Source organism: Pantoea phosphatilytica (assembly GCF_051025615.1).
Classification (GTDB): domain Bacteria; phylum Pseudomonadota; class Gammaproteobacteria; order Enterobacterales; family Enterobacteriaceae; genus Pantoea.
This window is the reverse complement of sequence record NZ_JBPFDF010000001.1, coordinates 1,133,787-1,190,353: the sequence shown is the minus strand read 5'-3', so window position 1 is coordinate 1,190,353 and position 56,567 is coordinate 1,133,787. Positions and strand designations below refer to the sequence as shown.

Genomic DNA, 56,567 nt, shown 5'->3' with positions numbered 1-56,567 from the left:
CTTCCTGCACGGATTTGCCGTTTGGCAGATTCACCGTGTAGCGCTTACCGGTAGAGCTTTGCGTTTCGAAGAAACGACCCACTTTACTGCTTGGCGTTTCAGACGAGGCTACGCCAGGGATCTCGACGTTAGCCGCCGCTGCGCCACCGGCTGCCAGCGCGGCTTTACCCGCTTCGGAATCGGCCGGGATGGCGTTCGGGTTCTGCACCACGCGCGCTTTTGCATCGGCTTTATAGACATAAGCCGTCACGTACTGGTTGCCGCCGCTGTTAGCGTCGATCTGGCGAACGATAAAGAAGGAGGCGGCGCCTTTCTGTTTCGCGGCTTTGGAGATCGCGTCGTTAACGTCCGGCTGGCTGGCAAAGAAGCCGCTGACCGAAACGGTATCAAAAGGCTCCAGCCGGTAGGCCTCCGCTTTTGGCAGTTCGTTGACGCCGTTAAAGCGACGGTAGGTTTTAGTGTCTGAGGCTGCCGGGGCATCGGCTTTATAGAGGTCGGCGGTGACGCGCCAGTTGCCGCTGTTGCCGTTGCTGTCGTTAATCCCCTGAATGTAGAAAGAGGCGGCGCCCAGCTGATCTGCACGCTTCGACACCGCATCGGCAGCGTCGCCAATTGCGTTGAAACGGCCGGTGATATTAATACGTTCGAATGGCTTCAACGCGGCCGCTTTTTCTGGCGTTAACTCCTGCGCAGCGAATGCATTGGCTGCCAGCAGGGACAACAGAGTGGACGCCAGAATAGTGTTCTTCAGCTTCATAAAAATAATCCTTCGCCTTACGCAAAAATGAGTACGAAAACGTGCTGGACTCTTGATGTATAACAGATTAGCCGCTGATTATTGCATGTTATAAACAGACTGTCGCAGCGATTTTTTGTCTCACATCGCGTTATTCACTTACCGTTTTTTCATTTGATTGTCATCTGAGTGCGCTAAGGCCATTTCTGCCGGAATTAACCGGTAAAAGCGGTAACGATTAGCAGTTTTTTAGTTAATGCATTGTTAAATAAAGGTTTTTAATAACGCCTTGTCCGCCCGCAGGCCATCATCTCTGGCAGAAAATCTGCCTGCGATACGATTTTGTAGTGGGATAACGCCGGTTTTTGAGCGCAATACTGAATAATCAGGCGAATGTTACGACGCGGCCTGGCGACGGTAGATCGCCTGTCACATTTTCAGTAGGTTATAAACACTTTGAAACAGAGGCGTTGCGTTCGTCAGCCGGGTCAGCGATCCCGCTGCGCGGGCGCGGTGCCGATTCGGGCCATCATCCTTTAACCGATGAAAGGAAACACTATGTTAATTGGAATACCCAAGGAAAGGTTGCCAAACGAGTCGCGCGTGGCCGCCACGCCAAAGACCGTCGAACAACTGATCAGGCTGGGTTTCAGCGTCACGCTTGAGCATGACGCCGGTAAACGCGCCAGCTTCGATGATGAAAGCTATCTCGCCGCCGGTGCCACACTCAGCGACAGAGAGCAGGTCTGGCAGTCCGATATCGTGCTGAAGGTCAATGCGCCGGATGATGAAGAGATCGCACTGACCCGCGCGGGCAGCACGCTGGTCAGCTTTATCTGGCCCGCGCAGAATCCGGCCCTGCTGGAGAAGCTGGCTGCGCGTCAGGTCACGGTGATAGCGATGGATTCAGTGCCGCGTATCTCGCGGGCGCAGTCGCTGGATGCCCTGAGTTCCATGGCGAATATCGCCGGTTATCGCGCCATCGTCGAGGCGGCCCATGAGTTTGGCCGCTTCTTTACCGGCCAGATCACGGCGGCCGGTAAAGTGCCGCCGGCAAAAGTGATGGTCATCGGGGCCGGTGTGGCCGGTCTGGCTGCGATTGGCGCGGCGGGCAGCCTGGGGGCGATTGTCCGCGCATTCGACACCCGTCCGGAGGTCAAAGAGCAGGTGCAGAGTATGGGCGCCGAATTCCTCGAACTCGATTTTGAAGAGGAGGCGGGCAGCGGTGACGGTTATGCCAGAGTCATGTCGGAGGCCTTTATCCGGGCTGAGATGGCGCTGTTTGCCAGCCAGGCGAAAGAGGTGGATATTATCGTCACCACGGCGCTTATCCCCGGTAAACCAGCCCCGGAACTGATCACCGCAGAGATGGTCGCCAGCATGAAGCCGGGCAGTGTCATTGTGGATCTGGCCGCGCAGACCGGCGGCAACTGCGCGCTGACCGTCGCCGATCAGGTGACCGTGACCCCGAACGGCGTCAAGATCATCGGTTACACCGATCTGCCCAGCCGTCTGCCGACCCAGTCTTCCCAGCTCTACGGCACCAACCTGGTCAACCTGCTTAAGCTGCTGTGTAAAGAGAAGCCGGGCGAGGTTCATATCGATTTCGATGATGTGGTCGTGCGCGGTGTCACGGTGGTTCGTGAAGGCGAAATCACCTGGCCGGCTCCGCCCATTCAGGTCTCGGCCGCCCCTCAGACCAAAGCGGCAGCCGTGAAGCCCTCAGCGCCGGTTGAAACCCGGCCCGCGTCGCCGTGGCGCAACTCTCTGCTGATGGCGCTGGCCATTGTACTGTTTGGCTGGATGGCGAGCGTCGCGCCTGCGGAATTCCTCTCGCACTTCACCGTGTTCGCACTCGCCTGTGTGGTGGGCTACTACGTGGTCTGGAACGTCAGTCATGCACTCCATACGCCGCTGATGTCGGTGACCAATGCCATCTCCGGCATCATCGTTATCGGGGCGGTTTTACAGATGGGCCACGGTGGCTGGGTCACCTTTATCGCCTTTATTGCCGTGCTGATTGCCAGCATCAATATCTTTGGTGGCTTTACCGTCACCCAGCGCATGCTGAAAATGTTTCGTAAGGGGTAAACCATGTCTGGCGGATTAGTCACTGCAGCCTATATTGTGGCTGCAATTCTGTTCATCTGTAGTCTCGCGGGCCTCTCGCGTCATGAGACCTCTAAGCGCGGCAATATTTTCGGTATCAGTGGTATGGCGATTGCGCTGGTCGCCACCATCTTTGGCCCGGACAGCAGCCATGTCGTCTGGATCCTGCTGGCGATGGTGATCGGTGGCGCGATTGGTATTCGTCTGGCAAAAAAAGTTGAAATGACCGAAATGCCGGAGCTGGTGGCGATTCTGCACAGCTTTGTGGGTCTGGCTGCGGTACTGGTGGGCATCAACAGCTACATTGAGCACGCGCCCGGCCTGCCTGCCGTGATGGAAAATATCCACCTCAGCGAGGTCTTTATCGGGATCTTTATCGGTGCCGTCACCTTCACCGGCTCTCTGGTGGCCTTCGGCAAACTGTGTGGCAGGGTCTCCTCACGGCCGCTGGCACTGCCTCATCGTCATAAGCTGAATCTGCTGGCGCTGGTCGTCTCATTCCTGCTGCTGCTGTGGTTTGTGAATACCGGCAGCAGCGCAGCGCAGGTCTTTGCGCTGCTGCTGATGACGGTGATTGCGCTGGCGTTTGGCTGGCATCTGGTCGCCTCGATCGGTGGCGCGGATATGCCGGTCGTGGTCTCAATGCTCAACTCCTACTCGGGCTGGGCGGCCGCGGCGGCCGGTTTCATGCTCAGCAACGATCTGCTGATTGTGACAGGTGCGCTGGTCGGCTCATCCGGTGCCATCCTCTCCTATATCATGTGTAAAGCGATGAACCGCTCGTTTATCAGCGTGATCGCCGGTGGCTTTGGCACCGACGTGAGCAGCGGCGATGATACGCAGGAAGCGGGGGAGTATCGCGAGATTACCGCTGAAGAGACCGCCGGGATGCTCAAGGCGTCTGGTTCGGTGATTATCACGCCGGGATACGGCATGGCGGTGGCGCAGGCGCAGTATCCGGTGGCGGAAATCACCGCCCGGCTGCGGGCGCTGGGCATCAACGTGCGTTTTGGGATCCATCCGGTGGCAGGGCGTCTGCCGGGGCACATGAACGTACTGCTGGCCGAAGCGAAGGTGCCGTATGACGTGGTGCTGGAGATGGATGAGATCAACGATGACTTCAGCAACACCGACACCGTGCTGGTGATCGGCGCGAACGACACCGTCAACCCGGCCGCGCAGGACGACCCGCGCAGCCCGATTGCCGGTATGCCGGTGCTGGAAGTGTGGAAAGCGCAGAATGTGGTGGTGTTTAAACGCTCAATGAATACCGGCTATGCCGGGGTGCAGAACCCGCTCTTCTTCAAAGAGAACAGTCAGATGCTGTTTGGCGATGCCAAAGCCAGCGTGGAAGCGATTCTCAAAGCACTGTAATAAAAAAGGGCGGCTCACCGGCCGCCCGTTTTCTTATAAGGAGGCGTTAATCCTCCTCATCCTCTTCATCATCCAGATCAACAGGTGATTTGAAATCGTCGGGCTTCAGCGCCAGCAGATCGCAGCGCAGATGGTCGATGACCTGCTCCGCCGTATTACCCAGAAACGCCGCTGAAAGACCGGTGCGTCCGATGGTGCCGAGCACGACCACGCCCGCCCCCAGATGCGCCGCCAGGTCGGGGATCACCTCTTCCGGCAGGCCCTTCGCAACGTGGGTAAACTCTTCCCCGATAGAAAACTTCTGCCGCAGCGCCTTCATGGCCACCAGATGCTGGCCACGGATAGCGTCGTTGTAGACGCTGGGATCGAAATCGGGCAATTCAATCGCGATATTGATAGGGGTAATCGGATAGGCGCCGACCAGATGTACTTCGGTCTGATTCACCTTTCCCGCCAGCTTCACCGTTTCCCGAATCAGCTTCTGATTCAGGCTGTCATGATGGGGCTCTTCGCTGGCCAGGTTAACCGCGACAATCGCCTTGCCGCCTTCCGGCCACGGCTGGTCTTTCACCATCCAGACCGGGCAGGGGCATTTACGCAGCAGATGCCAGTCGGTCGGGGTAAAAATCACTGACTCCAGGCGGTCGTGCTGATGCGCCATTTTCAGTACCAGATCATGCTTATGGGCGAGCACTTCCTGGATAATGGCTTCATAAGGACGGTTGTGCCAGATCACTTTGATGTCGATATCGACGCCGGCATCCAGGTAGGCGTGAGCCTGTTCGCGTATCCATTCGGTACGCTGGCTGATTACGCCCTGGCGCATCGAGGCGCGTTCATCCGGTGAAAGCAGGGTGGTCATCTCATACGAGAAGTCATAAATAGGCAGGAATGCTTTAATTCTTCCGCCAATCCGCTGATTGAGATAAACCGCACGCCGCAGCGCAGGCTGATCGTCTTGCTGGGGATCGATGGCGACCAGAATATTTTGGTATTGAGACATGAGGCATTCTCCTTAAACCCGGGCGTTGGAATAAAGATAGCCTATGTTTCACAGCGGAAGAAGTGAAAAAGTTACTGCCGGATCAACAAAATAAGAATTATTGATCCGGCGGCGGATCAGGCGGCCTGATGGCTCTGACCGGCTAACTCTTCCAGCAGGGCGTGGTTTTCGATGGTGATATATTTGCCTTTCACTGCCAGCATGCCGGACTTCTGGAAACGCCCCAGCAGACGGCTGATGGTTTCGACCGTCAGGCCCAGATAATTACCGATGTCGCCACGGGTCATGGTGAGGCGGAACTCGCGCTGTGAGAAGCCACGCTGGCCAAAACGGCGCGAAAGATTCCAGATAAACGCCGCCAGACGCTCTTCGGCATTTTTCTTCGACAGCAGCAGGATCATATCCTGATCGCCTTTGATTTCGCCGCTCATCAGCCGCATCATCTGCTGACGCAGAGCCGGCATCTTGCCCGACAGGTCATCCAGCGTTTCAAACGGTATTTCACAGACCATGGCTGTTTCCAGCGCCTGCGCAAAGCTGGGGTGGCTGGAACCCATGATGGCGTCAAAGCCCACCAGGTCGCCCGCCAGGTGAAAACCGGTGATCTGCTCATCACCCTGTTCGGTAATGGTGTAGCTTTTAATGGTGCCTGAGCGAATCGCATAGAGAGACTTCAGTTCATCCCCGGCTTTAAAGAGCGTTTGCCCTTTCTGAATCGGTTTCTTACGCTCAATGATATTGTCGAGCTGATCCAGCTCATGTTCATTTAAGGTGAAGGGGATGCAGAGCTGACTGATGCTGCAATCCTGGCAGTGAATGGCACAACCGCCTGACTGAATACGACGAATGCTGCGTTTTTCAGGGATCATAATAGTTTGCTCGACGATTATTGACTGGGGTCAATTTTACCATTTTTTGCGCTCAAGGGAACTCATCCGAGCAGCTTTACACCCACAAAGATCAGGGGCGTATTGGCTGGCGCCGAAGCCCGCTGCAGCGGGCTTTCCTGGCACGCGCTCGGCGTCGCTGTCACGAAAACTTTCCGCTTTTGTGATCTGCTCCACGGTTCTGCCGCGCGAAATTTGGGCAAAACAGCGGGGTGGCCCGGTGATTGCAGATTTTGCTACGCTAACGTCATAAGCCTGATTTACCCGCTCCATCAATTTTAACCAGGTGTGAGAAAACCATGAACCTTGATGATAACGATCTCTTTCGGGATGCCATGGGTGATGTCACGCCGTTAAAGGACACCACGTCCACCTTATGGCTCAAATCGCCCTCCACGAAAGCGCCGCGTCATCCGCCCGGTGAGTCGGAACAGGAAAACTTCCTGACCCGGGGCTATCTGGAGATCGTGCCGCTCAATACGCCGCTGGAGTACAAGGCCGATGGCATTCAGCAGGGCATTCTGGATAAGCTGCGCAGAGGGGAATATGCGCTGGATGCGAGCCTGAACCTGCTGCGTCAGCCGGTGGAGGCCTGCCGCCAGGCGCTGTTTAATTTCATGATGCAGGCGCACAAGCAGGGATTGAGGAATCTGCTGATCATTCATGGCAAAGGCCGTGATGATGAGTCGCACGCTAATATCGTGCGCAGCTATCTGGCGCGCTGGTTACCGCAGTTTGATGACGTACAGACGTTCTGCGTGGCACAGACCCAGCACGGTGGTGGTGGCGCGCTCTACGTGGGCTTACGAAAAACCGATAAAGCGCGGCTGGAAAACCGCGAGCGGCATGCGAAACGCAGCCGCTAGCTGTGAAATTTGCGGATAGTCGACATTAAAACCTCGGCGCTCAGGCTCAGTTCTGCGCCGGTGCGGGTAATAATCCCGACCGGTTCACCCGGACCGGAAGAGTTGATCGGCAGGGCGCAGACGGCATTGTGGCTGAGGTCCTCTTTAATCGCGCCGGAAGGAACAAACCAGATATAGTCGTAGCGGAGCGCGAGCTGGCGCGCCAGCGAGGTCGATGAGGTTTCGATGCAGTGAGGCGGCAGGGAGCAGCCCTGTTCATCCAGCATCTGCTGCGCGATACGGCGCGGCGCGGTGCCTTCGGGTGAAATCACTACCGGCCACTGCATGGCGCGGGATAGAGTGACGTTGTCACTTAATAGCGGGTGTTCCGGCCTGACCACCAGTTTCAGGGACTCCAGAAACAGCAGTTCATAGGTGAGCCCGGTCATCATGTCGCTGTCGGCCATCCGGCCAATGCCGATATCAAACTCGCCCGCACGCAGGCCAGCCAGCAGGACGTTGTTATGCAGCGTCGCCACCTGGATGGTGGTGTTGGGCTGCAGCTGATGAAAACGGTCCAGGATACGCGGCAGCATACCCATCGCCGCCGTGGTCAGGGCGCCCAGCCGGATGATCACCGGGGCGTCACCGGGCTGTTCATTGAAACTCTGTCCGGCATGATTCAGGGCGTCGAGAACCCGGACGGCGTGAGTCAGAAACTGTTCGCCCATGGTCGTCAGCTGTGCGCCCAGCCGGCCACGCTCAAACAGACGCACGCCGGTCAGCTCTTCCAGCTCGTTCAGGGTTTTAGAGAGCGCAGGCTGGCTCAGGCTCAGCGTCTCTGCCGCCCGGCCCAGGGTACCCTGTTGCGCAACGGCAACAAAGGTATGCAGATGGCGCAAGCGAATGCGCTGATTGAAAAGGATATTTTTTTCCATAGGCTCAACTTAATGAGAATTGCTGTCTTCAGGCAACAGTTTAAAATGAATTCTGTTAACTTTGCTGCAAAATGATTTTAACAAACAGGGCGGCGACAGGCGGATTCGACGTTAACCTGCTGAAAGAAAACCGTTCATCTTAAAAATGCCTGAACGAAAGCACTCTCTGCCGGGCCGATATCAAGGACTTAGCGCGCTCAACCAGCATCATTCTCTCCTTTCTGCAAAAAAACTGACCGCTTAAGGTTAACGATCGGCTATCATTAGCGCCGTTTTTTTTACTTAAACTGATGTCGGATTCGTTACTCCCGGGGAGTGTTCATTGACCAGCGTCGAGGCGGTAGATGTCCGCCAGCTTATCAATCAGCAGGGGCTCAGCCGCTGGCAAAAGCGACTTATCGCACTCTGTTTTATCGTGGTGGCGCTCGATGGCATGGACATTGCGATTATGGGATTCATTGCGCCTGCGCTGAAAGCCGCGTGGGGCGTCTCCAACCATCAGCTCGGGCTGGTGATCAGCGCGGCGCTGATCGGGCTGGCGCTGGGAGCGATGGTGGCGGGGCCGCTGGCTGACCGCTATGGCCGTCGCCTGATGATCCTCTTCAGCGTCCTCTTTTTTGGACTCTGGACGCTGGCTACCGCGCTGTCGCAGAACATCGAGCAGATGATGCTGTTCCGTTTTCTGACCGGGCTGGGGCTGGGTGCCGCGATGCCCAACGTCGGCACGCTGGTGGCGGAGTATGCACCTGAGCGCCGCCGCGCCTTTATCATCACGGTGGTGTTCTGCGGCTTTACCTTCGGGGCCGCCAGCGGCGGTTTTGCTGCCTCCTGGCTGCTGCCGCGCTATGACTGGCACTCGGTGCTGCTGCTCGGCGGTATTCTGCCGCTGCTGGTGCTGCCGCTGCTGATCCGTGGCCTGCCGGAATCGGTGCGCTTTCTGATCAGCCGTGGCGCACCCGCAGCCCGCATTCACGCCATCCTCGACCGGATGATGCCGGGCAAAACCCCGCCTGACTGCGCGTTTCATGCCCCGGAAGCCACCTCGCCGGACAGCGGCGCGGTCGGCACCGTGCTCTCGCGCCGCTACCTGTTCGGCAGCACTATGCTGTGGGGCGGCTACTTTATGGGCCTGTTCCTGGTCTATCTGATTGGCAGCTGGTTGCCCTCGCTGGTCAACACACTGGGTATGTCGGTCACTGAAGCCGCCATTGTCACCGCGATGTATCAGGCTGGCGGAACCCTGGGCTCGCTGTTTGCAGGCTGGCTGATGGACCGGTTCAACGCTAACCTGGCGCTGGCTGCCATCTATGGCTGCGGCGGGCTGTTTATCGTGGCGCTTGGCTTCTCCCCGGCGGAAGCTGGCATAATGAGCGCCATCGCCTTTTGCAGCGGCTTCTGCTTCAACGGGGCCAATACCGGCATGAACGCCTTATCCGCCAGCTACTATCCGACGCATGCCCGCGCCACCGGCTCAAGCTGGATGCATGGCGTGGGGCGCGTCGGCGCGATCCTCAGCGCCTTTGTGGGAGCCGAAATGCTCTCTCTGGGCTGGTCGTTCAGCGTTATCTTCCTGCTGCTGGCGATACCGGCTGTGATCACCAGCCTGATGCTGCTGTTAAAAAATCGCTTCGGCTTTAAGCCGATCACAGATTCGTGATTTTTTCCGCTGTCGCCAGCGCGTTGCATTACAGTAGCAGCAACGCTCACGGTGTCAGGTGGATAAGATGGACAAGTTTCTCAGTGCGGATGCGATCCGCACCCGTTTTTCTCAGGCGATGTCTGCGATGTATCAGCAGGAGGTGCCGCAGTACGGCACGCTGATGCAGCTGGTCGCGACCGTTAACGATCGCGCGCTGGAAGCCGACAGCGCGCTCAGGGATCGTCTTGCGGCGGCGGATGAGATTGACCGGCTCAGCATTGAACGCCACGGTGCCATCCGCGTGGGCACGGCGGCTGAACTCGCCACGCTGCGGCAGCTGTTTGCGGTGATGGGCATGTATCCGGTCGGTTATTACGATCTCTCGCAGGCGGGCGTGCCGGTGCACTCGACCGCGTTCCGGCCGGTGGATGATGCGGCGCTGCGGCGCAATCCTTTCCGGGTTTTTACCTCGCTGCTGCGCCCGGAACTGATCGACGATGAGCCGCTGCGTGAAAAGGCCGCAGAGATCCTCGCGGCGCGCGACATCTTCACCCCCCGTTGCCGGGCGCTGCTGGAGCTCCATGCGCAGCAGGGCGGGCTGACCGAAGAGCAGGCCGGTGAGTTTGTCACCGAAGCGCTGGAAACCTTCCGCTGGCATGCGCACAGCAGCGTTGACAGCCAGACCTATCAGGCGCTGAACCAGCAGCATCGGCTGATCGCCGATGTCGTCTGTTTTCCCGGCTGCCACATCAACCATCTCACGCCACGCACGCTGGACATCGACCGCGTACAGCAGCTGATGCCGTCGCGCGGCATCGATCCCAAAACCCTCATTGAAGGCCCGCCGCGTCGTCAGGTGCCGATCCTGCTGCGGCAGACCAGCTTTAAAGCGCTGGAGGAGCCGATCATCTTCCGCGATGGTCATCAGGGCACCCACACGGCCCGCTTCGGGGAGATAGAGCAGCGCGGCGTGGCGCTGACGCCACAGGGACGCGCGCTCTACGATCGACTCCTCAGCGAGGCGGGCAGCGGCCAGGATAATCAGCAGCATCAGCAGCATCTGGCGGAGATTTTCCGTGACTTTCCTGACGACGAAACGACGCTGCGTCAGCAGGGGCTGGCCTGGTTCCGCTATCGCCTGAGTGAAAAGGGCATGGCGATGCCGCCCGCCCAGGGTGAGTCGCTGGAAACGCTGATCGCAGCCGGGCGCATAGTGGCCGAACCGCAGACCTACGAAGATTTTCTGCCCGTCAGCGCCGCGGGCATTTTCCAGTCCAATCTGGGCGATCGGGCGCAGATCCGTTCCGCGGGTCAGGCGAGCCGCCAGACGTTCGAGACGGCGCTGGGGTGTGCCGTGCTGGATGAGATGGCGTTGTATGAAGCGCGTCAGCAGCGGTCGCTGGCCCAGTGTGGATTACGCCCTGCCTGAGATGTTTACCGGGCAACAATTCCGTTGCCCGGCAGCTTCCCGCAGCCTCCGTTTCCCTGGCTGGCCCTGAAACCGGAAAAAAAGAGGACAAATCGCCTGCCCGCCGGGAACATTAAAACGTGTTAACCGATCGCGCAGATTCCTCTGCGTGACCATCCTGAATCGTTAAAAAGATAACGGCTTAGCGGCGGGGCATCACACTGCTCAGGCGGTTCGTGTAGCACCTCCGCCATCGACCCGGCCAGAAAATGATAACCCGTGCTTAACTCATCGCCTCAACAGATGCGCGTGATCGGTTGACGATTGTGTTCATGCCTGCCCCTTACGCTTCGGTATATTCTGCAAATCCCCTCCGCGCATGGACAATGCTGGCGGGCCTGCAAATAATGGAGGAACGTCTGAACAGGGAAACAGGAATGAAAAACGAAACAGGTCTGAGGATCATGACGGCTGAGGGTGAGTTACGTGGATGCAGGGACGATGACCTTTTCGTATTCAAAGGCATACCTTATGCAGCCCCCCCGGAGGGCGCACTGCGCTGGCGTCCGCCACAGCCGGTCACGCCCTGGCAGGGTGTGCGTGATGCCACCGCATTCAGCGCCTCCTGCTGGCAGAACCGGACTTACTGTGAGGCCGTCGGCGGAGGCGATCCCGGTGAATTCAGCGAAGATGCGCTCTACCTGAATGTCTGGACGCCCGATGTCGAGCCATCCAGACCGCTGCCGGTAATGGTGTGGCTGCACGGCGGCGGGTTTACTATCGGCGCGGGCGGACTGGCCCCCTACAGCGGCAAGCCGCTGGCGTCACGCGGTGCGGTGGTGGTGACGCTCAACTATCGGCTGGGCCACCTGGGGTTCTTCTCACATCCCGCGCTGGATGCGGAATATCCGGCGGGCGGCACGGTGAACAATTTTGGTCTGCTGGACCAGATAGCCGCGCTGCAGTGGGTGCAACGCAACATTCCGTCTTTTGGCGGCGACCGTCGCAACGTCACGCTTTTTGGCGAATCGTCCGGTGCCCGCAGTGTGCTGTCACTCTGCTGTTCTCCGCTGGCGGAAGGACTGTTCCATAAAGGTATTGTGCAGAGCGCCTACAGCCTGCCGGACACGCCGCTGAAAAAAGCGCGTCAGCAGGGTGTGGCGGTAGCCCGTCATCTCGGCCTGCCGCCGGATTCCAGCGCGGCTGATCTGCGTGCGCTGCCAGCCGATGCTTTCTGGCCGCTGGAGGGGGCGCTGTCGATCCCGCCCGTGCCTATCGCCGGGGATGCCGTGCTGCCCGAACCGATGCTGCGCACCTTTCTGACGGCAAAACAGCATCGTCTGCCGCTGATGGCGGGCAGCAACAGCGATGAAGCCAGCGTGCTGGACTATTTCGGCGTGGATGCCACCGCCGTGCTGCAGCAGTTACGCGATAAAAACCGTCTTCTCTACCGGACGCTGAAATGGATGTACGACATCCATGACGATCGGTTACTGGGTCGCGCCGTGGCACGCGACATGGCGTTCAGCCTTATGCCGTGGCTGGTCATGCGGGCGCAGCATCAGGTGGGAATGCCGGGCTGGCGCTACTGGTTTGATTACGTCTCAGAACATGCCCGCGACCTCTATCTGCACGGCACCTGGCACGGCAATGAAGTGCCCTATGCGTTGAATACGCTGAGCCAGATGACCCGAACCGGCGACGGGCGACCCTTCAGCGAGGGCGATCAAGCCTTTGCCGGACGGGTCAGTGAATACTGGCTTAACTTTGCCCGCGACGCGACAGAATACAAGCATCAGCTGGCAGGGGAGATCATCTGGCCGGCATGGCATCCCGGTGAAGACGTGACAATGTCACTGGGGGAGGGAGGCGAGAACAGCATCGCGCTGAAAAGGAACTTTATGCGCGCCCGTATGCGGTTGTTCCGGTTATTCATGAGTCGTATGGTGAAGCTTTGAGTACAGGCAGATGATTAGCCTGCTAACCATGAAATCGCATGAATGAAATTTTTCTACTTTAAAAAGCTTAATATGATGAATTGATGCGTTTTTTATCCGCGAGCCCGATACCGACGCTGAAAAATTTCAGGTAACAAAACAGTTACATTTTGACATTCCTGTGCCGATAAATCGTTATGCCCGACGATTACGGGTCAACATGCATAGGATTTTGGTATGGGAATGCTCAAAAATTTTACCATTCGCGCAGTGATGCTCTCCATTCTGGGACTGTTTTGTCTGCTCTGGAGCGGCGTCGGCCTTTATAGCATCCACTCGCTAGGCGCGCTCAGCGAAGGCAACGATGTTGACCGCCATCTGGTTGAACAAATGACGGTGCTGAGCAAAGGCAACGATCAATATTTTCGCGTGATAACTCGTCTTTCCCGCGTGATGGAAAGCAAAGCTGCAGGTAAGGCGCTGACGGATGAGGCGTATGCACCGGTGCAGCAGGCGCTGGACAGCATGACGCAGCAGCTGGCGCGCTTCAAACAGCTGGCCCCCGGCCCGATGAACCCGGACGTCGTGGATGGCGTGATTCAGAGCTGGCAGAAGCTGCTGGATGATGGCGTAACGCCGCAACTGCAGCTGGCGCGTCAGGGTACAGCGGAGGCTTATCGCGAGCAGGCGAATAACGGCACCCCGCCGCTGAGTCGCGCTTTTGGCGTCAGCGCCGAGAAATTTAATCAGGCCGCCGCCGAAAAGCTGGACGCTACCCGGGTGGAGGTCGACCGCCTCACTGCGATGACCAAAACCATCATCACCATCACGGTGGTTATCGGCCTGCTGATTCTGCTGTTTACCGACCGCTATCTGGTTGCCATGCTGGTGCGTCCGCTGGAGACCATCCGTAACCACTTCGCCGTCATCGCCACAGGCGATCTCAGCCAGCCGGTCAACGAGTTCGGCCGTAACTGCGTGGGTAAACTGGTTCCGCTGCTGAGTGCGATGCAGGACAGCCTGCGGGAAGCGGTCAGCGCCATCCGCAGCGGCACCGAGAATATCTCGCGCGGTGCGGCGGAGATCTCGGCCGGTAACAATGATCTCTCATCGCGTACCGAAGAGCAGGCCGCCGCACTGGAGCAGACGGCGGCCAGCATGGAGCAGTTAACCGCCACGGTGAAATTTAACGCGGATAACGCCCGTCAGGCCAGCCTGCTGGCGGAAACCGCCACCACCACCGCCCAGCGCGGCGGCCAGCTGGTCAGCGAAGTCGTCAGCACGATGGATGGCATCTCCGGCAGCTCGAAAAAGATCGCGGAGATCACCAACGTCATCAACGGTATCGCGTTCCAGACCAATATCCTGGCGCTGAACGCCGCCGTCGAAGCGGCCCGCGCCGGAGAGCAGGGGCGTGGGTTTGCGGTGGTCGCGTCGGAAGTGCGTAATCTGGCCCAGCGCAGCGCCAATGCGGCTAAAGAGATCGCGACCCTGATCGAAGAGTCCGTTCAGCGCGTGGACAAAGGTGCCGAGCTGGTCAGCACCACCGGTGGCACCATGAACAACATCCTGAAGTCGGTGCAGGATGTGGATGCGATCATGAAGCAGATCGCGTCCGCGTCAGAAGAGCAGAGCAAGGGGATCTCTCAGGTCGGTACGGCGGTGACCGAAATGGACAGCGTGACCCAGCAGAACGCCTCGCTGGTCGAAGAGGTTTCAGCGGCTGCCAGCGCGCTGGCCCTGCAGACGGAAGCGCTGCAGGCCTCGGTCGCGAAGTTCCGCCTCTCTGCCGACAGTCACCGTGCACCAGGGGCGAGCGGTAAACCGGCCGCACCGAAGGCGCCCGTGCTGAGTGCGGCTCAGGCTAAACCGGTTGATAACGGCGACTGGGTTACCTTCTGATCCCGGCATAGCCACGCCACCAGTTCCGTCAGGAACGGTGGCGCATCCCGTTCGGGCCGCTGCAGCAGGCTGTAGACGGCCCCCGTCTTTACCTCGCCAGCGAAGGGTGTAATCAGCCTGCCGCTGGCAATATCACTCTCCACCAGATTGCTGTCCGCAATGGCCACCCCAAATCCCTGAATCGCCGCGCTTATCGCCAGGTCCATCGTGGAAAAATGCTGGTTCCGCCTCATCACCGGCGTTACCGCCTGCGCCTGCAGCCAGCACAGCCAGTCGCGCGTGTCAGCGGTCGGATGCAGAAAGGTCATCGCCTCCAGGGCGGCGGGCGAGGCGGGCAAGGGGAGATTCGCCGCCATCACCGGCGTCAGTGACTCCCGGAACAGGGTAATGCCTTCAGGATGCGGCCTGCCATAGACGATCGCGGCATCAAAGTTCTCCAGCTGCGAGGCATGATCCAGGGTGGTGGTCAGCGCCACATGCAGCTCCGGGCGCTGATGCTCCAGCGCCATCAGCCGGGGCACCAGCCAGCGCATCGCGCAGGTCGGTGCTTTCAGGCGGATGCTGCTCTGGGTGCGGCGGATCTTTTCGCTGGCCTGCACCATCTGTTCAAACCCGGCGCGCAGATCAGGCAGCAGGGCGGCACCCTGCGGGGTCAGCCGCAGTCCGCGCGCGTGGCGGTCAAACAGCGTGACCCCGAGCCACTGCTCCAGCGAGGCAATTTTGCGGCTCACCGCGCCCTGGGTCAGGCAGAGTTCCCGTGCGGCATGCGTCAGATTAAGATGCCGGGCGGTCACCAGAAACGCGTGGATGGCATTCAGCGGCAGCGATGTACGGGACACAGTGAACCTCAGCTATGCATATTTGTCATGGCTATTATGACGACATTTCGCTTGCCGACTCAAGCCACACCTCGTTGAATAACGGTTCAGCCCATCTGATCGGTTCTTCCCTGACGGAGAGTGTATGTCCCTGAAAACGCCTGTTGCGATCCACCCCAAACTGCCGGATGTCGGCACCACTATTTTCAGCGTGATTGGTCAGCTGTCGGCCCGGCATCAGGCGATTAACCTGTCGCAGGGCGCACCCAATTTTCCCTGCGACCCGGCGCTGGTCGGGGCCGTCAGCCAGGCGATGCAGACGGGACACAATCAGTATGCGGCCATGATGGGGCTGCCGGCCTTACGCGAAGCGCTCGCCAGCAAAGTGCAGACGCTCTACGGGCAGACCTATGATGCGGGCAGTGAAGTGCTGATTACCGGCAGCGCCAGCCAGGGACTCTATATGGCCATTACCGCCCTGGTGCATCAGGGCGATGAGGTGATCTTCTTTGAACCCGCGTTTGACAGCTATGCGCCGGTGGTGCGCCTGCAGGGCGGCAGGCCGATTGGCCTGAAGCTGCAGGTGCCCTCCTTTGCCATTGACTGGGAGCAGCTGCGGGCGGCGATCACCCCGCGTACCCGGATGATCATCATCAACACGCCGCACAACCCCAGCGCGCAGGTACTGACCCCGGAAGACCTCAATCAGCTGGCCGCGCTGATCCGCAATACCGACATCGTAGTGCTCTCGGATGAGGTGTATGAGCATATTCTGTTCGATGGCCGTCCGCATTGCGGGATGGCGACACATCCGGAGCTGGCCGCGCGCAGCGTCATCGTTTCCTCATTCGGCAAAACCTTTCACGTCACCGGCTGGCGGGTCGGCTACTGTCTGGCCCCGGCGGAGCTGATGACCGAACTGGTCAAGGTGCATCAGTTTATGATGTACGCCGCCGATACGCCGATGCAGGTGGGATTTGCTCACTATCTGCAAAACCCGCAGAACTATCTGTCGCTCAACGCCTTCTATCAGCAGAAGCGCGATCGGCTGACGGCACTGATGCAGCATTCGCCATTCCGGCTGCTGCCGAGCGCCGGTTCGTTCTTTATGCTCGCCAGCTATGGACATTTCAGTGACGAACCCGACAGTGAAATGGTAAAACGTCTTATCGTCGATCACGGCGTGGCGACCATTCCGCTGTCGGCGTTTTATATGGATGGCACAGACAATAAACTGATTCGTCTCTCTTTTGCCAAAGACGAGGCGACACTTGAGGCGGGCGCGGCTGCGCTCAGTGCTTTTTCCCACTGAACGGCGCTTCCGCGCAGGGCAGACCGGGAAACAGATAACCAGGACTTTTCGGGGTAAACAGAGAATGAAGAAACTGAACGCGCTTTTTCTCGCGCTGGGGATGATGAGCTCCGTGCAGGCACTGGGACAGGATTTACGGTACGGTGTGGAGTCGCAATATCCGCCGTTTGAAAGCCGCAACGCCAAAGGCGAGCTGGAGGGCTTTGATATCGAGCTGGGCAATGCCATCTGTAAGGCGGGCAACTTCTCCTGCCACTGGGTGGAAAGCAGTTTTGATGCGCTGATCCCGGCGCTGCAGGCGAAGAAGTTTGACGCGATCAACTCGGCGATGAACATCACCGAAGCGCGCGCAAAAAGTATCGCCTTCACGCAGCCGATCTACCGCATTCCGACCATGCTGGTGGCGAAAAAGGGTGAAAATCTGGCGCCGACGGCAGAGAGCCTGCGTGGCAAGAACATCGGCGTATTGCAGGGATCGATTCAGGAAACCTACGCGAAGAAGCACTGGGAGAGCCAGGGCGTGACGGTCACCTCCTATCAGGATCAGAATCAGGTCTACAACGACATGGTCGCGGGCCGCCTCGATGGGACGCTGGTGATGTCCGCAGCCGGTCAGTCCGGCTTCCTGGATAAACCGCAGGGTAAAGGCTTTGGCTTTGCGGGCAAACCGGTTGAGGATGACGCGATTCTGGGTTCAGGCATCGGTTACGGCCTGCGTAAGGATGATGCGCAGCTGAAGCAGTCGCTGGATGCAGCCATCGCCAAAGTCCAGAGCGACGGCACGATCAAAAAACTGGCGGAAAAATATTTCCCTGGTATCGACGTGAGCGCGAAACCCTGATGCTCACCGGGCGCGTATTGCGCCCGGTTTTTTCCTCAGCCCGCCGCCAGATGGCAGAGCTTCTCTGCAACCTGGTAGGACTTCACAAACGACGTCAGCGGCAGAAATTCGAAGCGTGAATGGAAGTTGTGCGCGCCGGTAAAGAAGTTCGGCGTCAGCAGGCCCTTCGCAGAGAGGGCTGCACCGTCCGTGCCACCGCGCATCGGGATCACTTTGGGTTCAATCTCCAGGGCGGCAAAGGCGCTGAAGATGAGATCAATGGCCCGGCGATCCTCGCCCAGCGCATTGCTGATGTTGCTGTAAATGTCGCTGAGCGTGATGCTGACGTCGCCGGCAGGATAGCGCGCTGCAATGGTCTCTGCGGCCTGACGGAGCTGCTGCTTGCGAGCGTCAAAACGGCTCAGGTCGAAGTCGCGAATCGAGGCTTTAAGCGTGGCCTGGCTGGCGTTGGCCTGCATCTCGTTGAACCAGATATAGCCCTCGCGGCCCTCGGTGTGCTCCGGCGTCTCCAGCCGGTCGAACAGGCTGATGTAGTCGTGAGCCATCAGCAGCGGATTCACCAGCACCCCTTTGCCCGACATCGGATGCGCGGGCACGCCGGTAAAGACAATTTCTGCGGCGGCACCATTGAAGTTTTCATACACCACCTCGCCCAGTTCGCAGCAGTCGATGGTCCACGCAAAATCGACGTTAAATCGCGTCTCCAGGTCCAGCGCTTTCGCGCCGCGCAGGCCAATCTCCTCGTCCGGCACAAAGGCGACTACGATGTCGCCGTGGTCACCCTGCAGGTTCTCCATCAGCGTCATCACTACCGTAACGGCGGCTTTGTTGTCTGCACCCAGCACGCTGGTTCCGTCGCTGAAAATCACCTGCTGGCCGACGTAGGGCGCGATCTCCGGATGTTCATCATGGCGCAGCCAGATCTGCTGCTCTGCATTCAGGCAGAGGTCGTCGCCCTGCCAGGTCAGGATCTGCGGATGAATATCGGGCGACAGACCGACATCGACCGTGTCGATATGGGTGATAAACCCGATACGCGGGGCGTCGGGCCGGTTGCCGCGTTTCACCGCCGTCACCGTAGCGTGCTCATCGATCTCCACCGCATCCAGCCCCAGCGCACGCAGCTCGTCGGCCAGCAGGGCCGCCATCGTGTGCTGGCCCGGCGTACTCGGCAGCGAGGTGGCTTTCGCATCGCTCTGACTGCTGACGGCGAGGTAACGGAAAAAACGTCGGGTGAGTTGCGACTCAAGTTTGTCTGTCATCACTATTCCTTATTAGTCAGCCACGCGCAGGGTTCGCTATGGTGCCGAATCGTGCTATCAATGAAGCATCTGAATGATTCATTTAGATATTGTGATCACCGGAAGTCAATACAAAGCGAGGATGATAATGAAAATCAGGATAGCCACCTTAGCGCTTGTTACGGCTGGAATCGCGCTGGCAGGCAGCGTCAACGCTAAAACGCTGGTCTACTGTTCGGAGGGATCGCCGGAGAACTTTAACCCTCAGCTCTATACCTCGGGAACCAGCGTCGACGCCAGCGCAGTGCCGGTTTTTAACCGTCTGGTCGACTTCACGCCAGGCACCACCGATCTGGTACCGAGCCTGGCGGAAAGCTGGGAGATCAGCCCGGATGGCACCGTCTACACCTTCCATCTGCGTAAAAACGTGAAGTTTCAGAGCAACAAACAGTTCCGCCCCAGCCGCGACTTCAACGCCGACGATGTGATCTTCTCGTTTATGCGCCAGATGGACCCGAAAAATCCCTATCACGCTGTCTCTGGTGGCACCTACTCTAACTTCGAAAGTCTGGAACTAACCACCCTGATCAAAAGCATCGACCGGGTGGATGATCATACGGTGCGCTTTACGCTTTCCCATCCTGAAGCGCCGTTCCTGGCCGATCTGGCCTGGTATTTCGCCTCGATTCACTCAGCCGAATATGCCGATGCCATGCTGAAAGCGGGGACGCCGGAAAAGGTCGATATGAACCCGATCGGCACCGGCCCGTTTGAACTGGTGCAGTACCAGAAAGATTCCCGCATCCTCTACAAAGCCTTCCCGGACTACTGGCAGGGCAAGGCGAAGCTCGACCGGCTGGTGTTCAGCATCACGCCGGACGCCTCAGTGCGCTATGCCAAACTGGAGAAGAACGAGTGTCAGGTGATGCCATTCCCCAATCCGGCCGATCTGGAGAAAATGCGCGCCAACCCTGACTTTCGTCTGGAGCAGAAAGCGGGGCTGAACACCGGCTTCCTGGCGTTTAACACCACCAAAGCGCCAACCGACAACGTTAAAGTCCGCCAGGCGCTGGCGATGGCGATCAACAAGCCGGCGATCATCGAGGCGATTTTTAAAGGCACCGGCACGGTGGCGAAAAACATCCTGCCACCGGGGGTCTGGAGCGCCGCCAAAGATCTGAAAGATTACGACTACGATCCGGAGCAGGCGAAAGCCCTGTTGCAGCAGGCTGGCGTAAAACCCGGCACCGAAATTGCGCTCTGGGCGATGCCGGTGCAGCGGCCCTATAACCCGAATGCCCGCCGGATGGCGGAGATGATTCAGGCGGACTGGGCCAACGTTGGCATCAAAGCCACTATCGTCAGCTATGAGTGGGGCGAATACCTGAAGCGGGTGCGCAGCGGCGAGCATCAGGCGGCGCTGATGGGCTGGACAACGGCCACCGGTGATCCCGATAACTTCTTTGGCCCGCTTTACAGTTGCACCTCCGCGCAGGGCGGATCGAACTCCTCAAAATGGTGCTATCAGCCGTTTGAGACGTTAATCACCGAGGCGCGCGCCGAACCGGATCAGGCCAGACGCACCGCACTCTACCTGCAGGCGCAGCAGATCATGCATGACCAGATGCCCGCGGTGATGATCGCGCACTCCACCATCTTCGAACCGGTTCGAAAATCGGTCAGCGGCTATCAGGTCGACCCGTTCGGCAAGCACATCTTCTATCAGGTTGATATCAAACAGTAAGCAACGGAAACCCACTTTCGGGTGGGTCTCTGCCTGTTCACGCAGGTCAGGGGTGACCTGGCCGAATGCCACAGGGGACAGGCTCAGGACAACGTTCCATGCCCCTGAGCCAGCTCCATCCTCCCGCTTTCCACCATCAGCCCGGTTATCTGCGGCGCCTTATCCCATCCTGACCTGTTCATCCATCTCCGTCAGCCGCTGCTGCAGAAACTGCAGGAACAGCGTCAGCGCCGCATTGCGCTGGCGACCCGATACCGTCTGCAGCTGCAGCGTGCGCTGACTTAGCTGATCTACGCCCATCGACTGCAGCACCAGATTCTGCGTTTCCCGCTCAAACAGCAGGGTGAATGCGCTGCAGATGGTGACGGCCTGCGGCGTGTGCAGCAGAAAGTGGTAAAGGGCGGCGAAATAGTCGCAGGTCAGCACCGGCTCGACCACGCAGTCGTTCATCTGGCAGGAGAGGTCAAACAGCTGCCGCACCGTAGTGTGCTGGCCCGGCAGCGCCAGCGGCCAGCGGTGGAGGTCGGCCAGCGTCACCTGACGGGACGCCAGCGGATGTGACTGATGCATCGCCAGTAACACCGGCGCAGGCCATGAGCCGAGCACCTCAACGCTGCGCTCCGGCTGCAGGCTGAACTGCAGCGCCACATCGCACTCGCCCGCCCGGACGCACGCCGCCACGCCCTGAGCGTGCGTCACGTTCAGCGCAAACAACGCGCCCGGATAACGCTGCCGGAATTCGGCCAGCAGGCCGGGCAGCAGGCTGAACGCCATGCCATCGGTGCAGGCAATGCGGATCAGACTACGCCGTACCGCTTTCAGCCCTTTGATTTCCGCCAGCGCATACGCCATATCACGCTGACTTTTGCGAACGTGATGCGCAAAAAGCTCTCCCGCCTCGGTCAGCACCATGCCGCGAGCATGACGCCGGAACAGCGGGGCACCGACCTGCGCCTCCAGGCGCTGAATCTGACGGCTGATGGCCGACACCGCAACAAAGAGTTGCTCGCTGGCGGCGCTCAGAGAGCCGCATTCAGTGACCGCCAGAAAGTAGCGGATCTCGTTGCTTAACATCGTGCCTCCGGCTGAACGCCTCATTACAGGGCAGGGATGCTTTGCTTAAAAAGCAAAGCAGACTCGATAAATTGATAATTGTGGCAAAGGAGGAAGTTTGTCAAAGATAAAGCACGATAAAAAAAACAGGAAGGGCAAACATGACCGAGCAACAGGCCGTCGATCAGGCCATGCACTATTTCGACACCGGGGCGTTCCGGCAGCTGCTGGCACGCCGGATAGCCTGCGTCACCGAAAGTCAGCACGCCAGCCGAAAGGCGGCGCTGACGCACTATCTGGAGCAGGAGATCGGGCCGCAGCTGGCGGCGATGGGCTTCACGCTGCATCCGTTTGAGAATCCGCAGCCCGGCAGCCCGCCGTTTCTGATTGCCACCCGCATCGAAGATCCCGCTAAGCCCACGCTGCTCTGCTACGGCCACGGCGACGTCGTGTTCGGTGACGATGAGAACTGGCGCGAAGGATTATCACCCTGGCAGCTTACCGAAGAGGGCGATCGGCTCTACGGCCGTGGCAGCGCGGACAACAAAGGTCAGCACTGCATCAATTTTGCGGCGCTGGAGCAGGTGTGGCAGGCGCGCGGCGGCACGCTGGGCTTTAACTGCAAAATTCTGTTTGAAATGGGCGAAGAGATCAGTTCGCCAGGGCTGGCGGCCATCTGCCAGCAGCAGCAGGCGCTGCTGAAGGCGGATCTCTTTATCGCCTCTGACGGCCCGCGACTCAACGCGCTGCGGCCAACGCTGTTTCTGGGGTCACGCGGGGCGGCCAACTTCCGGCTGACGATTCGGGCGCGTGACAACGCCTATCACTCCGGCAACTGGGGTGGACTGCTAAGTAATCCCGGCACCCAGCTGGCAAACGCGCTGGCCTGCCTGGTGAACGCGCAGGGCGTATTGCAGGTTGCCGCGCTGAAGCCGGACTCTCTGACCGACGCGGTGCGCGCCATCCTGCGCGATATCGAACCCGGCGGGATGCCGGGCGATCCGGCGCTGGCCAGAGGCTGGGGCGAACCGGGACTGACGGCGGCCGAGCGTCTCTATGGCTGGAACACCCTGGAGGTGCTGGCCTTCGAAACCGGTAATCCGGCCCGGCCGATGAATGCGATTCCCGGCAGCGCCACGGCGGTGTGTCAGCTGCGTTTTGTGGTCGGCACCGACTGGCAGAACCTGGTGCAGCACGTTGAACAGCATCTGCGGCAGCATGGGTTCGACAACGTCAGCGTGGAGTTTATGCGCGGCTCACCGGCCACCCGGCTCGATCCGCAGGATCCACTGGTGGCCTGGGCGCTGGATATTCTGGCCCGCAGCAGCGGTAAGAAACCGGCGCTGTTGCCGAATCTGGGCGGCTCACTTCCCAACGAGGTCTTCGCTGATATCCTCGGCCTGCCGACGCTCTGGGTGCCGCACTCCTATCCGGCCTGCGGTCAGCACGGGGTGAATGAACATCTGCTTACCGGGATCGCCCGCGAGGGACTGGCGATCATGACCCGGCTGTTCTGGCAACTGGGTGAAGAGGGCGAAACGCTGATAACGCGCCACCAGCAGTGGCGGAGGGAGGCGCGATGAACAGTCAGATGCAAGCCGCTTCACCGGTAAAACCGCACCTGCACAAAACCCTGTTCGCGACCTGTATCGGCAATGCGCTGGAGTGGTTCGACATTGCGGTGTACGGTTTTTTCGCCAGCTACATCGCGCACGTCTTCTTTCCGGTCAGCGATCCCTCGGTGTCGCTGCTGCTGACCTTTGGCAGCTTTGGCATCTCCTTTCTCATTCGTCCGCTGGGGGCGATTGTACTGGGCAACTATGCCGATCGCTATGGCCGCAAAAAGGCGCTGCTGCTGTCCATTAACCTGATGATGCTGGGCGGGGCAATCATTACCTTTATGCCGGGTTACGCCACCCTGGGTCTGGCGGCTCCGCTGCTGATTCTGCTGGCGCGACTGATTCAAGGCTTTTCAGCCGGTGGCGAGTTTGGCAGCTCCACCGCCTTTCTGGTGGAACACTTCCCGGAGCGGAAAGCCTTTATTGCCAGCTGGCAGTTTGCGACCCAGGGAGCCAGCACCCTGATGGCATCCGCTTTCGGGCTGGGGCTGACCCACTGGCTGAGCGAAAGCGAGATTCAGGCGTGGGGCTGGCGCATCCCGTTTGCTTTCGGACTGCTGATTGGACCTCTGGGGATCTACATTCGTCGTCATGTTCAGGAGCCAGCCAGCTTTGCCACCCAGGAAAAGGAAGCCGCGCCGCTGAAGACGCTGTTTGGCCAGCAGAAGGCGTTAATAACCCTGGCGATTGGCGTGATGGTCATCTCGACCGCCGTGAACTATATGCTTAATTATATCCCGACCTACGCCACCCGGACGCTGCACCTGCCGGGGTCGGTGGCCTTCACCGCAACGCTGGTGGCGGGGATTATCCTGACCGTGGTGACGCCGCTGATGGGATTATGGGCGGAGCGGATCGGTCGGTTGCCACTGATGTGGGGATCGCTGCTGTTACTGATGATCACCATCTATCCCGCCTTCCGGGGCATGGTCAGTCATACCACACCCACCACGCTTATCCTGCTGGTGGCCTGGATGGCGCTGCTGAAGTCGGTCTACTTCTCCACGGTGCCCTCGGTGATGGCCGATCTCTTTCCGGCGACCACCCGCGCCAGCGGCATGGCGATCAGCTACAACGTGGCCGTAACGGTCTTTGGCGGCTTTGCGCCGCTGATCTGCAGTATGCTGATTACCGCGACCGGCAGCAGCCTGGCGCCAGGCTACTACCTGATGGCGGTGGCGGTACTGAGCGGCCTCGCGCTGCTGCGCTGCCGTCAGCGAATGGCCTGACCGCGCCCGGAACCGCCTGGCGCATACCTGCACAGGCGGTCTGGTCGTAAAGCCACCATACTTTGCTGCGATTGCGCACCGCATTTCATGGGGCGCAATCGCCTGTTGCGCGGTGGCAGGCGTCTGAAAATGCCGGCGGTTTCGCTACACGTTAAGCCGGTATGCGGCTGACGGGGTCAGCGTGAAATCACGCCTGCGCTTACCTGAACTGCAGATAGGCAACATGGGTCTGCAGATACTCCTCCAGGCCATGTTTTCCATCCGCACCGCCAACCCCCGATTTCCGCCATCCGGCATGAAAGCCCTGCATCGCCTCGAAGTTTTCGCGGTTTACATAGGTTTCACCGAATTTCAGCTTTTGCAGCGCGATCATCGTGGTATTGAGATCCCGCGTGTAGATTGAGGAGGTCAGCCCATATTCGCAGTCGTTAGCCAGAGCAATCGCCTCCTCCAGGGTGGTGAATTTCATGACCGGCAGGACCGGGCCAAAGATCTCCTCCTGCATGATGGCCATCTCCTGGCGTACGTCGGTCAGTAACGTAGGCTCAAAGAAGAAACCTCTCTCTCCGGCACGTCGGCCGCCCACGACCACTTTTGCGCCGTCAGCGACCGCCTCCGCCACTTTCTGCTCCACCCGATCCCGTGCGGCAGCCGTAATCAGCGGCCCCATATCGATATCGCTGCGTTCAGCCGGGTCGCCAAAGGAGACCTGCTGAAACGCCGTGGTCAGCGCCTGAATAAAGCGGTCGTAAATGCCCGCCTGCACATAGACGCGCTCTGCGCAGTTACAGACCTGACCACTGTTGATCATCCGCGAAGCGGTAATCGCCCGCACCGCCAGTTCGGGATCGGCATCATCCATCACGATGGCGGGGGCCTTGCCGCCCAGCTCCAGCGAAACTTTAGTGACATTTTTCGCGGCAGCCTGCATGGTTGCGATACCCGCGCCGACGCTGCCGGTCAGACTCACCAGCCCGACGCCAGGGTTAGCCGCCAGCTCCTGTCCCACTTCCGGCCCCAGCCCATAGACCATATTGATGACACCCGCGGGCAGTCCAAGCCTGTGGATGATCCCGGCAAACAGCGCGGCGTTATTGGGTGTCAGCTCGCTGGGCTTAATCACGATGGTGTTGCCGGTAATCAGGGCCGGTGCCGCTTTGCGGGCGATCAGGAAGAAGGGGAAGTTCCACGGCAGAATCCCGGTGGTGACGCCGATGGCCTTTTTAAAAAGGAAGATGTTCTCGTTGGGGCGATCGCTGTTGATGATCTCGCCCTCATAGCGCCGCGCCCACTCTGCCATATAGTCCAGATAGTCGGCGGTGAACAGCACTTCGGTCTTCGCGAGGCTCTGTGTTTTTCCCCCTTCCGCGATGATGGTGGCGGTAAGTTCCGGTTCGGCCTCGCGTATGGCGCTGGCAATCTTATGCAGCCAGCTGCCACGCTCGATCGCGGGCAGCGCTTCCCAGCCTGGCTGCGCAGCGGCGGCGGCGCGGATGGCGCGGCTGGCATCCTCACGACTGCCCTGAGGAATGCGTGACAGCAGTGCCTCGGTAGCCGGATTCGTCACCTCGATCCACTGGTCACCCTGATGAGCGACAAATTCGCCATTAATATAATGTTGATGATGAGTAGTCATTTGTTGGCCTCTTCGCTATCGATATGTTGCAGTAATGTGATAGCAGGGTGAGGCAGATTGGCCGGAACGACCTTTTGCTGGTTGCCAGCCACCGGGGGCGTCTGGCAGCCAGTCGCAAAACCCGGTGAGTTCTGCGGCAAAATCGCCAATCTGTTATAGATTTAAAGAAGTGAAACAGGCAGAAAAGGGGGCATCATGGCTAACGGATGGGCATCAGAAGGGGCGGTTCAGGAGCAGATCGACAGCACCGTCAACGACGGCATTGAGCGCGTCAGGCAGGCGATCGGTCAGGGTGAGAGCGCGACCGAATGTGAATGCTGCGGCGAACCGATCCCGGAAGCGCGTCGTCAGGCGCTGAAAGGGGTGCGCTACTGCGTCTCCTGTCAGGAGAAGATCGATAAACAGCAGCAGACCAGCAGTTTATATAATCGTCGCGGCAGTAAAGACAGCCAGCTGCGCTGAGGCTCAGGAGCCTGGCATCGCCAGGCCGCTGCCGATAAACCACGCCAGAAAGCTCACGCCCGCCACGATGATGGCGATGGGAAACAGAATCCCTATTCTCATTTTCTACCTGCTGCAAACCGCGATTGAGGAAGGCGCGATCTTATCATGAGATCTGCAGCAGTGCGCGGTGGGTTTTCAGCAGGGTAAAGAGCTGGAACTGCGTGGCATCATGCTCCTCGCGCAGCACATCGCCCTTTCTGTAGAGAATATGATGGATGTGGCCGAGCTGTCGCCAGACCACAATCGCCGAGGCAATCAGCGCGCAGTGCTGCTCCACCTGCAGGCACTCCAGGGTCGCGTAATGTGTATCATCCAGCTGATTAACGAATACGTTTATCGCCTCTGCGGGCAGTATCGCCCGGAGGTCATCCAGCATGACCTGGCTCACCGACCGCGAAAGAATCACGGTTAACCACTTCGTTGTCATTCCAATCCCTGATCCCGCTGAGTTTGCCCCCGTTTATACGACCTTGCCTGCCAGAAAGAAAGGCTTCTTTGCGTCTCTGCCATCCGGCACGGGAAGCTGGCAGTCAGCACGAAATTGTGCTGCGCAACACAGCATAATCGTGAAAAACACTGAATAATAAGCGACTTACCTGTCTGCCCCTCCGGTTAACTGACAACGGCGAAACTGTGATCCTTAACGTTAATAATGGGTAAATATTGCCACGCCTCAGTGGCTTCCGGCACTTATCCAAAGGCTGAGAAATTCCTGCTGAACGTAGACTGCGTGCTGAGCGGAAGCAGCAGCTTTCCGACAGGCCTTAACCTAACCGGGGAATAACAATGAACAGTGCCATCATCGCGGGTATCTTCTGGCATTTCGTCGGAGCCGCCAGCGCCGCATGTTTCTACGCGCCTTTTAAGCAGGTAAAAAAATGGTCATGGGAAACCATGTGGTCGGTAGGTGGCCTGATGTCCTGGCTGATCCTGCCGTGGGCGGTGAGTGCCGTATTACTGCCAGATTTTATGGCCTACTACCGCAGTTTCACGCTGTCACAACTGATGCCGGTCTTTCTGTTTGGCGCCATGTGGGGCATCGGCAATATTAACTACGGCCTGACCATGCGCTATCTCGGCATGTCGATGGGGATCGGCATCGCCATCGGGATTACCCTGGTGGTCGGCACGCTGATGACGCCGCTGTTGCAGGGACGCTTTGGTGAGCTTTTCGCCTCGTCAGGAGGCCGCTTAACCCTGCTGGGCGTGCTGGTCGCGCTGGCTGGCGTTGCGATTGTCTCCCGCGCCGGGCTGTTAAAGGAGCGGGCGCTGGGAATTAACGCCGAAGAGTTTAATCTCCGGAAAGGTCTGCTGCTGGCGGTAATGTGCGGCATCTTTTCAGCCGGTATGTCCTTTGCCATGGATGCCGCGAAACCGATGCATCAGGCTGCCGCGGCTCTGGGTATCGATCCGCTCTATGTCGCCTTACCCAGCTACGTCGTCATCATGGGCGGCGGTGCGCTGGTTAATCTGGGCTTCTGCTTCTGGCGGCTGGCTACCCGCGCTGAACTGTCGCTGCGCAGCGATCTGTCGGTCGCGAAGCCGCTGCTGGTCGCTAACATCGCCTTTGCCGTGCTCGGTGGCACCATGTGGTATCTGCAGTTCTTCTTCTACGCCTGGGGACACGCCAGAATTCCGGCGCAGTACGATTATGTGAGCTGGATGCTGCACATGAGCCTCTACGTGCTGTGTGGCGGCCTGGTGGGTCTGGTGATGAAGGAGTGGAAATCTGCCGGGCGTCGTCCGGTGAGTGTGCTTTCGATCGGCTGCGTGGTGATTATCATCGCCGCCAATATTGTGGGGCTGGGCATGGCGGCCTGATCGGGCATGGCGATGCACCGGGTAACGAAAGGGCCTGCTTAGCAGGCCCTTTTTACTCAGACGCTGAACTTTTCTGCGCCTGGCGTGGCGCAATAAAACGCTGACGCCAGGCGCTGGGCGTCAGGCCGGTGTCGCGGGTAAACACCACTGAAAAGTAGTTACTGTCATCAAAGCCGCAGCGGGCGGCGACCTCACTAATCAGACAGTCCTGAGTGCGCAGCAGATATTTCGCCTGGCAGAGCTGCAGCTGACGCAGGTAATGGCCGATGGTCATGCCGGTCTGCTGACGAAAAAGCTGCTTCAGCGCCCGTTCGCTGAGCTGGTTCTGCTGGCAGAACGCCGCCAGATCGAAGGGGCGGGCAATCGCGCCCTGGAGTGCAGACATCAGCAGATCGAGTTGCTCACCCTCCGGCAATGCCCAGGGGCGATCGGCGGCATAGCCGTGGCGGCGCAGGATCAGCGCCAGTTGTAAAAACAGCGCTTCAGTGAGCTGTACCGACAGCGAGTCGCTTTTGCGGCTCTCACGCTCCAGCTGGCCGATCACGCCACGCGCCAGCGCCATGCCCCGGGTGGTCAGACGCCAGCTGCCGGGCGCATCCGGCCCCGGCTGCGGCAGCAGCTGATGCCAGTCGAGCGCCAGGCCAAAACGATCCTGGCAGTAGAGGATATTATCCAGCACCAGATTGTTGACGCTGTCATAGCTGTGGCAGTCACTGTCACGGATATAGAAGACGTCGCCGCAGGTGATCAGCCACGGGCGATCGTTGAGAACGTGCAGGCCGTTGCCGCGCCAGACGATAACGATCTCACTGAACTCGTGCCGGTGCGGCGGGAAAGAGGGCTGGGGCATCCTTTCGGCAATCGCGACCGGCAGGCTGGGCGCGGGAAAATAGTCATCACGACTGAGGATCAAAGCCATTCCGGGTTCCTTACACCATCTGCTGACGCTCCGTTCGCGGTGCGCAACCAAATTCGCGCCTGAACAGGGTAGAGAAGTGATTACTGTCGCCAAAACCACACTGGAAGGCGATATCGGTAATGCGCATATCGCTGTGACGCAGCAGGTGACGGGCCTGTAACAGCCGCAGACGGTTCAGGTAGCGCTGCGGCGTACTGCCGGTCTGCTGCTTCATCTGCCGGTGCAGCGTGCGCAGCGACAGGGAGAAGCGATCGGCCACCTCATCCCAGACGATCTCATCACTGTAGTGGTCGCCCAGCCAGTCGAGCAGGCGGTGCAGCCGCGCCTCCTGGTCCTGACGCTGGCCGTCAATACAGGCCTCACGCAGCAGCACCAGCAGCTGCAAAAAGAGCTGCTCCTGGCGTGCCTGCTTCTCCAGCGACCAGGCATCATCCTGCTGCATCTGCGCCGCCACGTTCAGCGCCTGCGCCATCACTTTATGGTTGAGACGCCAGTGAGGCCGGTATTGCTCCTCCTGATCGCAGGGCAGCAGAGCCTGCAGCCCGGAGAGAAAACGAAACGCACCGGGGCTGCGATAAAGCACATTGGTCAGGCACAGGTTATCGGTCTGCTCATAAAGATGCCGGTCGTGGTCGCGGACAAAACAGACGCATCCGGCGCAGAGCGTCTGTGGCTGACCATTAAACACATGAATGCCGGAACCCTGCTCAACCAGCACGATCTCATAAAAATCATGATGATGCTCCGGAAAGGCCGTCTGGGGGATGCGGGGTTCTATCGCTATCGCGTAGTCGCCCTCCGGAAAGAAATCCGCACTGTGCAAAATGGTCATGATCGGCTCCCGCTGGTTAACAAAACTTTAACGCAGTCTAATCAGGACCCGCTTACCTTACCTTGAATTTTCAGCCGTGCTCAGCAGGAATCGTGCTGATTTTTCAAGATATCCCCGGGAGTTAACAGATTTGCGGCAGGGGTCACATCCTCCTGCATGTGGCCTCTGTGATCTCCCTCACGAAGTTCTTTGCAGGTCTGCCAGCGCACTTCTGCCGCTGGCACTCCGGGGAAGGTCTTCATCCGGCCAGATTTTTACTCTTTGACCACTTAATCACAGGGAAACACCGCCATGACCCGAAGAAACATTGTTGCTATCGACCTCGGTGCATCCAGCGGTCGCGTCATGCTCGCCGGATGGGATCCCGCAGAGCGTCAGCTCAGGCTGCGTGAGGTGCGGCGCTTTAAAAATCAGCGTCAGCGTTGTGCCGGTTATGACTGCTGGGATCTGGCGAGGCTGGAACAGGAGATACGCGCCGGGCTGGCGCAACTGGATGACGAGGGGATCGTGCCTGACAGTATCGGGATCGACACCTGGGGCGTTGATATGGTGCTGCTGGATGCAGAGGGCGAACGGGTGGGCGAAGCGGTCAGCTATCGCGATGCACGCACCCACGGGCTGATGGAGCAGGCTGAAGTGGCGCTGAGCCGCAGCGCCATCTATGCCCGGACCGGGATTCAGTTTCTGCCGTTTAATACGCTCTATCAGATGCGCGCCCTGAATCAGCAGCAGCCCGACTGGCAGGCGCGGGTGGCTCACGCGCTGATGATCCCCGACTATCTCCACTACCGTCTGACCGGCAACCTGAACTGGGAGTACACCAACGCCACCACCACGCAGATGCTCAATATTCACACCGGTGAGTGGGATCGTGATCTGCTGGCCTGGGCGGGCGCAGAGCCGCACTGGTTCAGGCAACCGCAGGCACCCGGCAACACCGTCGGCCACTGGCTCAACCGTACCGGAATGGCGGTGCCGGTGATCGCTGTCGCCACCCACGATACCGCCAGCGCCGTGCTGGCGACACCGCTGATGCAGGAGGATGCGGCCTATCTCAGCTCCGGCACCTGGTCGCTGATGGGCTTTGAAAGCCTGCAGCCCTATGCCTGCGAAGCCGCGCTGCGCGCCAACATCACCAATGAGGGTGGCGCGGAGGGGTATCGCGTGCTGAAAAACATCATGGGGCTGTGGCTGCTGCAGCGTATCTGTGCCGAACTGCAGATTGAGGATCTCGGCACGCTGATCGACGAGACGGCCCGTCAGCCTGCCTGTGTTTCGCTCATCAGCCCCAACGCGGATCGCTTCATCAATCCCGGCAGCATGGTCGGAGAGATCCAGAACGCCTGCGCAGAGCAGGGGATGCCGGTGCCGCAATCGGCTGCGGCCCTGGCGCGCTGCATCTTCGACAGCCTGGCGCTGCTCTACCGTGAGGTGATGCTGGAGCTGGCCGCGCCGCGTGGCAAGCCTTTCACTCAGCTGCATGTGGTCGGTGGCGGCAGTCAGAACCGCTTCCTGAATCAGCTCTGCGCCGATGCCTGCCAGATCCCGGTTCTGGCCGGGCCGGTTGAAGCCTCGACGCTGGGCAACGTTGGCGGTCAGCTGATTGCGCTGGGTGAACTGACCGACGTGGCCGATTTTCGCAGCGCCGTAACCCGTAATTTCCCGCTTGAAACCTTCGACCCGCAACCGAACAGCGTTTTCCGCGCCAGTCAGGCGCGCTTCGCGACACTGAGTCAACCCGCTAAGGAACCCGCTTATGACTAAGCAGATTGAACAGGCTTTTGAACTGGCTAAACAACGCTACGCCGACAGTGGGGTGGATGCTGAACAGGCGCTTCGCCAGCTGGACAGGATTCCGGTCTCTATGCACTGCTGGCAGGGCGATGATGTCCGGGGATTTGAAAATCCGCAGGCCACCTTAACCGGCGGCATTCAGGCGACCGGCAATTACCCTGGCCGGGCACGCAATGCCAGCGAACTCCGCAGCGATATCGACAAGGCGATGTCTCTGATCCCGGGGATGAAGCGCCTGAACCTGCACGCGCTCTATCTGGAAAGCGACAGACCGGTCGCGCGGGATGCGATCGAACCCGCGCATTTTGCTAACTGGGTGGCCTGGGCCAGAGAGCGTCAGCTGGGGCTGGATTTCAACCCCAGCTGCTTCTCGCACCCGCTGAGTGCCGACGGCTTTACGCTGTCGCACGCCGATAAGGGTGTGCGTCAGTTCTGGATCGACCACTGCAAGGCGAGCCGTCGTATCTCCGCTTCGTTTGGTGAGCAGCTCGGTACGCCCTCCGTGATGAATATCTGGGTGCCAGACGGTATGAAAGATATCACTGTGGATCGGCTGGCACCGCGTCAGCGTCTGCTGAGCGCCCTGGATGAGGTGATTTCGGAGAAACTCAACCCGCAGCACCATATTGATGCGGTCGAGAGCAAGCTGTTCGGCATTGGCGCAGAGAGCTACACCGTCGGTTCCAATGAGTTTTACCTGGGGTACGCCGCCAGCCGCCAGACGGCGCTCTGCCTGGACGCCGGTCACTTCCATCCCACCGAAGTGATCTCCGACAAAATCTCGGCGGCCATGCTCTACGTGCCGCGCCTGCTGCTGCATGTCAGCCGTCCGGTACGCTGGGACAGCGACCATGTGGTGCTGCTGGATGATGAAACCCAGGCGATCGCCAGTGAGATTGTCCGTCATCAGCTGTTCGATAAGGTGCATATCGGGCTCGACTTCTTCGACGCCTCCATCAACCGCATCGCCGCCTGGGTGATCGGCACACGCAACACCCAGAAAGCGCTGCTGCGCGCCCTGCTGGAGCCGACCAGCCGTCTGCGCCAGGCCGAGAACAGCGGCGACTACACCGCCCGGCTGGCGCTGCTGGAAGAGCAGAAATCCCTGCCGTGGCAGGCGGTCTGGGAGGCGTGGTGCCTGCGGCATGACGTCCCGGCGGATGCCAGCTGGTTAGGCGATGTCCACCATTATGAACAACAGATCTTGAGCCAACGTTAAGGATTTCACTATGCAAAGCATTCTTTCTTCCGGGTTTGTTAAAGGAATGGTTAAAGCGACCAGCGATATGTGGCTGAAGGGCTGGGATGAACGAAACGGCGGCAACGTCAGCCTGCGACTGCGCGAGGAGGAGGTTCACCCCTTTGCCGCTGACTTTTACCCGTCGCCGCGCTGCGTGGAGCTGAGCCAGCCCGCACCGGCGCTGGCAAATGAGTGGTTTCTGGTCACCGGCTCGGGGAAATTCATGCGGAACGTCCAGCTTGACCCGGCGGATTGCCTGGCGCTGCTGCAGGTCGATGACAAAGGGCTTTCGTTTAAAATTCACTGGGGATTGTCGAACGGCGGGTTGCCGACCTCGGAGCTGGCGTCACACTTTCAGTCTCACGCGGTGCGCAAAACGGTCAGCGGGGGCGCGGATCGGGTGATCATGCACTGTCACGCCACCAACTTCATGGCCCTGAGCTATGTCGTTGCGCTCGATTCTGCCCGGCTGACGCGGCTGCTCTGGGAGGGCAGCACCGAATGTCTGGTGGTCTTCCCGGATGGCGTTGGTGTACTGCCGTGGATGGTGCCGGGCACCGATGAGATTGGCACGGCGACCGCCGCGCAGATGCAGTCACATACCCTGGTGATGTGGCCGTTCCACGGTATCTTCGGCACCGGTCCGACGCTGGATGAAGCTTTTGGTCTCATCGATACGGCGGAGAAATCGTCTGAAGTGATCGTGAAAGTGCTGTCGATGGGCGGCATCCGGCAGAGCATCACCACCGAACAGCTGGTTGCCCTGGGCCAGCGCTTTGGCGTCACGCCGTGGCAACCGGCACTGGATGTGGGGCCAGCCAATGCTGCGTAAAGCCTTTGTGATGCAGGTGAAGCCTGACTGTCATGCGGAGTATGAGCGCCGTCACGCACCGATCTGGCCTGAGCTGGCCGCGACCCTGAAAGCGCATGGCGCACATAACTACGCCATCTGGCTGGACGCCGGGCGAAACCTGCTGTTTGCCAGCGTGGAGATCGAGTCAGAAGCGCGCTGGAACGCGGTGGCGCAGACGGAGGTCTGCCAGCGCTGGTGGGCCTCAATGAAGGATCTGATGCCGTCGAATGCCGACAACAGTCCGGTCAGCCAGCCGTTAAAACCGGTATTCTTCCTGAGCTGAAAATAAGAAGGGCGGCCATGCCGCCCTGATTCCTCACGCTCTGGCCCGGCACACACCCGTCAGGGTTGGCCACATCGCCATTAACGTTTCTATAATGCTCTCCAGATCCTCACGCTCTGCGCCTTCACGCGCCCGCACCGACATCCCCTGCAGCAGACAGCCCAGATAGCGGGAGAGCGCAGCAATATTGACCGATTCCCGCAGTTCTCCGCGTTGCTGGCGCGCCAGCAGGAACTCACTCAGTCCCTGCTCCTGCAACTGATGCTGCTGTTGCAGCATCGTGGCAATCTCGGTGGACGCCGCCGACAGCGCGGAAGAGGTGCAGATAAAGAAGCAGCCGCCAGGTGAATCGCGCTCGGTGAAACAGGCTGCGGTGGCGCGGAAATAGGCTTCAATAGCCCGTTCCACCGCCAGCTGGTCATCGGCTAACGCCGCCTGACGCTCTGCGCTGAACTTCTCTATGTAGCGATCCATAGCCGCACGAAACAATCCCTCTTTATTCACAAACTCGGCGTAGAGCGTGGGCGCTTTTGCGCCGGTTGCCGCCACCAGGTCAGCCAGAGAGGTTCCTTCATAGCCGTGGGTCCAGAACAGAGTCAGTGCTTTATCGAGAGCGGCATCGCGGTCGAACACTTTGGGCCGGCCACGGCATTTCTTTACATCGCAATCCTGAACCTGGCTCATACATCCTCACTTGTTCTGAAACAGAGTATTAAATTACCGATCATTATAAAAATCTGCAAGGCCCGCAGAAAGTGAGCGTGACAGCGGTTGCCATTTTGTGCGTTCGCACCCCGTTTTCGCCCCTGAGGTTAAGTCAGAAAAGGGCCTGAAGCCCATAATCACGCTGCTTCGCGAATAAAATAACGCTCATTAAATAAATATTGACGACCGGCAGCGGCAGGATCTATCATTTATTTAACGGTCGTTAATTAAATAGCGGCAACCTGTTTCAGACCCAATGAACTGACTAACTCAAGAGAGATTATTATGAACACTATCAAAACGACTCTGGCGGCACTGGCACTGACTACCCTGACTTTTGGCGCTTCAGCCGCCGATCTCGTCACAAGCGAACCTGCCAGTCAGCAGCCTGTTGGCACCATCGCGGTTCAGGGTGGCAGCAACCTGAGCTCGGTTGAAGCACAGCTGAGTGCGAAAGCAGATGAAGCTGGCGCGAAATCGTTCCGTATCACCTCAACCAGCGGCCAGAACAAGCTGCACGGCACTGCGGTGATCTACCAGTAAGGAAGCGTTTTCCGCCGATAAGCGCGTTGAAAATCAGAGTGCAGGCATCATGAAAAGAATCATGATTGTTATGGCGGCGGCGCTGCTGAGCGGCTTCTCTTTTGCCAGCGTTGCCGCGCAGCAGGTCAGTACGATCCCGCTGGATCAGCATAAAACAGGCGTAATCAGCGCAACAGGCAGCACCAGCCTGACGTCGCTGGAGCAGCAGTTGTCAGAAAAGGCCAGCGATGCCGGAGCAAAGTCTTTCCGCATCACTTCGACCTCTGGCAGCAACAACCTGCATGGCACCGCCATTCTCTATAAATAAGCGTCAGTCACGGATTGTAGTGAACAGGCTTCAGATAACCCGCGTATCTGAAGCCTTTTTTATGCGTGCAGCGGGATTCAGCCGTTGCTGCGCAGCTGCGGATAACGGCGGAAGATCCAGACACACCAGAGCAGGGCGACCAGACCGATCATCCCGCCGACATTGCCGACCTCAGCCATGCCCAGATGCAGGCTGACCTGATTGCCCAGCAGCGCACCCGCGCCGATACCGATGTTGTAGATGCCGGACATCAGCGACATCGCCACATCCGTGGCATCCGGCGCCAGCGAGAGAACCCGCACCTGCATCGCCAGACCGATCATCATCATCGCCATCCCCCAGACAATGCAGAGCGTTGAAATGGCGGCAGGGCGAATGGCCGCAAAAATCAGCAGTCCCATGCAGAGTGTAATCAGCGCGATTGCGGCGATCAGCAGCGCAGAGGGGAATTTATTGCCCAGCGTGCTGAACAGAATACTGCCGACAATGCCCGCAGAGCCAAACAGCAGCAGTAGCAGAGTGGTGAAGTTGCCACTGGATTGCGCCACGTTCTGCATAAAGGGTTCGATATAGCTGTAGGCGGTGTAATGCGCGGTGACAACCAGCGTCACCAGCAGATACATGCTGACCAGCGCCGGGCGACGAAACAGCATCGGCACGCTGCTAAGGGAACCGGTGTGTTCGCTGGGCAGGCGCGGCAGGATACGCACCAGCATAATCATCAGCACCAGCGCCGACAGACCAATCGCGCCAAAGGTGGTGCGCCAGCCCAGATACTGACCCACCACGCGGCCAATCGGCACACCCAGCACCATCGCCAGGGCCGTACCGGTCGCCAGCATACTGAGCGCCTGCGTCTTCTTACCGGCTGGCGCTACACGAATCGCCAGTGAGGCGGTAATCGACCAGAACACGGCGTGCGACAGGGCGATACCCACCCTGGAGACCATCAGCGACCAGAAATCCCAGGCGACGGTAGAGAGCGCATGGCTGATGACAAAGACGGCGAAGAGCACGCCCAGCAGCAGCCGTCGCTCGACGTTGCGGGTCAGCAGCATCAGCGGCAGGGAGAGCAGGGCAACGACCCAGGCGTAGATCGTCAGCATAATCCCGACATCCGCCGTCTGCATGGAGAAGTCTGCCGCGATATCGGACAGCAGGCCAACCGGCACAAATTCGGTGGTATTAAAAACAAACGCGGCGATGGCCAGCAGGACGACGCGAAGCCAGGCCGTTTTACGTGAAACAGTTGTTGGTTGCATTAAGGTGTCAAATCAGTCAGTACGGCGGGTAAGGATGGGGCAGACCATCCCGCGAAAGTGACTTGTGTCACAAATTACTGAACATTGTAGTGAATAAAGCGGGAAGAGGAACCCTGAAACGCATTTTTAATACGGAAATTTTCGCATCCTCAGCGGTGAGGCGGGATAGCTGCCCGGTGCCTTACGGCCGTCGCGCGTCGCCACCTTCCGCCTCTCTGACTAGCGGGAAAAGGGCGTGTGCTTCAGGGCCACGCTTTGCTGACCGTCCGGTGCGTCATGATGGTTAAGCGGGCAGCAGTTCTCACAGCCAATGGCACCCGCATAATATTTTTTTGCCTGCAGGATGGCGGCGTTCACATGGTAAAAACTGCCCAGAAACAGTCTGTTATCCATGTCCGGCAGCCAGGGGCAACCCGCCGCATGCACCACATGGTTATTGTTATATCCCGATTGTTTATTGACGTAATAGTAGAGGGCCACAGGCGTTCCTTGTTGCCGTGAAAAGGCAAAGCAGACGAATTATTTCAATACGAACGATTATAGCGGGAAATGCACGCGTTGTGGTGAGCGGATTGACAGAATAGGGTCGGGACAGGATACCGCCAGACCCGGTACAAAGCCGGGTTCCGGCGGGATTCGTCAGAGTTTTTTGCTGTGCAGCCGCCAGGCGACCAGCAGCGCCAGGATCAACAGGAAACTGATAAACAGCGTTATGCCACGCCAGCCATACTCATGCCAGAAGAAGCCGCCCAGCGTACCCGCCACGCTGGAACCGGCGTAGTAACTGAACAGATAGAGCGAGGAGGCCTGGCCCCTGGCCCGGCGCGCGCGCGGGCCAATCCAGCCGCTGGCCACGGCATGCGCGGCAAAGAAACCGGCGGTGAACAGCATCATGCCAGGCAGAATCAGCCAGAGAGCGTTAAAGGCGGTGATCAGCAGGCCCAGCAGCATCATCGCGGTGGCACCCAGCATCACCGGCCCGCGTCCCAGGCGGCTGGTCAGCGCCCCCGCTTTGGGTGAACTCCAGGATCCGGTCAGGTAGACCACTGACAACAGTCCTACAACCGCCTGACTGAGATGCCAGGGGGCCTCCAGCAGACGGTAGCCGATATAGTTAAACAGCGTGACGAAGGCCCCCATCAGCAGGAATCCTTCGGCAAACAGCCAGGGCAGGCCGGGATCGCGCCAGTGCAGCCGGAAGTTAATCATCAGGTTACGCGGACGCAGCGGGATGGGGCGAAAATGGCGCGAGGCAGGGAGGATCTTCCAGAACATCAGCGCCGACGCCAGTGAGAAGCAGCCGATAACCGCCACGGCAATCCGCCAGGTGAACAGGTCGGTCAGCACCCCGCTCAGCAGACGGCCGCTCATCCCGCCGATCGAGTTCCCGCTGATATAGAGGCCCATCGAAAAGGCGACGACCCGCACATCCATCTCTTCGCTCAGGTAGGTCATACCCACCGCCGCGACGCCGCTGAGCGACAGCCCCATCAGCGCCCGCATCAGCAGAATGCCGTGCCAGCTGGTCATCGTGGCCGAGAGCAGGGTGCAGAGCGCCGCCAGCATCAGGGCGGTGACCATCACCGATTTGCGGCCAATCGCATCCGAGAGCGGTCCGGTGACCAGCAGCCCCAGCGCCATCAGCCCGGTGGAGATCGAGAGCGACAGACTGCTGGCCGCGGGCGAAACGCCAAACTGCTGCGACAGAACCGGCAGGATTGGCTGAACACAGTAGAGCAGGGCAAACGTGGCCAGTCCGGCAGAGAACAGCGCCAGCGTCACGCGCATAAACTGGGGCGTACCCCGGCGGATATAACCTGAAGCCGCAGTGGTCGCAGGCGCACCTGGCGCCGCGTCGTCATCTGCCGTGGCCTGAATTGAGCGACTCACACATCTTCCTTAAAGTCAGAAAACTGTCGTCAGCTTAGGAAAGCGGCATTATGATGTCTAATATATTAATAATCTCAAATAAGACGTTTAAGATATGAATATCGAACTGCGGCATCTGCGCTACTTTGTGGCGGTGGCAGAAGAGCTCCATTTCGGGCGGGCGGCGCAGCGGCTCAATATCTCTCAGCCCCCGCTCAGTCAGCAGATCATCCAGCTGGAGGCGGAAACCGGCGCCAGGCTTTTTCATCGCACTAACCGCAGCGTGCAGCTTACGGCGGCGGGTGCGCAGCTGCTGAGCGATGCCCGGACGATTCTGTTGCAGGTTGAGCAGGCCGCCGACCGCGCCGCCCGACTGCACCGTGGCGAAGAGGGAGAGCTGCGCATTGGATTTACCTCCTCCGCACCCTTTACCGCAGCGGTCTCTGACGCCCTCTACCGTTTCCGGCAGCAGTGGCCGCAGGTGCACATCCAGATGCAGGAGATCAACACCCGCCAGCAGCTGGCGCCCTTGCTGGATGGACGGCTCGATCTCGGCGTGATGCGCAACACGTCGCTGCCCGCCGGACTGCATCATCAGTTACTGCTGAGTGAGCCGCTGTGTGCTGTGGTACACAAGGCGCATCCGCTGGCCAGCGCAGAGCGCATCTCGGTGTCGGCCCTGGCCACTGAGCCCTTTGTCTTTTTTGATCCGCAGGGGGGCACCGCGCTCTATAGCGACATTCTGGCGCTGCTGCACCGTTATCACATTAAGCCCTATATCACCCAGGAGGTGGGCGAGGCGATGACGATTCTGGGGCTGGTGGCGACCGGTCTGGGCGTCTCCATACTGCCCGCCTCCTTTCGCCGGGCGCGGCTGAGTGACCTGGTCTGGCTGCCCTTAACGGAAGAGGATGCGATTTCTGAACTCTGGCTGGTCTGGTCAGCCGCCCGCGAGAAGAGTGCACAGATGGAGAACATGATGGCGCTGCTGCAGACAAAGCGGTGATGAAACCCCCGCCACATCTCATCATTCTGTGCGATAAATCACATATTTAATCAAATATTTGACGCTGTTGCCTGATCTGCATCACCATGGCGCATCTTTATTTAGAAGCGCGAAAATAACCGGGAGCAGGGTTGTGAATCCGGACAGTCAACCTGGCCACATTGACCAGATCAAGCAGACCAATGCAGGCGTCGTTTATCGATTAATTGACCTTCACGGTCCCATTTCGCGCATCGAACTCTCCCGCCGCGCCCAGCTCGCCCCGGCCAGCATTACCAAAATTGTGCGGGAAATGCTGGATGCCCATCTGGTCCAGGAGACCGAATTTCAGGAGCCGGGCAGTCGCGGTCGCCCGGCGATTGGCCTGATTCTGGACACTGACGCCTGGCACTATCTGGCGATCCGCCTGCATCGCGGCGCCATGACCTTTACGTTGCGCGATCTCAGCAGCCGTGCGCTGGCAGAAGAGAGCCTGCCGCTGCCGGATGAGTCTGCGCAGCCGCTGCTGAACGCGCTGATTGAACAGGTCGATGCCTTCTTTATCCGCCACCAGAGGAAGCTGGAGCGTCTGACGGCTATTGCCATCACGCTGCCCGGACTGATAAATGCCGCGTCCGGCGTGGTGCACCGGCTGCCGGGTTATCAGGTGCGTGATATGCCGCTGGGCGATGCGCTGGCGTCGCGTACCGGGCTGCCGGTCTTTGTGCAGCATGATATTTCAGCCTGGACGCTGGCAGAGTCGCTGTCTGGCGCGTCACGCGGCGCGCAGGATGTTATCCAGATCGTGATTGATGAAACGGTGGGGGCTGGCGTGATCAGCGGCGGTCAGCTGCTGCATAAAAGCGGCAGGGCGCTGGTCGAGATTGGACATACGCAGATTGATCCCTACGGTCAGCAGTGCTACTGCGGGAATCATGGTTGTCTTGAAACCGTAGCCAGCACCGGCAGCCTGCTGGCGCTGGCGGCCCAGCGTCTGCCTGCGCAGCCTGACAGCCTGCTCAATGCGCAGCCGCTGACGCTGCAGTCACTGTGTGCAGCCGCCCAGTCAGGCGATCGCCTGGCGCGCGACACCATCGCCAGCGTAGGACATCACGTTGGCCGGATCCTGGCAATGATGGTCAACATCTTTAATCCACAACATATTCTTATCGGTTCTCCCCTTAACGCGGCTGCCGATGTGCTGTTTCCGGCGGTGCGTAACACCATCCTGCAGCAGTCACTGCCTGCCTACAGCGCGACGATCCAGCTGGCACCCACGGAATTCAGCGAGCCGGGAACGCTGGGCGCAGCGGCGCTGATCAAAGATGCGCTCTACAGCGGTCATCTGTTAGTGAAACTGTTGCAAGGTTAAGCGGGCTTAATCTTGCGCTAACGCAATCTGTTCTCATCCTCCATTCTTTAGAATGCCGGTTCGCAACAAGGTTAATCACCGATTAACCGCAACGGTCCAAAAGGAGAAGTGGAGTGAACAGACTGTTTGTTACCGGCACCGACACCGCAGTGGGTAAAACGGTAGTGTCACGCGCCCTGTTACAGAGTTTTATCCGCCACAGGCTGAGCGCGGTCGGCTACAAGCCTGTCGCGCGAAGTGCGGCCAGCACCGCTGATGGCCTGCGCAATAAAGATGCCCAGGTGCTGCAGAGCGCCTCATCCCTGGATTTGCCCTATCAGGCCATTAACCCGCTGGTTTTTCAGGAGGAGGAGATCTGCACCCATCCCGGTCAGCACATCGATTATGGACTGCTGACCCGGGGACTCCTCAGCCTGTCGCAGCAGGCCGAACGGGTGGTGGTGGAGGGCACAGGCGGCTGGCGCAGTCTGATGAATGATGGCCGTCCGCTCTCCTGCTGGGTCGTGGAGCAGCAACTGCCGGTGGTGATGGTGGTCGGCATTCAGTCAGGCTGTATCAGTCATGCCCTGTTAACGGCAGAGGCGATAGCCCGGGATGGGCTGCCTTTGGTGGGCTGGGTCGCGAATCGCATCAACCCGGGGCTGGCCCACTACAGCGACATCATTGAGGTTCTGCGTGAAAAGATTGCCGCGCCGCGGCTGGGCGAGCTGCCTTACCTGCCGCGTGCCGAACAGCGTGATCTGACCCCCTATATTGATATTTCCCTGCTGGAGCAGAGCGATCTGCACGCTGTGAGTGCAAAGATCGCCTGATTATGAAACAAATCTCTTCATCTCAGTCAGCGATGAGCCTAAAGTTTCAGGCTTATCGCTGTCTTCCTTTGCTTAATTCCTCTTTTAAATCAATGCGCTAATCAGAATAGTGCGAGTTACTAGCGTCATGGCGCAGAAAATGCATTACCTCCACTTATCATCCAGAGGTGGAGCATCATTATGTCGCACTCGCACGAGCAAGGTTTGTTATACGGGCTGGATGCCCGCATTGGCCCCGTCCCGGCATTCATCGCCGCGCTGCAACATCTGCTGGCCAGCGTGGTCGGGATTATTACGCCGCCCCTGATCATCGGCTCAGTGCTGGGGCTACAGGCCTATACACCCTATTTGATCAGCATGTCGCTGTTTGTCTCTGGTCTGGGCACTTTTTTACAGTCCCGGCGTATCGGGGGCATCGGCGCCGGGATGATCTGTCTGCAGGGCACCAGCTTCGCCTTTCTGGGGGTGATTCTGTCCGGCGGACTGATGGTGAAAGGCCGTGGCGGTTCACCGGAAGAGATTATGGCGATGCTGTTTGGCTGTAACCTGGTGGCGGCGCTGATCCCGATTCTGATCAGCCGCTGCGTCGGTTCGCTGCGCAACGTGCTGACGCCGGTCGTGACCGGCACGGTAATCACCCTGATTGGCATCAGCCTGATCAAAGTCAGCATCACCGACTGGGCGGGCGGCCATAACGCCGCCGATTTTGGATCGCCCGGCAACCTGGCGCTGGGGGCGCTGACGCTGCTGGTGATCGTGGCGCTGAACCGTGCGCGTAACCGCTGGGCGCGGCTGGTGGCGGTGGTGGCCGGTATCGCGGCAGGGTGCGTGGCGGCGGCCTTAACCGGGCACCTGCCACTGAAGATGATAACGCCGGAGCACGGGATCGTGCTGCCGGCCCTGTTCCGGTTTGGGTTTGCCTTCGACTGGACGATTTTCCTGCCCATCGCCCTGGTCGCCGTCATTGCGGTGATCGAGGCCGTGGGCGATCTCACCGCCAACTGCCTGATCTCGCAACAGCCGATTACTGGCAAGCCGTTTCAGCAGCGGCTGCAGGGCTGCATCGTCGCCGACGGCCTGAGTTGCGTGCTGGCGGCGGTGTTCTCCGCTTTTCCCAACACCACTTTTGCTCAGAACAACGGCGTTATCCAGATGACCGGTGTCGCCAGTCGTTACGTGGGTATGCTGCTGGGGATTATGCTGGCGCTGCTGGGGCTTTTTCCCTTTATCGGCTCGCTGCTGCAGCAGATCCCGCCGCCGGTGCTGGGCGGTGCAACCATCGTGATGTTTGGCAGCGTGGTGGCCGCCGGTATCCGGGTGATGACGCAGCGGCCGCTGGGCCGCCGCGAGATGCTGATTGTGGCCATCGCCTTTGGTATCGGCCTGGGGGTAGAAGCGGTGCCGGAGGTACTGAAGCAGTTCCCGCCGCTGATTAACAGCCTGTTCGGCCATGCGGTGACGACCGGCGGCCTCCTGGCGATCGGGCTGAACCTGGTCCTGCCGGACGAAGGGCAGACGGCAGAGGCCGCTGAGGCGGAGAGGCTGACGGAGAGCTAAACTGCCTGACGATCCAGACAGGCAATGCAGAATTTCACGCGAAGGGCGCCATTATTGTTAGCAAAGCATAGCGGGCCAGGGATGGCGTCACCCAACAGAGGCCAGCCTGGCCCCCGTCAGGTGATGGACAGGCGTGAATTACGGATTCAGACGACGACGGGTACGACCTGAGCTAAGGTAATCCGCGATGTAATCCTGCGAAATCTCCCCACTGTAGCGCCCCTCTTCATCGACGATCGGCATCCAGACGGTGTTGTGCTCATAAAGTTTGGAGAGCACGACGCGCAGGTTCTCCTCCGCTTTACCCGTAACTTTGAAGGTGTGCAGCTTCTCTTCGCAGCGGCCGCTGACGTTTCGTGCCTCGCGGCGCTTCACAAAGCCCAGCGGTTTGCCATCCTCATCGACCACGGTAATCGAGCGCATATCGTTCTCATCCATGGTGCCAAAGGCTTCCTCCAGCGGCGTGGCGCGGCGCACGGTGATAGTCGGCTGCTGCTCGGTCACGTCGCCCGCCTGCACCAGTAGCAGACGCTTCAGCGTGCGGTCCTGGCCAACAAAGGAGCCGACAAACTCATTGGCCGGGGTCGCCAGCAGCTCATCCGGGCTGGCGCACTGCACGATTTTACCCTGACCAAATACCGCGATGCGGTCGCCCAGCTTCAGCGCCTCGTCGATATCGTGGCTCACCAGCATCACGGTCTTCTTCAGCTGACGCTGCATCTCCAGAAACTCATTCTGGATCACTTCGCGGTTAATCGGGTCAACCGCACCGAAGGGCTCATCCATCAGCAGCACCGGTGGATCCGCCGCCAGCGCACGAATCACGCCGATACGCTGCTGCTGACCGCCTGACATCTCACGCGGATAGCGATGAAGAAACTTTTTGGGGTCCAGTGCGACCATGCTCATCAGCTCGGTGGCCCGCTCGTGACACTGCTTTTTGTTCCAGCCGAGCATCCGCGGCACCACGGTAATGTTCTCCTCGATGGTCATGTTGGGAAACAGACCAATCTGCTGGATCACATAGCCGATATTGCGGCGCAAGGTGGTAGTGTCCTGGGTGCTGGTATCTTCTCCATTAATCAGGATGCGTCCACTGGTGGCGGGGATCAGCCGGTTAATCATCTTCAGCGTGGTGGTTTTACCGCAGCCCGACGGGCCGAGCAGTACGCACATCTCACCGGCTGGCACATGCAGGCTGACGTTATCGACGGCTTTATTGGTGGTGCCGTTTTTCTGGGTAAAGGTTTTCGTCAGGTTTTCCAGCATTATCATTATCGAATCCCCTTTGGAGTCAGCGCCTGCTGCAGACGATGCAGCAGCCAGTCAAGAAAAATAGCCAGCAGACAAATCATCAGTGCCCCGGCAATCAGCATACGAATATCACTGCCGCTGATCCCATCCAGCAGCAGCTGTCCCAGACCGCCTGCGCCAATTACCGCGGCGATTGCCATCACGCCAACGTTCATCACCACGGCGGTCCGGATGCCGCCGAAAATCACCGGCAGCGCCATCGGGATCTCTACCCAGCGCAGACGCTGCCAGAAGGTCATGCCGATGCCGCGACCCGCTTCACGCAGGCCATCCGGCAGGTTCTCCAGCGCGGTGTGGGTATTACGCACGATAGGCAGCAGCGAGTAGAGGAACACCGCCGTAATCGCGGGCAGCGCCCCAATACCCTGACCGATCAGCGAAAACAGCGGGATCATCAGGCCAAACAGCGCAATAGTCGGAATGGTCAGTACCACGGTGGCGATCCCCAGAATCGGGGTCGCCAGCCATCTGACGCGCACGATCAGAATGCCCAGCGGCACGCCAATTACGATCGCCAGGCCCACCGCCACCAGCACCAGCCAGCTGTGCTGCCAGCTCAGGGTCAGCAGGGTGCTCCAGTTATCCATGATGTAGTGAAGGGTATCCACAGTGCCTCCTTACAGCATGTTTTTGGATTGAAGGAAATCACGCGCCACTTTCTCCGGTGACTGGTGATCGATATCGACCCGCTTGTTCAGCTCTGTAATCGCCTCATCGGTGATCTGCGCAGAGAGCTGATTCAGCGCGCTGTCCAGCCCCGGGTGGCTCGCCAGCACATCCTGGCGCACCACCGGCGTCACGTTGTAGCTGGGGAAGAAGTGCTTATCATCCTCCAGCACTTTCAGGTCGAAGCCCTTAACCCGGCCGTCGGTGGTGTAGATCAGCCCCGCATTCACGAAGCCGTCTCGGATGGCGTTGTAGACCAGACCGGGGTCCATCTGGCGGATCTGCGGCCGATCCAGCGCCAGGCCGTAGGTTTTCTGCAGCGGCTTCAGGCCGTCGGAGCGTCCGGCGAACTCCAGGTCGAGGCCCAGCCGCCAGTTGTTATCCGGGTCGGTTTTGCGGATCTGCTCAATTTTCGCCACCAGCTGGGACATGGTGCTGATCCCCTGTTTTTCCGCCTCCTGGCGGGTCATGGCGAAGGCGTAGGTGTTGTTCATCGGTGCCGGGTTCAGCCAGATCAGCCCCCGTTTTCCATCCAGCTTCTTCACCGTTTCATACGCCTGCTCTGAAGACATCGGCTGGCTGATGTGGTTGAAGATAATCAGTGAGGTGCCGGTATATTCCCAGACCATATCGATCTGTTTGTTCAGCATCGCATTGCGGCCGATGGTGGTGGCGATATTACGTTTTGGCACCACCTCAAAGCCTTTCTTCTGCAGCCAGAGCACGGTCATGGCGGAGAGGATATGCTGCTCGGTGAAACTTTTGGTGGCCATCACCAGCGGTGTTGCGGCCTGTGCCGTCTGGCTTATCAGCAGCGTTGCCGTCAGCGCGACAACGCTTTTCTTGATCCAGCGCGTTAGCATTTAAAATTCCTTATGGTCAGGCCGCGGCGTGCGGACTCAGAAAGCGCCCCAGCGCGGCCAGCATCATATCCAGAACCAGCGCCACCAGAGCGGTCGCGACAGCGCCCAGGATCAGCGTCGGGAAGTCGTTGAGGTAGATGCCAGGGAAGATCAGCTCGCCAAAACTGCTGGCGCCAATCAGGAAGGCCAGCGGTGCGGTGCCGACGTTGATGGCGGTGGCGATGCGCACGCCGGAGAGGATCACCGGCAGGGCATTCGGCAGTTCGACCTGACGCAGCCGCTGCCAGCGGGTCATGCCGATGCCGTTGGCGGCTTCAAGCAGTGACGGCGGCACCGCACTCAGGCCAGAGAAGGTGTTGCGGACGATGGGCAGCAGCGAGGCCAGGAACAGCGCAATCAGCGCCGGACGGTCGCCGATGCCGATGATGACCATCGCCAGGGCCAGCACCGCCAGCGGTGGCAGGGTATTACCCACATTAAAAATCTGCATGACGCTTTCAGCCCAGCGACGGGCAAAAGGGCGGCTGAGCAGGATGCCGCTGGGGATACCGACCAGCAGGGCAAACAGCATGGACCAGAACACTAAAAAGAGGTGTTGTTGCCCCAGATAGAGCAGATCGACTTTGCGGGCCACCAGCAGATCCCAGCCGAGGCCCCGGATCAGTAAGGCGATGACCGCCACAACTGCAAGCAGAGCCAGACCGGCGCGTTTCGCCAGTGAAGCATTTTGCATAGGAGATTCTCCCTGATAACGATCTCAATTGTTATAACTGCCACAAACAGTCCGACAGAAGCGGCAAAACCGGCCACCGCGCCCAAAACCGAAACTGCGATAAAATGTGGATGAAATGACTGTTTATCCACGCTTTTTCAGCCGATGCTGAAATAAGAAGCTCTATTGCTATAGCAGCCCTTTATCCGAGAGGCCAGCTTTTCAGCCTTAAAACAGGAAGAGAGAAACAGGTTAAAATGGTGTTAAAGCCCTGTAGCGTCTGGGCTGATGTGACAATAAAAAAATTTCATCGACATTCGGTGACACCGTCACAGATGGAGCGGAAAATGCGCACTGGCGGGAAACTCAGCGGGCCGCTTTTCGGCTAGTCTTGCTGTTAAAAAAAGGAACTCTATGACTGACAGCGCACAACTTCAGACCGGACACCGCCACTGGATCTTAATCGCCTGCATGCTGGCGATGTTTATGGCGGCTATCGAAGTCACTATCGTCGCCACCGCCATGCCTACCATCATCGCCGACCTCGGCGGGTTTTCGCAGTTTGGCTGGGTCTTCTCTATCTATCTGCTGACCCAGGCGGTCAGCGTGCCGCTCTACGGGCGACTGGCGGACAGGGTCGGTCGCAAAACGATGTTTTTTATCGGCACCACAATTTTCCTGCTGGGCTCAGTGCTGTGCGGTTTTGCACACAGCATGTTCTGGCTCATCCTGTTCCGGGCGTTTCAGGGCCTCGGCGCGGGGGCCATTATGCCCCTCAGCTCCACCATCGTGGCCGACATCTACTCGCCGCGCGAACGCGCCAGCGTTCAGGGCTGGCTATCCAGCGTCTGGGGGGTAGCGGCGATCGTGGGGCCGCTGACCGGAGCCTGGCTGGTGCAGCACTTCAGCTGGCCGGTGATCTTCTGGGTCAATCTGCCGATAGGCGTGGTCAGTATGCTGATGCTGGCGCGCTGGCTGCCGTCGCATCCGCAGGAGGAGGAGACGCAGCCGCTGAACGTGGCGGGCAGCGGCTGGCTGATGCTCTGCGTGACCGCCTTGCTGACCGCGCTGCTGCAGGCGGAGCAGCTGGGTCTCTGGCTGGTGCCGTTTCTGCTCGTGTCGCTGCTGGCGGGCTGGCAGCTCAGACGGCATGAGCAGCGCGCTGCAGCGCCGCTGTTTCCGCTGGTGATCTGGCGCAGCCGGCTGATTGTGGCAGGGAACGCGGGCAACCTGATTATCGGGGCGGCCATGATGGGGATCAGCGCTTTTCTGCCCACCTGGATTCAGGGCATCCGCGGCGGTTCACCGCTGCAGGCGGGCAGCGTGCTGGCGATGATGTCAATTGGCTGGCCGCTGGCCAGTACGCTCAGCGGCAGGCTGATGCTGCACACCTCCTACCGCTTCACCGCCCAGCTCGGCGTGCTGTTGCTGGTGACCGGCAGCGCCTTACTGCTGTTTCTGCAGCCGGCAAGCTCGCTGTTTCAGGCGGGCTTTACGGCCTTCCTGATCGGCACCGGCATGGGCATGACCAGCACCACCTTCCTGGTGTCGGTGCAGAATCAGGCGGACTATCAGATTCGCGGCATCTGTACCGCGTCCATCATGTTCAGCCGGATGATCGGCTCAGCGGTGGGGACAGCCATTATGGGGGCGGTGCTGAATCTGAATCTGCAGTGGCGTCTGCCAGAGATTCAGGATCCGGTGCAGCAGATTATGTCCGGTCAGAGCCGTCAGGCGTTGCCGCCCGAGACGCTGCAGCAGATGGTGGCGGCGATTGCCGCGTCACTGCACTGGGTCTTTGTGGTGGCGCTGGTGACGGCGCTGCTGGCAATAGGGGTGGCGTGGATGATGCCGCGTCAGCGGCCGGAACAGGCGGACTAGCAGGCAGGGCGGCGAGGGCCGCCCTGATCTGAAACGGACTACTGTGCTGGCGCGTCCTGCGAACTGCCGGCACTGGCGGGCACGCTGGCGTCGCTGTCGCTGCCAGAGCGTTTATAAACGATCTTTTGTGTGTCATTGTCACAATGCCCGACGACCTGACCGCCTGCCTGATCAACCTGATCGTTGGCGACGATGTCGAGACTGAAGCCCGATTCGGGTACGCCATTCTGAATGATTTTCTGGCTGATATCCGCTTTTACTGACTCACAGGATGCCTGCGCCATCAGCGGCAGGGCAAACAACGCCGCAGTGAACAACACTCTCTGTAGCTTCATCACGTCTTCCTTATGTTAGTCGTCCGTCATTACTATAGCGCAATTTCAGGGGGTAACCGGGCGGCCTGAACGGCGGTCCAGACAGCGCAGGGTGTTGGGTTCCCAGTAGGCGTTAAGATTGAGGCTCTGCTCGCACTTGTCACGGGTATCAAACGCCCGGTCAGTTTTGTCGAACTCTTTTTCGACGCGGCTGTTTACCTTGTTGCGGAGCATCCGCGTGTCATTCCATTGCTCTCTGTCCTGACGCGCTGCTTCATTGCTCAGCGCAGAGCTGCCATCTTCAATGATCAGACGATTGGTGTTGGCTGTCGCAGTCAGGGCCGCGGTGGAAAGCAGTACCATCAGCACGGCAGGGATCATTTTTTTCATTACTTTATCCTTTAGTTAACGCAAACCATACTCTCTGCGACGGCGATAGCAGCGGACATGCCTGGAGCCTGGCCCATCAGGCTGTTTCAGCGGTGATGCTGAACCCGGACAGCGCACACGCCTGCCTGGTCGCTCTGCAACAATTCAGCCCGATGGCAGAGGCTTTTAGTATATCATCGCCGTTTCTTTGCTCACCAGCGGTGAGTCATTTGTTTACGTTCGGGAGAGGAACCGGTGCTGATCAAGACCGCCTTGCTGTTTTTTATTACCGCGCTGGCGGAGATTACCGGCTGTTTTCTGCCGTGGCTGTGGCTGAAAAAAGGGGGCGCTGTCTGGCTGTTACTGCCTGCGGCGGCCAGCCTGGCGCTGTTTGTCTGGCTGCTGACCCTGCATCCGGCGGCCAGTGGCCGGGTCTACGCGGCCTACGGTGGCGTTTATGTCCTGACGGCGCTGCTCTGGTTGCGGATCGTGGATGGCGTGAAGTTAAGCGCGTGGGACTGGAGCGGGGCACTGATTGCGTTCAGCGGGATGCTGATCATCGTGCTGGGCTGGGGGCGGGGATAACGCCAGCCGCAGCTGGCGTGGCGGGAACTTACGGCTTGTGGACTTTCAGGCCCGCCAGGGTCTGACTGACCGGCATCATCTCCAGGCTGTTGATGTTGACATGCTTTGGCAGCGTCGCGACCCACCAGACCGCCTCCGTCACATCCTCTGGCGTCAGGGCGGTCGCACCTTCATAGACCTGACCCGCTTTATCGTCGTCGCCTTTGAAACGCACGTTAGAAAACTCGGTGCCGCCGACCAGACCCGGTTCAATGTCGGTCACGCGCAGCGCGGTACCGTGCAGGTCGGTACGCAGATTCAGGCTGAACTGACGCACGAAGGCTTTAGTGGCACCATAAACGTTGCCACCGGCATAGGGCCAGCTACCGGCAATCGAACCGATATTGATGATATGACCCACATTGCGCTCCACCATCTGCGGCAGCAGGGCGCGGGTCATATAGACCAGCCCTTTGGTGTTGGTGTCAATCATGTTTTCCCAGTCTTCAACGTTAGCTTTGTGCGCAGGCTCAATGCCCAGCGCCAGCCCGGCATTGTTGACCAGCACGTCGATATGACGCCATTCGGCCGGAAGCTGGCTCACTGCCTCTTCGATCGCGGCACGGTTGCGCACATCAAGCTGCACCGTATAGAGGTTGTCGCCCAGCTCCTCTTTCAGCGCTTTCAGACGTTCGGCGCGGCGTCCGGTGGCAATCACCTTATGACCATTTTCGATAAAGCGGCGGGTGATGCTTTGACCAAAACCGGCGGTCGCACCGGTGACAAAAATTATCATCTCACTGTTCCTTATGCCATTTTCAGAGTCGATGGCTTCACCATAGCATTTCATTCCGGCTTCTGCGCGTGGAAAAACAGCCTGGCCTGTAAACGCATTTTACCGCTCAGCCGGATGCGCCTTTTCAGGGCAGCCTGCACCCTGAAAGGGCAGATTCCGGGCTGAGCGGCCATACTCAAATCATCCTGTCCGGCTGAAAACGGACTGCAACCGTTTGCATCGGTTCCGCAAACGGTTGCTAACCCACTCCGGGCTGTTTTGTTGCGCAACGATGCGTTTCACTCTTATTTTGCTGATTGTTAAGGATTTTATTTCATTTCGAAATTGGCACGCAGGTTGCAAGGCGTAATGAAGATACCTCTGCTGATGCACCATCGCGCATCAGCGCGCATTCAGAAAGGACGGACCATGTTATCAGCAACTGATACGGCGATACGCGCCAGCTTCTTCGATTTCACGGGCACAGTGACTCATCCCGACGATCTCCTCAAACGGGCCCGCTATCTGGAGGATGGGGTGTTGCTGCTGCGTGAAGGCCGCGTGGTGGGGCTGGAGAGCTGGGAGAACAGCGCGGCGCGGCTGGCAGACCAGCCCGTTACCGACCTGCGCGGCAGGCTGATTGTGCCGGGTTTTGTCGACACCCATATTCACTATCCGCAGACCGAGATGATTGGCGCATTCGGTGAACAGTTGCTGGAGTGGCTCAATCACTACACTTTCCCGGTAGAAGCGCAGTATCACTGCCCCGATCACGCGGCGCGGATGTCCGCCTTCTTTCTGCATCAGCTGCTCTCCAACGGCACCACGAGTGCGCTGGTGTTTGGCACCGTCCATCCGCAGTCGGTGGAGGCCCTGTTCAGCGCGGCCGAAGCCCTGAACATGCGGCTGATTGCCGGTAAGGTCATGATGGACCGCAATGCGCCCGACAACCTGACCGAAACGCCGGAGCAGAGCTACCAGCAGACGCGGGCGCTGATTGCGCGCTGGCATCAGCGCGGGCGACTGAGCTATGCGCTGACGCCGCGCTTTGCACCGACCTCGTCCCCGGCGTTGCTGGAAAAAGTTCAGCAGCTGCGTCAGGAGTTCCCGGATACCTGGGTGCACACCCATCTCAGTGAGAATCCGCAGGAGGTGGCCTGGGTGAAAGCACTGTTCCCGGAGCGGGAGAATTATCTGGATGTCTACCATCATCATCAGCTGACGGGCCGTCGCAGCGTCTTTGCGCACTGTCTGCATCTGGACGATCGGGAGTGGCAGTGTCTGCACGACACCGAATCCGCCATTGCATTTTGTCCCACCTCCAACCTGTTTCTCGGCAGCGGGCTGTTCAACCTGAAACGCAGCTGGCAGCAGGGCGTCAGCGTCGGTATCGGCACCGATGTCGGCGCAGGCACCACCTTTAATATGCTGCAGACGCTGGGTGAAGCCTACAAGGTCGGGCAGCTACAGCACTACCGGCTCAGCGCCGCCGAAGCCTTCTACCACGCCACGCTGGGTGGCGCCCATGCGCTGGATCTCGATCACGCCATCGGCAATTTCAACGTGGGTAAAGAGGCCGATTTCGTGGTGCTCGATCCGGCTGTCTCTGCATTGCAGCAGCTGCGTATCGGCAACAGCAAAGATATCTGGGAAAAACTGTTCGTGCTGATGACGCTGGGCGACGACCGCAACATTGCCCAGACCTGGGTCGCGGGTCGTCCGGTCTGGCAGCGCGAATCACAGGAGCAAGCCGCATGATCCAGTTTCTGTTAAATAATCAGCTCGTCACCGAAGAGACGCTCGATCCTAATCTCACGGTGCTCACTTATCTGCGCACCCGGCAGCAGCGCACCGGCACCAAAGAGGGCTGTGCCTCGGGGGACTGCGGCGCCTGTAGCGTCACCCTGGGCAAAGTCGTGGAGGGAAAGATGCAGTATGAAACCGTCAACAGCTGCCTGACGCTGGTCTCCGCCTTACAGGGCAGGCAGCTGATCACGGTAGAGGATCTGCGTCATGGACGCGCCCTGCATCCGGCGCAGCAGGCGATGGTGGAGTGCCACGGGTCGCAGTGCGGATTCTGTACGCCAGGCTTTGTGATGTCGCTGTTCAGCCTGCAAAAAAGGGCGGGAGGCTGGGATCGCCACCAGGCGGAAACGGCGCTGGCCGGAAACCTCTGCCGCTGCACCGGCTACCGGCCCATTATGGCGGCCGCCGAACAGCTCTGTTCGCAGCCGGTGTCCGATCTGTTTGAGCAGCAGGCTGCCACCACCGTACAGCGGCTGGAGGCGCTGGCCAGTCCGGAGGTGCAGGAGTTAGCCGGTGAAGGTCGCCGCTGCTTCCTGCCGAAAACGCCCGCTCAGCTGGCTGCGCTCTGTCAGGCGCATCCCGACGCGCAGCTGATTGCCGGTGGCACCGACCTCAGCCTGCAGATCACCCAGCAGCATAAAAAAATTGGCGTGCTGATTGCGCTGGAGCAGGTTGCCGCGCTTAAAGTCTGCAGCGAATTTGACGACCACTATCTGCTGGGGGCGGGCGCGTCGCTACAGCAGGTCAGCGATTTTCTTGCCAGCCGCATTCCCGGCGTCAGCGAGATGCTGCAACGCTTCGCCTCGCTGCAGATCCGTCTGCAGGGCACCCTGGGCGGCAACATTGCCAACGCTTCGCCAGTCGGCGACGCCTCGCCAGTGCTGCTGGCCCTGGATGCCAGCCTGGTGCTGCAGACGGGCGAACAGCAGCGCAGTCTGCCGCTCGACCAGTTCTTTACCGGCTACCGGCAGACGCAGCTGAAAAAAGGGGAGTTTATCCGCGCCATCCGTATCGATAAGGTGACGGTGTCACCTGATTTTGTCGCCTGGAAAGTCTCTAAACGGCTGGATGACGACATCTCTGCGGTGTTTGGGGCTTTTAATCTTCAGTTTGATCAGGGTGTCGTCAGCGCCGTCCGTATCGCCTTTGGCGGCATGGCCGCGACGCCCGGGCGCGCGTACCACTGCGAACAGAGACTGCTCGGGCAGCCGTTGAATGCGGTGACAGTGTCACACGCAGCGGCCGCGCTGGCCGAGGATTTCCAGCCGCTTTCCGATTTTCGTGCCAGCAGCGACTACCGCCTCAAGGTGGCGCAGAACCTGCTTCGCCGCTACTGGCATCGCCATAACGGCGACATAACCTGTATCGAGGTCTCACGCTATGTCTCATAACCGTCCTGAACTGACCGAAGAGGTGATTAAGGCGCAGTACGCCGCCGACCTGCAGAGCGGCGTGGGTCGCAGTAATCGCCATGAGAGTGCGGAAAAGCACGTTTCGGGTGAGGCGCGCTTCATTGACGACAAGCCGGAGCTGCCCGGACTGCTGCACCTCTGTCCGCGCCTGAGCGAACACGCCCACGCCCGGATCCTGCACATTGATGTGCAACCCTGCTACGCCGTGCCGGGCGTCGTCAGCGTCCTGACCTGGCAGGATGTGCCGGGCATCAACGATGTCGGTCCGCTGGAACCGGGCGATCCGCTGCTGGCGCACGAGAAAGTGGAGTATCTGGGCCAGATTGTGATCGCGGTGGCGGCAGAGACACCTGACGCCGCCCGCCAGGGCGCGGCCGCAGCGGTGATTGAGTATGAGGTGCTGGAACCGCTGCTGGACGTGGAGCAGGCGCTGGCGCAGGGCAGTTTTGTTCAGGAGCCGCATGTTCATCAGCGCGGCGACGTGGAGGCGGCGCTGGCGCGTGCGCCGCATCGGGTCAGCGGATCGTTTCATATCGGCGGCCAGGAGCACTTCTATCTGGAAACCCAGACCGCGATGGTGATCCCGGGCGAAGATCAGCAGCTGCAGGTTTTCTCCTCGACCCAGAACCCCACCGAAGTGCAGAAGCTGGTGGCGGAGGTGATGGGCATCAGCCTGAATCAGGTCACCATCGATATGCGTCGCATGGGCGGCGGTTTCGGCGGCAAAGAGACGCAGGCGGCGGGCGTCGCCTGTCTCTGCGCCATCGTGGCGCGCCAGACCGGGCGGGCGGCGAAGATGCGGCTCTCACGCCGCGACGATATGCGCGTGACCGGCAAACGCCATCCTTTCTTCGTGCGCTATGAGGCGGGCGTCGAGGAGGATGGACGGCTCTGCGGCATCCGTATCGATCTGGCCGGAAACTGCGGTTATTCGCTGGATCTGAGCGGATCCATTGTCGATCGTGCCATGTTCCACGCCGATAACGCCTATTACCTCGGAGATGCACGGATTACCGGCTATCGCTGCCGCACCAATACGGCCTCCAACACCGCCTACCGGGGATTTGGCGGACCGCAGGGTATGGTGGCGATTGAACAGATCATGGATCACATCGCCCGCGAACGGGGTCTGGACCCGCTGACGCTGCGCAAACGTAACTACTACGGCAAGGAGGATCGTAACATTACCCATTACCATCAGCAGGTCGAAGATAACCTGCTGGATGAGATCACGGAGCAGCTTGAACGCAGCAGCGACTACCAGGCCCGCCGCGCAGAGATTACGGCTTTTAACGCCCGCAGCCCGCTGCTGAAACGCGGACTGGCGCTGACCCCGGTGAAGTTTGGTATCTCCTTTACCTCCAGCTTTCTTAACCAGGCAGGCGCGCTGATCCTGATCTACACCGACGGTACGGTGCAGCTTAACCACGGCGGAACCGAGATGGGCCAGGGGCTCAACACCAAGGTGACGCAGATTGTCGCCGAGGTGCTGCAGATCGAGACCGATAAAATCCAGATCACCGCCACCGACACCGGAAAAGTGCCGAATACCTCCCCGACGGCCGCCTCCAGCGGTGCAGACCTCAATGGCAAAGCGGCGCAGAATGCGGCGGAGATTCTGCGTGACCGGCTGACCGCGATGCTCTGCGAACAGCATCAGTGCGACGCCGCCGAGGTGAGTTTCCGCAACGGCGTGGTGCGCGCCGGGGAGAAACATTACACCTTTGCTGAGGTGGCAAAGCTGGCGTGGCTGAATCAGGTGCCGCTTTCGGCCACCGGCTACTATCGCGTGCCGGGTATTCACTACGACCGGCTGGCGGGACGGGGCAAACCTTTCTACTACTACGCCTTCGGGGCGGCCTGCTGCGAAGTGATCATCGATACGCTGACCGGCGAATCCCGCCTGCTGCGTGCCGACATCCTGCATGATGTCGGCGCCTCCTTAAACCCGGCCATCGATAT

The 56,567-nt window shown here is 59.5% G+C and carries 52 protein-coding genes (2 of these 52 cut by a window edge); 29 read left to right on the top strand and 23 right to left on the bottom strand.

Going from position 1 to position 56,567, the window contains the following annotated elements; all coding sequences use genetic code 11:
- Nucleotides 1-757, bottom strand: partial view of a DUF1471 family protein YdgH gene (gene ydgH, locus ACR6AS_RS05890; protein WP_293770166.1) — the 5' portion only. Its footprint begins 197 nt before the window's first position; the window shows 757 of its 954 coding nt (coding positions 1-757); it begins with the start codon at nt 755-757; its stop codon lies off the left edge, out of view.
- A 537-nt stretch (nt 758-1,294) separates the two neighbouring features.
- Here ydgH and pntA point away from each other — a divergent pair.
- Together pntA and pntB are read left to right on the top strand one after the other, a co-directional pair.
- Nucleotides 1,295-2,827 carry a Re/Si-specific NAD(P)(+) transhydrogenase subunit alpha gene (gene pntA / locus ACR6AS_RS05885; protein ID WP_434161464.1) on the top strand — a complete coding sequence of 511 codons (1,533 nt, stop codon included), beginning with the start codon at nt 1,295-1,297 and terminating at the stop codon, nt 2,825-2,827.
- Between the two features lie 3 nt (nt 2,828-2,830).
- Complete coding sequence (pntB, locus tag ACR6AS_RS05880) at nt 2,831-4,219, top strand: Re/Si-specific NAD(P)(+) transhydrogenase subunit beta (RefSeq protein ID WP_111139509.1); 1,389 nt, start codon at nt 2,831-2,833, stop codon at nt 4,217-4,219.
- Nucleotides 4,220-4,265: 46 nt separating this feature from the next.
- Here the strand turns inward: pntB and uspE are convergent, their stop codons facing one another.
- Both uspE and fnr read right to left on the bottom strand, forming a co-directional pair.
- Complete coding sequence (gene uspE, locus ACR6AS_RS05875) at nt 4,266-5,222, bottom strand: universal stress protein UspE (RefSeq protein WP_367395508.1); 957 nt, start codon at nt 5,220-5,222, stop codon at nt 4,266-4,268.
- Between the two features lie 116 nt (nt 5,223-5,338).
- Nucleotides 5,339-6,091 (bottom strand): fumarate/nitrate reduction transcriptional regulator Fnr, encoded by a 753-nt coding sequence (gene fnr, locus ACR6AS_RS05870; protein WP_010244686.1) that lies wholly within the window; start codon nt 6,089-6,091, stop codon nt 5,339-5,341.
- Between the two features lie 317 nt (nt 6,092-6,408).
- Between fnr and smrA the strand changes: the two genes are divergently transcribed.
- On the top strand, nt 6,409-6,975 hold the full coding sequence (smrA, locus tag ACR6AS_RS05865) for a DNA endonuclease SmrA (protein ID WP_111141299.1): 567 nt from the start codon (nt 6,409-6,411) through the stop codon (nt 6,973-6,975).
- Here smrA and ACR6AS_RS05860 read toward each other — a convergent pair.
- Complete coding sequence (locus ACR6AS_RS05860; protein WP_111141298.1) at nt 6,972-7,892, bottom strand: LysR substrate-binding domain-containing protein; 921 nt, start codon at nt 7,890-7,892, stop codon at nt 6,972-6,974. The genes smrA and ACR6AS_RS05860 overlap by 4 nt on opposite strands.
- Before the next feature lie 322 nt (nt 7,893-8,214).
- Between ACR6AS_RS05860 and ACR6AS_RS05855 the strand changes: the two genes are divergently transcribed.
- From ACR6AS_RS05855 to ACR6AS_RS05840, 4 genes are all read left to right on the top strand, one after another.
- A complete protein-coding gene (locus ACR6AS_RS05855; protein ID WP_111141297.1) occupies nt 8,215-9,549 on the top strand; it encodes an MFS transporter in 1,335 nt (444 codons plus the stop codon).
- Nucleotides 9,550-9,616: 67 nt separating this feature from the next.
- Entirely contained in the window at nt 9,617-10,960 is a 1,344-nt protein-coding gene (gene hglS, locus ACR6AS_RS05850) for a 2-oxoadipate dioxygenase/decarboxylase HglS (protein WP_434161461.1), read from the top strand.
- Between the two features lie 416 nt (nt 10,961-11,376).
- The gene (locus tag ACR6AS_RS05845) at nt 11,377-12,897 is read left to right on the top strand and encodes a carboxylesterase/lipase family protein (RefSeq protein WP_418802722.1); all 1,521 of its coding nucleotides are present in this window, start codon (nt 11,377-11,379) and stop codon (nt 12,895-12,897) included.
- Between the two features lie 216 nt (nt 12,898-13,113).
- Nucleotides 13,114-14,778 carry a methyl-accepting chemotaxis protein gene (locus tag ACR6AS_RS05840; RefSeq protein ID WP_434161459.1) on the top strand — a complete coding sequence of 555 codons (1,665 nt, stop codon included), beginning with the start codon at nt 13,114-13,116 and terminating at the stop codon, nt 14,776-14,778.
- Here the strand turns inward: ACR6AS_RS05840 and ACR6AS_RS05835 are convergent.
- Complete coding sequence (locus ACR6AS_RS05835) at nt 14,736-15,617, bottom strand: LysR substrate-binding domain-containing protein (RefSeq protein WP_111141293.1); 882 nt, start codon at nt 15,615-15,617, stop codon at nt 14,736-14,738. The two genes, ACR6AS_RS05840 and ACR6AS_RS05835, sit on opposite strands and share 43 nt — an antisense overlap.
- Nucleotides 15,618-15,741: 124 nt before the next feature.
- Here ACR6AS_RS05835 and ACR6AS_RS05830 point away from each other — a divergent pair, with 124 nt between their 5' ends.
- A complete protein-coding gene (locus ACR6AS_RS05830; protein ID WP_367395505.1) occupies nt 15,742-16,908 on the top strand; it encodes a methionine aminotransferase in 1,167 nt (388 codons plus the stop codon).
- A 64-nt stretch (nt 16,909-16,972) separates the two neighbouring features.
- Nucleotides 16,973-17,749, top strand: coding sequence for a transporter substrate-binding domain-containing protein (locus ACR6AS_RS05825; RefSeq protein ID WP_367395504.1), 777 nt, complete (start codon nt 16,973-16,975; stop codon nt 17,747-17,749).
- Between the two features lie 35 nt (nt 17,750-17,784).
- Here the strand turns inward: ACR6AS_RS05825 and pepT are convergent, their stop codons facing one another.
- A complete protein-coding gene (gene pepT / locus ACR6AS_RS05820) occupies nt 17,785-19,011 on the bottom strand; it encodes a peptidase T (protein ID WP_111141290.1) in 1,227 nt (408 codons plus the stop codon).
- A gap of 127 nt (nt 19,012-19,138) precedes the next feature.
- On the opposite strand from pepT, the gene ACR6AS_RS05815 reads away from it, so the two are divergent.
- A complete protein-coding gene (locus ACR6AS_RS05815) occupies nt 19,139-20,734 on the top strand; it encodes an ABC transporter substrate-binding protein (RefSeq protein WP_434161457.1) in 1,596 nt (531 codons plus the stop codon).
- Nucleotides 20,735-20,893: 159 nt separating this feature from the next.
- Here the strand turns inward: ACR6AS_RS05815 and ACR6AS_RS05810 are convergent, their stop codons facing one another.
- Nucleotides 20,894-21,808, bottom strand: a complete 915-nt coding sequence (locus ACR6AS_RS05810) for a LysR family transcriptional regulator (protein WP_111141288.1) — start codon at nt 21,806-21,808, stop codon at nt 20,894-20,896.
- Between the two features lie 140 nt (nt 21,809-21,948).
- Here ACR6AS_RS05810 and ACR6AS_RS05805 point away from each other — a divergent pair, with 140 nt between their 5' ends.
- Nucleotides 21,949-23,370, top strand: a complete 1,422-nt coding sequence (locus ACR6AS_RS05805) for a M20 family metallopeptidase (protein ID WP_293770120.1) — start codon at nt 21,949-21,951, stop codon at nt 23,368-23,370.
- Nucleotides 23,367-24,635: an MFS transporter gene (locus ACR6AS_RS05800; RefSeq protein ID WP_293770117.1), complete on the top strand. Its 1,269-nt coding sequence runs from the start codon at nt 23,367-23,369 to the stop codon at nt 24,633-24,635. The genes ACR6AS_RS05805 and ACR6AS_RS05800 overlap by 4 nt, the downstream gene beginning before the upstream one ends.
- A 199-nt stretch (nt 24,636-24,834) precedes the next feature.
- Here ACR6AS_RS05800 and aldA read toward each other — a convergent pair whose 3' ends face one another.
- Nucleotides 24,835-26,271 (bottom strand): aldehyde dehydrogenase, encoded by a 1,437-nt coding sequence (gene aldA, locus ACR6AS_RS05795; RefSeq protein WP_111141285.1) that lies wholly within the window; start codon nt 26,269-26,271, stop codon nt 24,835-24,837.
- Nucleotides 26,272-26,466: 195 nt separating this feature from the next.
- Between aldA and ACR6AS_RS05790 the strand changes: the two genes are divergently transcribed.
- Nucleotides 26,467-26,733, top strand: a complete 267-nt coding sequence (locus tag ACR6AS_RS05790; RefSeq protein WP_111141284.1) for a DksA/TraR family C4-type zinc finger protein — start codon at nt 26,467-26,469, stop codon at nt 26,731-26,733.
- A 3-nt stretch (nt 26,734-26,736) separates the two neighbouring features.
- Here the strand turns inward: ACR6AS_RS05790 and ACR6AS_RS05785 are convergent, their stop codons facing one another.
- Nucleotides 26,737-26,835: a YoaK family small membrane protein gene (locus ACR6AS_RS05785; protein WP_139805882.1), complete on the bottom strand. Its 99-nt coding sequence runs from the start codon at nt 26,833-26,835 to the stop codon at nt 26,737-26,739.
- A 43-nt stretch (nt 26,836-26,878) separates the two neighbouring features.
- On the bottom strand, nt 26,879-27,202 hold the full coding sequence (locus tag ACR6AS_RS05780) for a hypothetical protein (protein WP_293770109.1): 324 nt from the start codon (nt 27,200-27,202) through the stop codon (nt 26,879-26,881).
- Nucleotides 27,203-27,561: 359 nt separating this feature from the next.
- On the opposite strand from ACR6AS_RS05780, the gene rhaT reads away from it, so the two are divergent.
- Complete coding sequence (gene rhaT, locus ACR6AS_RS05775; protein ID WP_111140545.1) at nt 27,562-28,596, top strand: L-rhamnose/proton symporter RhaT; 1,035 nt, start codon at nt 27,562-27,564, stop codon at nt 28,594-28,596.
- 52 nt (nt 28,597-28,648) lie between these two features.
- Here rhaT and rhaR read toward each other — a convergent pair whose 3' ends face one another.
- A complete protein-coding gene (gene rhaR, locus ACR6AS_RS05770) occupies nt 28,649-29,515 on the bottom strand; it encodes an HTH-type transcriptional activator RhaR (protein ID WP_111140544.1) in 867 nt (288 codons plus the stop codon).
- Nucleotides 29,516-29,525: 10 nt separating this feature from the next.
- Nucleotides 29,526-30,347, bottom strand: coding sequence for an HTH-type transcriptional activator RhaS (rhaS, locus tag ACR6AS_RS05765; protein WP_111140543.1), 822 nt, complete (start codon nt 30,345-30,347; stop codon nt 29,526-29,528).
- A gap of 291 nt (nt 30,348-30,638) precedes the next feature.
- On the opposite strand from rhaS, the gene rhaB reads away from it, so the two are divergent.
- The 4 genes from rhaB to rhaM are packed head-to-tail and all read left to right on the top strand — an operon-like array spanning nt 30,639 to nt 34,517.
- Nucleotides 30,639-32,111 carry a rhamnulokinase gene (gene rhaB / locus ACR6AS_RS05760; RefSeq protein ID WP_434161450.1) on the top strand — a complete coding sequence of 491 codons (1,473 nt, stop codon included), beginning with the start codon at nt 30,639-30,641 and terminating at the stop codon, nt 32,109-32,111.
- Nucleotides 32,104-33,360, top strand: coding sequence for an L-rhamnose isomerase (locus tag ACR6AS_RS05755; RefSeq protein WP_434161447.1), 1,257 nt, complete (start codon nt 32,104-32,106; stop codon nt 33,358-33,360). The genes rhaB and ACR6AS_RS05755 overlap by 8 nt, the downstream gene beginning before the upstream one ends.
- A gap of 10 nt (nt 33,361-33,370) precedes the next feature.
- Nucleotides 33,371-34,213, top strand: a complete 843-nt coding sequence (gene rhaD / locus ACR6AS_RS05750; protein ID WP_434161445.1) for a rhamnulose-1-phosphate aldolase — start codon at nt 33,371-33,373, stop codon at nt 34,211-34,213.
- Nucleotides 34,203-34,517 (top strand): L-rhamnose mutarotase, encoded by a 315-nt coding sequence (gene rhaM, locus ACR6AS_RS05745; RefSeq protein ID WP_111140539.1) that lies wholly within the window; start codon nt 34,203-34,205, stop codon nt 34,515-34,517. The genes rhaD and rhaM overlap by 11 nt, the downstream gene beginning before the upstream one ends.
- Before the next feature lie 33 nt (nt 34,518-34,550).
- Here the strand turns inward: rhaM and ACR6AS_RS05740 are convergent, their stop codons facing one another.
- Nucleotides 34,551-35,201: a TetR/AcrR family transcriptional regulator gene (locus ACR6AS_RS05740; RefSeq protein WP_367395501.1), complete on the bottom strand. Its 651-nt coding sequence runs from the start codon at nt 35,199-35,201 to the stop codon at nt 34,551-34,553.
- A 306-nt stretch (nt 35,202-35,507) separates the two neighbouring features.
- Between ACR6AS_RS05740 and bhsA (ACR6AS_RS05735) the strand changes: the two genes are divergently transcribed.
- Both bhsA (ACR6AS_RS05735) and bhsA (ACR6AS_RS05730) read left to right on the top strand, forming a co-directional pair.
- A complete protein-coding gene (bhsA, locus tag ACR6AS_RS05735; RefSeq protein ID WP_111140537.1) occupies nt 35,508-35,765 on the top strand; it encodes a multiple stress resistance protein BhsA in 258 nt (85 codons plus the stop codon).
- A gap of 49 nt (nt 35,766-35,814) precedes the next feature.
- Nucleotides 35,815-36,072, top strand: coding sequence for a multiple stress resistance protein BhsA (gene bhsA, locus ACR6AS_RS05730; RefSeq protein WP_111140536.1), 258 nt, complete (start codon nt 35,815-35,817; stop codon nt 36,070-36,072).
- A gap of 77 nt (nt 36,073-36,149) precedes the next feature.
- Here bhsA (ACR6AS_RS05730) and ACR6AS_RS05725 read toward each other — a convergent pair whose 3' ends face one another.
- From ACR6AS_RS05725 to ACR6AS_RS05715, 3 genes are all read right to left on the bottom strand, one after another.
- Nucleotides 36,150-37,334, bottom strand: coding sequence for a sugar transporter (locus ACR6AS_RS05725; RefSeq protein WP_111140535.1), 1,185 nt, complete (start codon nt 37,332-37,334; stop codon nt 36,150-36,152).
- Nucleotides 37,335-37,553: 219 nt separating this feature from the next.
- Nucleotides 37,554-37,814, bottom strand: coding sequence for a hypothetical protein (locus ACR6AS_RS05720; RefSeq protein ID WP_111140534.1), 261 nt, complete (start codon nt 37,812-37,814; stop codon nt 37,554-37,556).
- Between the two features lie 159 nt (nt 37,815-37,973).
- A complete protein-coding gene (locus ACR6AS_RS05715) occupies nt 37,974-39,224 on the bottom strand; it encodes an MFS transporter (protein ID WP_111140533.1) in 1,251 nt (416 codons plus the stop codon).
- 94 nt (nt 39,225-39,318) lie between these two features.
- Between ACR6AS_RS05715 and ACR6AS_RS05710 the strand changes: the two genes are divergently transcribed.
- The 4 genes from ACR6AS_RS05710 to ACR6AS_RS05695 all read left to right on the top strand — a co-directional run bounded on the left by ACR6AS_RS05710 (nt 39,319) and on the right by ACR6AS_RS05695 (nt 43,929).
- The gene (locus ACR6AS_RS05710; protein ID WP_111140532.1) at nt 39,319-40,209 is read left to right on the top strand and encodes a LysR family transcriptional regulator; all 891 of its coding nucleotides are present in this window, start codon (nt 39,319-39,321) and stop codon (nt 40,207-40,209) included.
- Nucleotides 40,210-40,342: 133 nt separating this feature from the next.
- Nucleotides 40,343-41,560: a sugar metabolism global transcriptional regulator Mlc gene (gene mlc / locus ACR6AS_RS05705; RefSeq protein ID WP_111140531.1), complete on the top strand. Its 1,218-nt coding sequence runs from the start codon at nt 40,343-40,345 to the stop codon at nt 41,558-41,560.
- Between the two features lie 113 nt (nt 41,561-41,673).
- Entirely contained in the window at nt 41,674-42,372 is a 699-nt protein-coding gene (gene bioD / locus ACR6AS_RS05700; protein ID WP_111140530.1) for a dethiobiotin synthase, read from the top strand.
- Between the two features lie 180 nt (nt 42,373-42,552).
- Nucleotides 42,553-43,929 (top strand): nucleobase:cation symporter-2 family protein, encoded by a 1,377-nt coding sequence (locus tag ACR6AS_RS05695; RefSeq protein ID WP_434161436.1) that lies wholly within the window; start codon nt 42,553-42,555, stop codon nt 43,927-43,929.
- A gap of 138 nt (nt 43,930-44,067) precedes the next feature.
- Here ACR6AS_RS05695 and osmV read toward each other — a convergent pair whose 3' ends face one another.
- From osmV to ACR6AS_RS05675, 4 genes are read right to left on the bottom strand one after another with little or no spacing between them, the layout of a single operon-like run.
- Complete coding sequence (osmV, locus tag ACR6AS_RS05690; RefSeq protein ID WP_434161433.1) at nt 44,068-45,204, bottom strand: osmoprotectant ABC transporter ATP-binding protein OsmV; 1,137 nt, start codon at nt 45,202-45,204, stop codon at nt 44,068-44,070.
- Nucleotides 45,204-45,851 carry an osmoprotectant ABC transporter permease OsmW gene (gene osmW / locus ACR6AS_RS05685; RefSeq protein ID WP_010244802.1) on the bottom strand — a complete coding sequence of 216 codons (648 nt, stop codon included), beginning with the start codon at nt 45,849-45,851 and terminating at the stop codon, nt 45,204-45,206. The genes osmV and osmW overlap by 1 nt, the downstream gene beginning before the upstream one ends.
- 9 nt (nt 45,852-45,860) lie before the next feature.
- Entirely contained in the window at nt 45,861-46,772 is a 912-nt protein-coding gene (locus ACR6AS_RS05680) for a glycine betaine ABC transporter substrate-binding protein (RefSeq protein ID WP_434161430.1), read from the bottom strand.
- 16 nt (nt 46,773-46,788) lie between these two features.
- Nucleotides 46,789-47,505 (bottom strand): ABC transporter permease, encoded by a 717-nt coding sequence (locus ACR6AS_RS05675; RefSeq protein WP_111140525.1) that lies wholly within the window; start codon nt 47,503-47,505, stop codon nt 46,789-46,791.
- 393 nt (nt 47,506-47,898) lie between these two features.
- On the opposite strand from ACR6AS_RS05675, the gene ACR6AS_RS05670 reads away from it, so the two are divergent.
- On the top strand, nt 47,899-49,365 hold the full coding sequence (locus tag ACR6AS_RS05670; RefSeq protein WP_418798054.1) for an MDR family MFS transporter: 1,467 nt from the start codon (nt 47,899-47,901) through the stop codon (nt 49,363-49,365).
- 38 nt (nt 49,366-49,403) lie between these two features.
- Here ACR6AS_RS05670 and ACR6AS_RS05665 read toward each other — a convergent pair whose 3' ends face one another.
- Together ACR6AS_RS05665 and ACR6AS_RS05660 are read right to left on the bottom strand one after the other, a co-directional pair.
- On the bottom strand, nt 49,404-49,700 hold the full coding sequence (locus ACR6AS_RS05665; protein ID WP_111140523.1) for a DUF1161 domain-containing protein: 297 nt from the start codon (nt 49,698-49,700) through the stop codon (nt 49,404-49,406).
- A 45-nt stretch (nt 49,701-49,745) separates the two neighbouring features.
- Nucleotides 49,746-50,069, bottom strand: a complete 324-nt coding sequence (locus tag ACR6AS_RS05660) for a DUF1283 family protein (protein ID WP_111140522.1) — start codon at nt 50,067-50,069, stop codon at nt 49,746-49,748.
- Between the two features lie 237 nt (nt 50,070-50,306).
- On the opposite strand from ACR6AS_RS05660, the gene ACR6AS_RS05655 reads away from it, so the two are divergent.
- Nucleotides 50,307-50,633: a YnfA family protein gene (locus tag ACR6AS_RS05655; RefSeq protein WP_111140548.1), complete on the top strand. Its 327-nt coding sequence runs from the start codon at nt 50,307-50,309 to the stop codon at nt 50,631-50,633.
- 28 nt (nt 50,634-50,661) lie between these two features.
- Here ACR6AS_RS05655 and ydfG read toward each other — a convergent pair whose 3' ends face one another.
- Nucleotides 50,662-51,408: a bifunctional NADP-dependent 3-hydroxy acid dehydrogenase/3-hydroxypropionate dehydrogenase YdfG gene (gene ydfG, locus ACR6AS_RS05650; protein WP_111140547.1), complete on the bottom strand. Its 747-nt coding sequence runs from the start codon at nt 51,406-51,408 to the stop codon at nt 50,662-50,664.
- 408 nt (nt 51,409-51,816) lie between these two features.
- Between ydfG and guaD the strand changes: the two genes are divergently transcribed.
- The 3 genes in view from guaD to xdhB are tightly spaced (each overlapping or abutting the next) and all read left to right on the top strand, a layout consistent with a single transcriptional unit that may run on beyond the window.
- On the top strand, nt 51,817-53,145 hold the full coding sequence (gene guaD / locus ACR6AS_RS05645) for a guanine deaminase (protein WP_434161424.1): 1,329 nt from the start codon (nt 51,817-51,819) through the stop codon (nt 53,143-53,145).
- On the top strand, nt 53,142-54,584 hold the full coding sequence (gene xdhA, locus ACR6AS_RS05640; protein ID WP_434161421.1) for a xanthine dehydrogenase small subunit: 1,443 nt from the start codon (nt 53,142-53,144) through the stop codon (nt 54,582-54,584). Before guaD ends, xdhA begins: the two co-directional genes overlap by 4 nt.
- Nucleotides 54,574-56,567: the 5' portion of a xanthine dehydrogenase molybdopterin binding subunit gene (gene xdhB / locus ACR6AS_RS05635; RefSeq protein WP_367395495.1), read on the top strand. It continues 373 nt past the right edge of the window; 1,994 of the gene's 2,367 nt are visible here — the first part of the coding sequence; the start codon lies at nt 54,574-54,576; its stop codon lies off the right edge, out of view. Before xdhA ends, xdhB begins: the two co-directional genes overlap by 11 nt.

Excerpts from the sequence above, each read along its gene's own strand:
- ACR6AS_RS05825 (WP_367395504.1), top strand. The coding sequence starts at position 16,973 with ATGAAGAAACTGAACGCGCTTTTTCTCGCGCTGGGGATGATGAGCTCC.
- smrA (WP_111141299.1), top strand. The coding sequence starts at position 6,409 with ATGAACCTTGATGATAACGATCTCTTTCGGGATGCCATGGGTGATGTC.
- ACR6AS_RS05695 (WP_434161436.1), top strand. The coding sequence starts at position 42,553 with ATGTCGCACTCGCACGAGCAAGGTTTGTTATACGGGCTGGATGCCCGC.
- osmV (WP_434161433.1), bottom strand. The coding sequence starts at position 45,204 with ATGATAATGCTGGAAAACCTGACGAAAACCTTTACCCAGAAAAACGGC.
- rhaR (WP_111140544.1), bottom strand. The coding sequence starts at position 29,515 with ATGGCTTTGATCCTCAGTCGTGATGACTATTTTCCCGCGCCCAGCCTG.
- rhaM (WP_111140539.1), top strand. The coding sequence starts at position 34,203 with ATGCTGCGTAAAGCCTTTGTGATGCAGGTGAAGCCTGACTGTCATGCG.
- rhaS (WP_111140543.1), bottom strand. The coding sequence starts at position 30,347 with ATGACCATTTTGCACAGTGCGGATTTCTTTCCGGAGGGCGACTACGCG.
- guaD (WP_434161424.1), top strand. The coding sequence starts at position 51,817 with ATGTTATCAGCAACTGATACGGCGATACGCGCCAGCTTCTTCGATTTC.
- ACR6AS_RS05755 (WP_434161447.1), top strand. The coding sequence starts at position 32,104 with ATGACTAAGCAGATTGAACAGGCTTTTGAACTGGCTAAACAACGCTAC.
- rhaT (WP_111140545.1), top strand. The coding sequence starts at position 27,562 with ATGAACAGTGCCATCATCGCGGGTATCTTCTGGCATTTCGTCGGAGCC.
- ACR6AS_RS05660 (WP_111140522.1), bottom strand. The coding sequence starts at position 50,069 with ATGAAAAAAATGATCCCTGCCGTGCTGATGGTACTGCTTTCCACCGCG.
- bhsA (WP_111140536.1), top strand. The coding sequence starts at position 35,815 with ATGAAAAGAATCATGATTGTTATGGCGGCGGCGCTGCTGAGCGGCTTC.
- fnr (WP_010244686.1), bottom strand. The coding sequence starts at position 6,091 with ATGATCCCTGAAAAACGCAGCATTCGTCGTATTCAGTCAGGCGGTTGT.
- bhsA (WP_111140537.1), top strand. The coding sequence starts at position 35,508 with ATGAACACTATCAAAACGACTCTGGCGGCACTGGCACTGACTACCCTG.
- rhaD (WP_434161445.1), top strand. The coding sequence starts at position 33,371 with ATGCAAAGCATTCTTTCTTCCGGGTTTGTTAAAGGAATGGTTAAAGCG.
- ACR6AS_RS05785 (WP_139805882.1), bottom strand. The coding sequence starts at position 26,835 with ATGAGAATAGGGATTCTGTTTCCCATCGCCATCATCGTGGCGGGCGTG.
- ACR6AS_RS05670 (WP_418798054.1), top strand. The coding sequence starts at position 47,899 with ATGACTGACAGCGCACAACTTCAGACCGGACACCGCCACTGGATCTTA.
- ACR6AS_RS05860 (WP_111141298.1), bottom strand. The coding sequence starts at position 7,892 with ATGGAAAAAAATATCCTTTTCAATCAGCGCATTCGCTTGCGCCATCTG.
- pepT (WP_111141290.1), bottom strand. The coding sequence starts at position 19,011 with ATGACAGACAAACTTGAGTCGCAACTCACCCGACGTTTTTTCCGTTAC.
- xdhA (WP_434161421.1), top strand. The coding sequence starts at position 53,142 with ATGATCCAGTTTCTGTTAAATAATCAGCTCGTCACCGAAGAGACGCTC.
- pntB (WP_111139509.1), top strand. The coding sequence starts at position 2,831 with ATGTCTGGCGGATTAGTCACTGCAGCCTATATTGTGGCTGCAATTCTG.
- ACR6AS_RS05665 (WP_111140523.1), bottom strand. The coding sequence starts at position 49,700 with ATGAAGCTACAGAGAGTGTTGTTCACTGCGGCGTTGTTTGCCCTGCCG.
- ACR6AS_RS05710 (WP_111140532.1), top strand. The coding sequence starts at position 39,319 with ATGAATATCGAACTGCGGCATCTGCGCTACTTTGTGGCGGTGGCAGAA.
- rhaB (WP_434161450.1), top strand. The coding sequence starts at position 30,639 with ATGACCCGAAGAAACATTGTTGCTATCGACCTCGGTGCATCCAGCGGT.
- uspE (WP_367395508.1), bottom strand. The coding sequence starts at position 5,222 with ATGTCTCAATACCAAAATATTCTGGTCGCCATCGATCCCCAGCAAGAC.
- pntA (WP_434161464.1), top strand. The coding sequence starts at position 1,295 with ATGTTAATTGGAATACCCAAGGAAAGGTTGCCAAACGAGTCGCGCGTG.
- ACR6AS_RS05810 (WP_111141288.1), bottom strand. The coding sequence starts at position 21,808 with ATGTTAAGCAACGAGATCCGCTACTTTCTGGCGGTCACTGAATGCGGC.
- ACR6AS_RS05815 (WP_434161457.1), top strand. The coding sequence starts at position 19,139 with ATGAAAATCAGGATAGCCACCTTAGCGCTTGTTACGGCTGGAATCGCG.
- ACR6AS_RS05800 (WP_293770117.1), top strand. The coding sequence starts at position 23,367 with ATGAACAGTCAGATGCAAGCCGCTTCACCGGTAAAACCGCACCTGCAC.
- ACR6AS_RS05725 (WP_111140535.1), bottom strand. The coding sequence starts at position 37,334 with ATGCAACCAACAACTGTTTCACGTAAAACGGCCTGGCTTCGCGTCGTC.
- ACR6AS_RS05675 (WP_111140525.1), bottom strand. The coding sequence starts at position 47,505 with ATGCAAAATGCTTCACTGGCGAAACGCGCCGGTCTGGCTCTGCTTGCA.
- hglS (WP_434161461.1), top strand. The coding sequence starts at position 9,617 with ATGGACAAGTTTCTCAGTGCGGATGCGATCCGCACCCGTTTTTCTCAG.
- ACR6AS_RS05845 (WP_418802722.1), top strand. The coding sequence starts at position 11,377 with ATGAAAAACGAAACAGGTCTGAGGATCATGACGGCTGAGGGTGAGTTA.
- ACR6AS_RS05740 (WP_367395501.1), bottom strand. The coding sequence starts at position 35,201 with ATGAGCCAGGTTCAGGATTGCGATGTAAAGAAATGCCGTGGCCGGCCC.
- ACR6AS_RS05680 (WP_434161430.1), bottom strand. The coding sequence starts at position 46,772 with ATGCTAACGCGCTGGATCAAGAAAAGCGTTGTCGCGCTGACGGCAACG.
- aldA (WP_111141285.1), bottom strand. The coding sequence starts at position 26,271 with ATGACTACTCATCATCAACATTATATTAATGGCGAATTTGTCGCTCAT.
- ACR6AS_RS05830 (WP_367395505.1), top strand. The coding sequence starts at position 15,742 with ATGTCCCTGAAAACGCCTGTTGCGATCCACCCCAAACTGCCGGATGTC.
- ACR6AS_RS05840 (WP_434161459.1), top strand. The coding sequence starts at position 13,114 with ATGGGAATGCTCAAAAATTTTACCATTCGCGCAGTGATGCTCTCCATT.
- ydfG (WP_111140547.1), bottom strand. The coding sequence starts at position 51,408 with ATGATAATTTTTGTCACCGGTGCGACCGCCGGTTTTGGTCAAAGCATC.
- ACR6AS_RS05790 (WP_111141284.1), top strand. The coding sequence starts at position 26,467 with ATGGCTAACGGATGGGCATCAGAAGGGGCGGTTCAGGAGCAGATCGAC.
- ACR6AS_RS05780 (WP_293770109.1), bottom strand. The coding sequence starts at position 27,202 with ATGACAACGAAGTGGTTAACCGTGATTCTTTCGCGGTCGGTGAGCCAG.
- ACR6AS_RS05805 (WP_293770120.1), top strand. The coding sequence starts at position 21,949 with ATGACCGAGCAACAGGCCGTCGATCAGGCCATGCACTATTTCGACACC.